This window comes from Pseudomonas sp. S3_A09 (assembly GCF_054668065.1).
The window spans coordinates 4,958,524-5,016,194 of the sequence record NZ_CP162752.1 but is presented as its reverse complement, the minus strand read 5'-3'; the positions used below and the strand labels follow the sequence as shown (position 1 = coordinate 5,016,194).

Here is a 57,671-nt window from a genome sequence, read left to right as displayed (position 1 = left end):
CCGGTGATCCGCTGCAACACCCAGGACGTGTGCCTGTTGGTCACCGGCATGGGCCAGACCAACGCTGCCGCGTCCACGCTGGCCTTGGCGTTGTCGCCCAAATTCGACTTGCGCAAGAGCTACTTCCTGATCGCGGGGATCGCCGGCATCAGCCCCAAACACGGCACCATCGGCACCGCCGCCTGGGCCCACTACCTGGTGGAGTTCGGCACCCAGTGGGAGCTGGATTCGCGGGACGCGCCCAAGGATTGGCCGACGGGCTACATCGGCATCAACACCAAAGGCCCCAACGAGAAACCCCCGTTGGATTACAAGACCGAAGTGTTCGAGCTGAACCCCAAGTTGCAGGCCAAGGCATTCGCCTTGTCGCAGAACGTCGAACTCACTGAAAGCAAGGAATCCGCCGCCTGGCGCAAACACTATCCCGCCGCGCCGGCCAACCAGCCGCCGCAAGTCACCCGCTGCGACACCCTGGCGGGCAACACCTGGTTTTCCGGTACGCGCCTGAGCGAACGCGCCGAAGTCTGGACCAAGCTGCTGACCGACAACAAAGGCGAATACTGCACCACCCAGCAGGAAGACAATTCCACCTACGAAGCACTGCTGCGCGCCAGCCGCGAAGGTCTGGTGGATATCCAGCGCCTGGCGGTGGTACGTGCAGGCTCGGACTTCGACCGTCCGTACCCTGGCTACAGCGAAGTGGACAACCTGCTGAAGTACGCGGATCAGGGCGGTTTTGTGCCAGCGCTGGAGAACCTGTACCGCACGGGCAACCCGTTGGTACAGGCAATCCTCAAGAACTGGTCAGCCTGGGAAAAAGGCGTTCCGCAGGCATGACCGACAGGATCAAGGCAGGAGGATGATTTTGTCTGCGCTGCCTTGATTCACCGCCTCATAGCACTGCACCCCATCGGCCAGCGCCACTTCACGCAGGCCGGTGGGCAGCGGCAGCAAGCCGTCATCAAAGAAACGTCCGAACTGCTCCAGCATCACCGCGCATTGCTCGCAGGTGTAGAGCAACGAATTGATCCCCACTACCGAGCCACCTTTGCGATACAAGGCCAGGGCGGGTAACTGTACATAGCCATCCCCCGGCGCAGCGATGATGGCGATGCGTCCGAACGGCGCCAACGCGGAAACGGCCGCCGGTAGCCAGAAACCGGTGGTGTCGAAGATCACATCGGCACCGCCCTTGAACACCCCATTGACCTGCACAGCGAGGTCTTCGGGTTTACCCAAGGTCATCGCGTCGAAACCTTGCGCCTGCAATACCTCGACCTGCTCCGGCCGGCGCACAGCGGCCAGTACCTGTGCGCCACGGATTTTCGCCAGGGCCAGGGTTGCGCTGCCCACGGCGCCATTGGCCCCCATCACCAATAAGCGCGTGCCCTTGGTCACGCCACTGCGTTCCAGCGCATCCCAGGCGGTGGTGTACGGCACACCGAGGCTGGCGGCCTGGGCAAAACTCAGATGGCTGGGCTTAGGCGCCACGCCCTTGGCCGACACGGTGAGGTATTGGGCGTGGGAACCGTCGGCAAAAAAGCCCAGGTCGCGGCCGGTGCCCCAGACTTCCTGGCCTACCAGGTCCTGCGGCCCCTCCACCACCACCCCGGCAAAATCGCGGCCGGGAATGCGCGGCAATGTGGTGTAGGGAAAGCGGCCGAGCACGTTTTTGACGTCGCTGGGGTTAAGACCGGCGGCCTTGATCTGCACCAGCACTTCACCGGCAGCCGGCACCGGAGTGGCGACGTCAACGAAGTGGAGGGCGGCGAGGTCACCGGTGGCGGAAAATTGCAGTGCGTTCATGGCCAATATCCATCGAAGTGAAAAAAGAGATCAGGAGAACCAGGCGCCTATCAGCTGCCGGCCCATGGGCCAGAGCTTTTCGCCCAGCAACATGCCCATCAGGCCCACCAGGGCGATGGCCGGCGGTGCGGGTGAGCGAAAATCCAAGGCGCCGTAGATCACGCCGACAAACAAACCGATGGCGAGGGAAATCAGGTAGTTCATGAGGACCGTGCCTTAGAGGTGAATGCGCTCAGTGTAGAGAGCACCTTCCTGAAGCATCGGCCAAGTGTTTCAGGATTTCGGCCAAACCCTCAGTCGACGTAGTGCGAAGGCGCCACACCGAGTTCGCGGCGGAACATGTCGCTGAAACTGCTGGGGGAGTAACCGAGGGAGCGCGCGATGGCACTGACAGACTGGCCTTGGATCAACTCCGCCACTGCGGTGGCCAATTGCACCTGGCGGCGCCATTCGGCGAAGCCCATGCCCAAACTGTTCTGGAACAGTCGCGACAAGGTGCGCACGCTGGCACCGGCGGTTTCGGCATGATGTTCGAAAGCAACCTCCAGGGAGGGCGCAGCCATGATGGCCTGGCACGCAGTGATCAGCCGTCGGTCAGCGCCCACCGGCATGGCGATGCGGATCTGCGAACGCCGCGCCCGCTGCAACTCCAGCAAGGCCAGGCTGACCACGGCGTCGTAATACGCCGCCTCGCCGCTATCGCCCTCCTCCACCAGCGTGACGATCAACTCACGCAGCAACCCACCGACTTCGATCACCTGCACCTGGCTGTCCAACGTGGCCGCCAGTGCCGGGCGCAGGTAGATGTTGCGCATCTGCAAATCCGACACCACACGAATCCCATGCGCCACCCCGGGCGGCAGCCAAACGGCGCGTTGTGGCGGCACCACCAGGGCTTCGCGCGGTGTCTCGACCCACATCACGCCGCTCATGGCATAGAGCAATTGGCCCCAGTCATGGCTATGGGGTTCAACGTACAGCCCACGCGGATAAGTGCGCGCCAGGGGCTGCACGGGGACGGCGTGATCACTGAGGTCGGGCGGCGCAGCCAGGGCCATGGAGTGCACATCAAGCAAGGGTGAGCCGCCATGGTAATGACCACCGCCCGACAATCCGAGTGAATTTTTGCGACCCGCGGGGATCATTGGCTTATACCGGCGCAGCTCGGAAGCGCGCGCCACCCGCTTGATCAAGGAGAGAGACAATGGATTCAACACAATCGGTCAACGGCAAGGCACAGATCGACTACACCCAGGACACCCTGTTCGGGCCGATTACCCGGCATGTCGAATGCCAAGTGAGCGTGCAACATCAACCTGGCTGGACGGTACTCAACGTGTTCCAACCGTTGCCGGACGATCTACGTGATGCGCAAACGGTGGTGTTGGCGCTGGAGGGGCGTCGCACGAGCGGGGTTGTAAAGCATCGTCGAAACCTGGCGGACCATAGCTTGCGGCTCGAACTCGAGCGGCAATAGGAGCCGGCAGGCCGGCTCCCGCAAACATGTCAGCTTTTGGCGGACTTGGCGCACTCGCAGCCGGTTGCCGCCGCACACGGCTCACCATGGGCATGGTGCTCCGCACAGCCCTGACAGCAATAGCCCTTGCCGTCCTTCATTACCGCGTCAGCTCCCAGCACACACTTGCAGTGTGGGCAGGCACAGGTTTTATCTGGCATAGTCAGACTCCTTTTTCATGGTCGTCCCGGTGCGGCGGGCGCCGGCACCTTAATCAGTGACTGCGGCCCGCCGGCGATGGTTCAAACCGTCAGTCGGTGCGGGTATTGCTGCGGTACATGAACACCAGGGCCAGGGCGAGGCACACCATCGCCACGATCCGCGCCCCCGACAACTCAATCGCCGGGTTGCCCAGCCAGCCAAAGTTGTCGATCAGCATGCCCATGCCCAATTGCCCGACGATCACCGCCACCGTCGCAACCGCCGTGCCGACGACAGGCACTGCGCCGACCATGACCATCATGTACACCACGCCGAACAAGGCCCCCGTGAGTTGCCATTTCGGCACCTCCAGCAAGCTCACCGCCTGGGCAGGCTCAAAGAACAGAATCAACAACGCGGTGACAATCGCCCCGACCACAAAGGTCACCAGGCTGCCGCGCAACACACCCACCGTCTGGCCCAAGCGACCATTGATGGCGGCTTGCACACTCAACACCGCACCTGCGGCGACCACAACAACCAGTAACAGAATCAGATTCATCGCCTTAACCTCGTGCAATCAGAACAAGTGCCACCACAATCAAGGTCAAGGCGATCCAGCGTTCGCCATTGACCCGCTTGCGCGCCGTGCCGAACCAGCCGAAATGGTCGATCAGCACGCTCTTGCCAACTTGACCCGAGAGAATCGCGATCATGGTCATCGCGATGCCGATATGGGGCGTGGCCAGGGTCAGCACCACCACATAGATCGGCCCTAGGAAACCGCCGATCAACTGCCAACGTGGCAGCTCGGAGAGTGCCGGGCCTTTTTGCGGGCCGCTGAACAACAGCAGCAGAAACAGGATGGCCGAGCCCACGCCAAAGATGCTCAATGTCGCCCACAAATGCCCGACCTGCACACCCAATGGCCCGAGCAGGCCGGCTTCAATCGACAATCCCATGCCAGCCAGTATCACCAGCGGCAAAAGCAGTAGCCGCAGGACATTTTTTTCGGCTTGGCGTGCGCCACACCCTCAATGGAACTCGCTTGCATACATCACCTGCACATCAACAAAGGATTGGATGGCGCGCATTATCCGGTGGCAGTCCTATGCGATAAATGGGAGCATGCCTACAACACCTTTGCGCAAAACGCACAGCCTGGAGACACCATGCAAGGCTTGAATGAACTGAGCTTCAAGGCACTGCGCCTGTTCGTCGCCGTGCTGGACTTAGGCAGCTTTTCCGAAGTGGCGCGCCGTGAGGGCCTGGCGCCCTCCTCCATTTCCCGGCAGATCCAGCTGATGGAACAGGCCCTCGGCCAGCAGTTACTCTACCGTCACACCCGCGCAGTCAGCCCTACCGAAGCCGGACGCCTGCTCGGGCGACATGCCCGCTTGATGCTGGAACAACTGGAAGCCGCCGGCCAGGCGCTGCAGGAACAGGAAAGCGAGCCCAGCGGCCTGGTGCGCATCAATGCGCCGATGGTGTTCGGGCAGCGCCATCTCTCCCCTTGGCTGGGCGAGTTGTGCCGGCGTTATCCAAAACTGCAATTGGATATCCAGCAAACCGACACCTACGTCGACCCGCTGCAAGACGGCACCGACCTGCTCTTTCGCATCGGTGTGCTCAACGACTCCAGCATGCAGGCACGCATCTTCGCTCCCCAACGCTTTCGCATCGCCGCCAGCCCTGCCTACCTGATCCGACATGGCACCCCCAAACATCCTGACGAACTGATCAACCACCAGTGCCTGGCCTACAAAGGCATCACCGGCCAGCAACGCTGGTTCTTCCGCAAGGGCCAGGGCGACTGGGCACCTTATAGCGTCAAGGGCCCGATCACCGGCAACCATGCCGACACCCTCACCCACGCCGCCGAACAAGGGTTGGGACTGGTGGTGTTTCCTTCCTGGTTGATCGGCGACAGTTTGCGCGCGGGCACTTTGCAGGCGGTGCTGACGGAGTACGAAGTGGCGACAACATTGGAGCCACAGCAGATTGCAGCCCTGTGGCCGGGGAGCCGACGGTTGTCGCTGAAGGTGCGGACGGTGATTGATTACTTTGTAGAGTGCTTTGGCGGGGTGCCTTATTGGGATCGGTGAGCTTTGTTGCGTCTATCCAAACACCCATTGCCCAATCAGCCAGGCATTCGCCCCACTGATCAGCGCAAACAGAAACCACGCCAGCAAGCGTGTCGGCAGCCGATTCACGAACGGCCCCATCAGCTGTTTGTCGCCGGTCATGCGAATCAACGGATACAGCGCAAACGGCAACTGCAGGCTGAGCACCACCTGGCTGAGGATCAGCAATTTGCCAATGGCATCGTCGCCCATCAGCCATACCCCCAGGAACGCGGGGATCAACGCCAGCCCACGGGTGATCAAACGCCGTTGCCAGCAAGGAATACGCAGGTTGAGGTAGCCCTCCATGATCACCTGCCCGGCGATGGTGCCGGTAAAGGTGGAACTCTGCCCAGAGGCCAGCAAGGCAATGCCAAACAGGATGCTGGCGAAGGCACCGCCGACCAATGGATCAAGCAGGTGATAGGCATCCTGAATCTCGACCACGTCGGTGTGGCCGGTCTTGTGGAAGGCTGCGGCGGCGAGCACCAGAATCGCGGCGTTGACCAACAAGGCCAGGGCCAACGAGCCAATGGTGTCGATACGCGCCAACTTGACCGCGTCCTGTTTGCTGGCCAGATCCTTGCCAATCAGGCGAGTTTGCACAATGGAGCTGTGCAAGTAGAGGTTATGCGGCATCACCGTGGCACCGAGGATGCCGATGGCCAGGTACAGCGGTGCAGCATCGCTGATGGCCGACAGTGACGGAGTAAAACCGCTGAACACGTCAGGCCAGTACGGTTTGATCAATACCAGTTCGATGAAGAAACACACGCCGATCGTCGCTACCAGTGCCAGCATGATCGCTTCCAGACGACGGAAACCCCGGTTCTGCAGGGCCAGGATCAGCAGCGTGTCGAAGGCAGTAATGACAATGCCGGTGGTCAGCGACACCCCCAGCAGCAAGTGGAATGCCAGGGCACAGCCCAGCACTTCGGCAAGGTCGGTGGCGACGATGGAGATTTCCGCCAACACCCACTGGGTGCGTGCAGACCGCCTGCTGTAGCGCTCGCGGCATAGCTGCGCCAGGTCCTTGCCGGTGGCGATGCCCAGCCGCGAGCACAGGCACTGCACCGCCATCCCCGCCAGGCTGGCCAGCAGCACCACGAACAACAGGTTATAACCGTAGCGTGAGCCCGCCTCGATGGCCGTGGCCCAGTTGCCGGGGTCCATGTAGCCAATGGAGATCAGCAGGCCTGGGCCGGCGAACATCAGCGCGCGCTTGAAAAACGAAGCCTTGGGATCAACGGCAACGGAACCGGCCACTTCCGGCGGGCAAAATGGGGCAGTAGCGATTTTTGGCAGGCTGAATTTCACGCGGTATCCCAGGCAAACACTCTCGATAGAGGCGCAGCTTATCAGTCGGACGCGACGGTGCGCATCACCGTGTCCCGCGGCAGGTCGAACGCTTCGACCACTTGCACCACCAGGTCCATCTCCTGGTTCAGCGCTTCACGCTCCATGCGCTGGCGAATCACGCCGACCACCAGCACCGCCAGCGTGGTGATCGAATACGCCGGGCCGGAAAACGCGCGCACGCCGCTGACCAATAGCATCGCCGCCGCCACCGCCTGCCCCACCACCGGAATCGCCGTGGCCGCACCGCGACGCAGGATAAACCCGGTCAGCCCGGCCAGCGCCGTACCGCTCAACGCGGTGGTGGCCGACCGGCCTACGTCAAAACGACTGAACAGCCCCTGCTCCTTTTGCGCGGCGGCCTTGAGTTCGGCGTCGAATACCTGCCGATCCGCGCTGCTGAGCTTGTCTTTGTACTGTTCGATGAGTTTTTCGGCGACCTCGGTTTCAAGATCGGCCAGCGCGACACTATCAAGAGGCTCATCGAACTTGATCCCCAGCCGCTGCACCACATCTTCAGCGATCTGGCGGTAACTCACGCCATGGCCTCGGGCCAGGTTCATAAAGGTATCGCCGCCCATGCGCTGCAACTCAATGGCCAGCTTGAGCGGCTCGCGCGCAGTGGCGTCTATGGATGCACTGCGTTTTTGCGCCATCAGTTCGGCGAGGAATTTCAACTCTTCAGGTCGCGCCTGTACCAACGCCGGGAACAACTCCGCGTCCTCTTCGGCAAAACGCACTTCAGCGCTGCGCTGGTCGGAGCGGATCATGCCGCGTCGCTCGTGCAGCAGGTCGGTGTACTGCACCACCGTCTGCAACTGCGGCCAATAGGCGGCGTGATCGAAGGTCGCCAGGTGCACGTTGGTGACCTTGGCCTTGAGCGCCGGCGTCACCGGGATCGCATAGCGACCGATGCAACGCTCAGTATCCGGTTTCAGCGCCAGCGCCCAGTCTTTGCTGGAGTGGCAGTTGATCACACGCCCGTTGAGCGGCGCTGATACATCATCCCACGGGCTCGACGTACAGATTGCCCCGCCCATCAACAGCAGATTGTCCAATGGCAGTTCGCGGGCGGTGTCGGGGCTGGCGAGCAGGCTCTTGACCAGAATGCGTGCGCCAAGGGAATGGCCGATCAGGTTGATACGCCGGACTGCCAGGGACTCGCTGTGCAGGTAGTGAGCCAGTTCCGGCAGCAGGCTCCTGGCGACCTCGTCCACATGGGCCTCGACGCTTTTGTAGTGGTCGAGGAAATACGCAATCGCCTTGCCCAACCCGACAGTCGCCGCGCCCAGGCTGCCGCCGCCGAGCATCGCGCCGATCACATCCTTGAACGGTGCAAACAGGTTCTCCAGGAAATGCCCCGCCGGCCAGAACAACATCAGGTTGGTGGAGCCTTCGATACCCGCCAACTGTGCCTTGAAGCTGCCCAGTTGTTGCCGGTTGAAGAACGCCGAATAGCCGTGGACATAGAGATTAAGCACATCGCCCTGAGGCTCACCGCACATCAGGAACGTGGGCTTGCGGGTGCGGTGCATTTCATCCCACTGGTGTTGCATGGGCCGGTGACTCCGGGTGACAAGGGACGGCGATAGTAACAAAGGCCACGGCTCAACGTCGTACCGCTGGGGGAAAAGGCACCGCGTTGGCCCCCCCTTTCTTTCAGAAGATGGAAGCAGCCTTGGATTTGGCCAGGTAACGCGCCGGTGAGTCGCCCAGGTTACGGCGAAACACCGAGGTGAACGCGCTGGAGCTGCTGAACCCCAACTCGAACGCCACATCGGTAATGGACGAGCCATGACTGAGCCGCGCCGTCGCTTCCAACAGGCACACCTGCTGGCGCCATGACACAAAGGTCATGCCGGTGCATTCACGGAAGTTACGGGTAAAGGTGCGCCGGCTCATGCTCGACCAGTCGGCCATCTCGCAGATGGAAATTTTCTGCGTCGGTGCCTCAAGGAAACGCTGACAAGAACGGGCCAGCCGCGCTTCGGAGGGCAATGGCGCACTGAGGGGCAACTCGGGCATGGCGCCGATTTCATCGATCAGCAGGGTCAGCACACACCGATCGCGCACGCTCGGCGACGCCGATGGCCCAATCGCCAGCGCCGCCTCCAATAGATGGCGCAACAGCGGCGAGACACCAAATACCTGGCAATAGTCCTGCAACCCGGCGCGTTGGGCCGCGTCGTCATTCAGGTAGGTATTGAGCATCACCACGTCGCCGCGCATGTGCATCTCATGGGATATCCCGGCCGGCACCCAAATGGCGCGCTGCGGCGGCACGACCCAATTGCCGAGGTCAGTGAACATTTTCAACGCGCCGGTGGACGCATAGGCGAACTGCCCGCGCCGGTGGGTATGCCGTGGAAACACCGTACCGGACGGGTACTCGCGCAGCGTCACCACCGCTTCGGGGCTATCGGGTTCATAAGGAGAAAAACTGAAGGTCGGTGGCATGGCCCAATTTTGTCAAAGTATGACCTGACATAGCAAGCGGGCCATCACTCTGCCACCTAGAATCGTCGCTCCCCAAGTTGGGTTCATATCGAAGGGATATTCGGAAAATGAGTGGCAAAAACTACTTGGACGTAAGCGTAGACGGCGCCGTTTTGATGGTGGGTCTCAACCGCCCGCAGAAGCGAAACGCGATGTCTCTGGAAGTGATGCACGAACTGCGCGATACCTTCACCAACATACCCGACGGCATTGGTGCCGCCGTGCTCTACAGCACCAGCCAGCATTTCTGCACGGGGTTGGACCTGTCGGAAATCCGCGACCAATCGGTCATCGATAACGTCCAGGCCTTCCGCGAATGGCACAAGACCTTCGAACTGATCCAGTTTGGCAAGGTGCCCGTGGTAGCCGCCATTACCGGTGCCGCCATCGGTGGCGGCCTGGAAATCGCCACCGCCTGCAGCTTGCGCGTGGTGGATGACAGCGCCTTCTTCTCGCTGCCCGAAGCCATGCGTGGCCTGTATGTCGGCGTCGGCGCCTCGGTACGCTTCCCACGTATCGCCGGCATCGCCCTGATGACCGACATGATGCTCACTGGCCGCACGCTCTACGCCAAGGAAAGCTATGAACGCGGCGTGGCCCAGTACCTGGTGCCGGTCGGCCAGGCGTTACTCAAGGCCACCGAGTTGGCACACAAGATCGCCGGCAACCTGCCCATGACCAACTACGCGGTGACCCATGTGTTGCCACGCATTGTCGATCAGAGCCAGCAGGACGGCCTGATGACGGAAGCCTTGATCGCCGCCGTGGTGTCTTCCGACATCCGCACACAGGATCGCCTGGCCGACTTCCTGGATCGCAAGAAGGACAAGATCCAGACCGCGCCAGCGGTGTAACTCCCGGTCGTGAACGTTGCCGGGCACACCTCGGCAAACCATGGATGGCCGTCACAACTCACTATTAACCCGGTGAAACCATGTTTCAGCACAGCACTCAAGACGATCTTTATCGCAGCAATGACGCGACCGATGAACGATTGATCAAAATCGAACGCAGCTGGCATAAACGCGCACAGATCAAGCTCGATTCCCAACGCCCGGATATCCAGCTGGACCTGCAGGCGCCGGACTTTCTCGAGGCCCTGTTACCTTTCGCCCATGACCCGCATTACCAGGCTTACCCCCATGCCCTGAAGCTGCTGATCCTGTCGGCCGGCTGGGTGATCTACAACCAGAAAACCATCGCCATCGAAACCGAGATCATCTGCCCGTCCTGCATCGACCTGCTGCAGCTGGGCTCGCGCCTGAGCTCCGCCAGCGCCGCGACGATTTCTGAAACCCTGGCGGATGAGGCTTATCACACGCTGTTTTCGATCAACATGTGTGAGCTGGCGATCACCCAACGCGGCATGCGCATCAAATGGCCGGAGCTGGAACTGACCCGCCACCTGAGCCAGGCCCAGGCCACCTTGTCCGAGGCGGATTTCAAGATCTATCGCCTGGCCTTCTCGCTGGTCTCGGAGACATTCATCAGCGACTACCTGGCCGACCTCAGCAACGCGCCGGACATCCAGCCGGTGTTCCGCCATGTGGTAGCCCTGCACAAAAAAGACGAACTGGTGCACAAACACATCTTTCCGCTGTTCGTGCAGCAGGTCGTCGGTGGCTTCACCGCGCAGCAAACCGCCTTGTTCACCCGCGGCATCGCCAACTCCATCCGGATCTTCCCGATGCGCGAGATTTCAGCGTGGCGAATCATCCTGCCGCAACTGCTCGAAGTATTCGGCGATCCATCGCTGCTGCTACCGACTCAATTTACCGAGACCGGCGAAGCGGACTACTCGGCCATGCCCGAGATCCTCAGCTCCATCGGCATACACCCCGAAGTGGTGCTGCCCGAGTTGCAGGTGATGAACGAACCGGTCACCACCGTTTGAAACCAGCGTGCTGCTGATCACTACAAATTCAATAGAGTAATTGTCATGTGTGGATACATTGGCGTCTTTGCCAAACAACCTCGTGCGTTCAACCCGAACATGTTCGATGCCGCCCTGCGTGCCATCCATCATCGCGGCCCGGACAGCTCCAGCCAATGGTTCGACCCCAAGGGCCAAGCGGCCTTTGGTTACGTACGCCTGGGCCTGGTCGGCCTGGGTAACGGCACCCAGCCTATCGTTGCCGACGAAGGCGACCTGGTGATGATGGTCAACGGCGAGTTCTATGACTATCAACGCATCCGCACCGAGCTGGAAGGCTACGGTTGCCGCTTCAAGACCTCGTCCGACAGCGAGATCGCCATGCACTTGTACCGCCGCCATGGCGTGCGTGGCCTCAAACAACTGCGCGGCGAGTTCACCATCCTGATTTTCGATCGCTTGCGCAAAAAGCTGTTTGCCGTGCGCGACCGGGTGGGCGTCAAGCCGCTGTACTACACCGAACATGAAGGTGCCTGGTACTTCGCGTCCGAGATCAAAGCCTTGCTTGCAGCCGGCGTGCCGGCACAGTGGGACCACGAAGCCTACGCCAATCGCGGCTTTATCCTGCGCGACCGTACCGTGTTCAACAACATCCGCAGCGTGAAACCGGGTTGCTGGATTATCGCCGACGAAAGCGGCCTGCAGACCGAACAGTACTGGGACTGGGACTTCCCGGATGCCGAGGCGACCGAACAGCGCAGCGAAGCCGAGATGATCGAGTCCCTGCGTAACACCATCGAGGAGTCCGTACGCCTGCGCCTGCACGCCGATGTGCCGGTGGGCGTGTGCCTTAGCGGCGGCCTCGATTCGTCGGCCATGCTGGGCATCGCCACCGAGTTGACCGGCCAATCTTTGCAGGCGTTCCACTTGTCTTTCGAGGGCGAGCAAGCCTACGACGAACGCCAGTACGCCGAAGTGGCCGCCCGGCATAACCGTGCCCACCTCAACGTGCTGTCGGTGAACTCTTCCGACATGGCGGACAACTTCGAAAATGCCCTTTGGCACGCCGAAATACCCTTCGCCAACGCTCACAGCGTGGCCAAGTACCTGCTGTGCAAATACGTGCAGAACCAGGGCATGCGCGCCGTACTGACCGGTGAAGGCGCCGACGAAGTCTTCGGCGGCTACCCGCATTATCGTCGCGACATGGTGCTGTACAACCATGAAAACCAGGACCCGTCGGCGATTGCCGAACTCAGCCGACGCCTGCACGCCAGTGAAGACCGCTACCTGCCTGGCGGCAAGAATGACGTGAAATGGGTACAGGACGAACTGGGCCACGGCGTGTCCTGGCTGCAAACTCAATCGGCGTTGTTCGGCCCCCTGGCGCAGCTGTACAGCGACGATTTCCATGAGCGTTTCAGCCATACCGATGCCTATCGCGAGTTCTACGACCGTCTGAGCCCACGGGCACTCAACGGCTGGGAGCCGGTGAACCGCTCGTTGTACATGGTCGCCAAGTCCAGCCTGCCCAACGTGGTGCTCACCTCCCTGGGTGACCGCATGGAAATGGCCGGCAGCCTGGAAGGCCGCCCACCGCTGCTCGATCACCAAGTGATCGAGGCCGCGTGCCGCCTGCCGGTGAACATGAAAGTACGCGGCGCCACCGAAAAGTACGCCCTGCGCGAAGCCATGCGCCCTTACGTGCCCCAGGCTGTGCTGGATCGCAAGAAGCAGTACTTCCGCGCGCCACCGGCGTCCGAAAGCCCGCAATCGAAGCTGTATGAAATGATCAACGATGTGTTGAGCGGCCCGGCATTGAATAACGTGCCGTTCTTCGATCCGCGTAAAGTGCGCGCGTTGCTGGCAACCCTGCCAAGCTTGTCCACCGCCCAACGCGCCTCGGCAGACAACCTGCTGATGGAAATCGCCGGGCTGTGCCTGATGCAAAAACGCTTCGCCTTGAACTGACTGCCCGGCGGCACATCGCGATCGCGCTGTGCCGCCTGACCCAAGGAGGGTCCATGCTGAAAAAACATTTGTTTCTGGCCGTGCTCGTTACCCTGGTGTGGGGGGTCAACTTCCCGATCACCAAACTGGGCCTGCGCGCCATCGATCCGTTTGTACTCACGGGCATCCGCTTTGCCCTCGCCGCCCTGCCCCTGGTGTTCTTTATCAAACGCCCCGCCGTCAAGTTCAGCTACGTGGCCGCCTACGGCTTTATCTTCGGGCTGGGCATGTGGGGCGTGATCAACTACGGCATCCAGGTGGGCGTGAGTCCCGGTATTGCGTCGTTGATCATTCAGCTCAGCGTGTTCTTCACCATGGGCTGGGGCTTTGTGCTGTTCAAGGAGAAAATCCGTGGTGCGCAGATGATCGGCGCCGTGCTGGCCTTGATTGGCCTGGCCGGGATCATCTCCACTCAGGAAGGCAACCATGCGGTGCTGGGCGTCCTGCTGATCGTACTCAGTGCGGTGGCCTGGAGCGTAGGCAACGTGATCATCAAGAAATCCGGGGTCAAGGAGATCTTCTCGTTCATGGTGTGGGCCAGCCTGATCCCGCCGATCCCGCTGTTCCTCACCGCCTGGCTGATGCACGGCAGCGCGGCATTCGAAGGTTTGCAAAGCAGCCTCGACCTGACGGCGATCCTCTCGATCCTGTTCCAGGTCTACTTGGCCACGCACTTTGCCTACTGGGGCTGGAACTCGCTGCTCAAGCTGTACCCGGTGTCCACCGTGGCGCCGCTGTCGTTGCTGATTCCGGTGTTTGGTATCACCAGTTCGATGCTGATCCTCGACGAGCGCATTTCCACACCGAACCTGATCTCGATCGGGATCATCATTGTTGGCCTGGCGGTGGGCCTGTACCGCAGGCCAGTCAATCTCGCGCCCGTGGAACCGCAGCCGATTGCCCACATGGATAGATAGTCATGGCATGAATTCGGGATTTTGTTCGCGTATGGGCTGCGCGAGCACCTGCATGATTCGCCGGCGATAAAAGTCGCTCATCGCGTGCAAACCTCAGGCCACGGGGGCTGGGACGATGAGTTCCAGATCCCCTACGCCCTGGCCGGCGAGCAGCATTGCCTTGAGGCCAGGCGTTCGCGACCGCGCTCAGCAGGCAAAATTGTCGATCTTGACCTGACCATCGGGAAACGTCGCAATGATTTCCAGCTCGCCGCCCATCGCACGGATATAGTCGCGCAACGTGCTGATGTACATGTCGGTGCGCCGCTCCATCTTGGAGACGGCGGCCTGGTTGATATTCAATGCCTTGGCCAGGCTTTGCTGGCTCAACTGCTGAGCTTTGCGCAGTTCATGCAGAGGCATTTCCTGCAGATGTTGCTGGACCAGCTGCTGCGCTTCAGCACGCGCCTGCGGCGTCATGCGAGCTTGAAGTTCAGCGAATTGCTTCGCCATGGGTACGGCCCTCTTTACGCAATGTTTCCAAATGCACGTCATACAGCTTTTCAGCCACAGGGCGTGCCCCTCATACCACCGGTGCCGAATTCATCCGGGTACTCAATGTTCCAACTCATGAAAATATTCCACCCAGGGAATACAAACTCAAGAGCCTAAAACTAGAAGATGAAGTGGCCTGGCTTCCACTCGCAGGGGTCGAAAAATTGTTTGTACATCCTTCAGCAACGACCCCAGTGCGCTCAGTCCCTTGTAAAAACGTTGCTCCATCACACGCATACGCGGCAAAAACACAATTATCGAAATGTAAAAGGCGCTCTAATACCCGTCTGTTGATTGGCTTTGAAGATCCTGGAGTTCCTAATGCCCCATGAAGGCAACCTGTTACAAGCAGCCGTGGTGTTCCTGCTCGCCGCCGTGTTGACCGTGCCCCTGGCCAAACGCCTGCAATTGGGCGCGGTGCTGGGCTATCTGTTCGCCGGCGTGATCATCGGCCCGTCGGTGCTGGGCCTGATCGGCAACCCGCAAAGCGTCGCGCAGTTCTCCGAGCTGGGCGTGGTCTTGCTGCTGTTCATCATCGGCCTGGAATTGTCGCCCAAGCGTTTATGGGTGATGCGCAAGGCCGTGTTCGGCGTAGGTCTGGCGCAGGTGCTGCTCACGGGCCTGGTGATGGGCGCGGTGGCGTTGTGGCTGTTCGGCCAGTCGTGGAACAGTGCGATCGTGCTCGGTCTGGGCCTGGCCTTGTCATCTACCGCGTTTGGCCTGCAAAGCCTGGCCGAGCGCAAGGAGCTGAACCAGCCACATGGCCGCCTGGCCTTTGCGATTCTGCTGTTCCAGGACATCGCCGCGATCCCGCTGATCGCCATGGTGCCGTTGCTGGCCGGCAGCGATCACCCGACCACCGAAGCCCAGGGCCTGCAGCATGTGTTGCAGATTCTCGGCAGTATTGCGGTGGTGATCATCGGCGGACGCTACCTGTTGCGGCCAGTGTTTCGCGTCGTCGCCAAGACCGGCCTGCGCGAAGTGTCCACCGCCACCGCACTGTTGGTGGTAATCGGCACCGCCTGGTTGATGGAACTGGTGGGCGTGTCCATGGCCCTCGGCGCATTCCTCGCCGGCCTGCTGCTGGCGGACTCGGAATACCGCCACGAACTGGAATCCCAGATCGAACCGTTCAAGGGCCTGCTGCTGGGTCTGTTCTTCATCAGCGTGGGCATGGGCGCCAACCTCAGCCTGCTGCTCAGCTCACCGCTGGTGGTGATCGGCCTGACGCTGCTGCTGATCGGTTTGAAACTGCCGCTGCTGTATGCCGTGGGCCGCATGGTGGGTGATCTCAATCGCGAGAGCGCCCTGCGCCTGGGCGTGGTGCTCGCAGCGGGCGGTGAGTTCGCCTTCGTGGTGTTCAAGATAGGCCGCGACCAGGGCCTGTTCGAACCGCACCTTTACGACATCCTGGTGCTGACCATCACCCTGTCCATGGCGGTGACGCCGTTGCTGCTGTTGGTGTGCCCGAAGCTGTTCAAGCCCAAGGTCAAACCAGTGGAAATCCCCGAGGCGTACCGCACCATCGAAAGCGACGCGCCCCGTGTGGTCATCGCCGGCATGGGCCGTATGGGCCAGATCGTGGCGCGGATCCTGCGAGCTCAGAACATCTCGTTCATTGCCCTGGACACGTCGGTGGAAACCATCGAACTGACCCGCAGTTTCGGCGGCATGCCGGTATTTTATGGCGACCCGCAGCGCCCAGAGATCCTGCACGCCGCCAAGGTCGACCAGGCGGAATTCTTCGTGATCGCCATGGACGACCCGGAGATCAACATCAAGACCGCCGAGCTGGTGCGCAATCTCTACCCGCACATGAAAATCATCGCCCGCGCGCGTAACCGCCAGCACGTGCACCGCCTGGTGGACCTGGACGCATCGCCGATTCGCGAGACCTTCTACTCCAGCCTGGAAATGAGCCGTCGCACCCTGGTCGGCCTCGGATTGAGCCAGGCCCAGGCCGATGCGCGCATCACCCGCTTCAAGAACCACGACCTGCAAGTGCTGGCCGCGCAACACGCGGTGTACGACGACGCCGCCAAAGTCATGCAAACCGCCCAGGAAGCCCGGACAGAACTGGCGCGATTGTTTGAGATGGACCGACTTGAGGAAGAGTCCGACAAGGTGTGAGGCTATGGATGAACGATTTTGCGAAATTTCTGACAGAATACGGCGCAATTTCGTTCATCCCCGGAGCGCTTCATGGCCACTTTCACCAAGACCGCCGTCCTGCTGGCCCTCGCGCTGACCGCCGGCAGCGTATTCGCCGCTTCCAAGCCGACCCCGCAAACCATTTCCACCTTGGGTGGCAAGTTCACCTTCAAACTGCCCAAGGCCTACGTCGCCGACACCCTGCCGGCCGGCAAGGCCGAGGATGGCACCGCCGACACCCAGGGCACGATGTATGCGAACCAGACCACGAAAAGTGTGGTGATCGTCGCCGAAACCGTGCGTAACGATGGGGTAACCATCGGCGACAACGACGCGCCATTCCTGGATGGCGCTGTGGCCGGGTTCGTCAAGGACCAGAGCGCTGCGCTGCCTGACTTCAAGAAACAGAGCGAGAAGAAACTGACGTTCAAAGGCCTGGGCCTGCGCCAGGTAGACAGCACCGCCACCCAGGGCGGCGGCAAGACGCTGAACTCCACGTTCCTGGGTGGTTCGGGCAACCACCTGCTGGTGATCCAGGCTATTTCACGGGCGGATGACGCCAAGGGGCATGCGGCGTTGGTCAAACAGATTACCGGCGGCAAATAACCTTTCGACGGTCAGTGCAGGCTTTTTTCCAACCAGGCTTTCAGGTCCTGCACTTCCGCCTCGCTGATGGTATGCGGCATGCCGGGGTACCCATGGAACTCCGGCTTCAATCCCAACCCGGTCAGCACCTCATTCGCCCGTGTCGCTGACACATACGGCAAAGCCTGGTCCAACGTGCCATGGCCGATAAAGATCGCCAGTTTGCCCAGTGACGCGTTCGGCTGCAGCTCAGCCTTGAGTACCGGCAACACGCTGCCACTCAACGCCGCAATGCCGCGCAGCAGTTCCGGCCGGCGCAGGCCCACCTCGTAGGACATGATCGCACCCTGGCTGAAGCCCACCAGGAACACCCGATCCGGTTGCGTGTGGTACTTGGCGGTGGCTTTGCCGACAAAGTCTTCGATCAGCTTGGCGCTGCGCTGCAGGTCAGCGGTTTCGCCATCGTAATCACCGTCTCCGGGTGTCTTGGTAAACCAGCGGTAGCCGTGCGGGTCCACTGGCATCGGCGCACGGGCCGACAAGTAGGTCCAGGTGGACGGCAGCGCGCCCTTGATGCCGAACAGGTCCTCCTCGTTACTGCCAAATCCATGCAGGAAAATCACCAGAGGCTGGTTACGCGCATCGCCCTGGGCCTGTTCCAGGTACGACAAAGGCAAGTCGGTGTGCAATACATCGTCGGCATGGGCGGTGCCGACTACCAGCGTCAGCGCCAGGACGAAGCGTTTGAGCATGGGACGTTACCTCAGGGTTTGCGTAACAGATAGGTGTCCATGATCCAGCCATTTTGCAGGCGCGCCGCCTTGCGCACCCGTTCGATTTCTTGCGCTACCTCACTGACTTTGCCGCTGATCAGGATCTCATCCGGCGTGCCCAGGTAGGCCCCCCAGTAGATATCCAGGTCCTGATCCGCCAGGGTGCGGTAGGAGTCTTCGGCGTCGAGCATCACGACCAGCGTGTCGGCATCACTCGCCTGCCCCGCCGCCAAACGGCGTCCGGTGGTGATCTCAACGGACTTGCCAATTCGGTTCAACGGCACTTTGTGCTGGGCTGCCAGGGCTTGCACGCTGGTGATGCCAGGGATCACTTCGAACTCGAACTCACTGCGGCCGCTGGCGAGAATCGCCTGCAGAATGCGGATGGTGCTGTCATACAACGCAGGGTCGCCCCACGCGAGGAAAGCGCCCACTTCACCGTCAGCCATTTCTTCGTTGATCATGCGTTCGAACGTCTGCTGCTTGTCGCGGTTGAGGTCCTGCACGGCGGTGGTGTAGTCGATATCGCCGCGCACACGCTCGGGGCAGTCGGCCTCGACGAAACGGTAGCCAGGCTCGGTGATGTAGGTCTCGCAGATTTCGCGACGCAGGTCGATCAACTTGTCTTTGCTCTGGCCCTTGTCCATCAGGAAAAACACGTCGGTGCGATTGAGCGCCTTCACGGCCTGCATCGTGATGTAGTCAGGGTTGCCGGCGCCAATGCCGATGATCAGGATGCGTTTCATGGGTTGCTCTCATTGCGGGGCGTGGATTTTGCCATGTTCAGGCGGCTAGGCGTGAGTTTTCAGGCGCAGGCGCCACACGTCGTTGAAGCGCAGTTCAGTGGCAGACAGCGGTTCGACATCGATCAGGTAGAACATCGAAATGGGAAACCCCAGGGCGTAGAACATTGCGGCACGGATCACAAAGGGGTGGGTGACAGCGACGATATGGCCGGGTTGGGTTTCCAGGGACTTCATCCATTGCCCTACCCGTGTGCACACCTGGTCCACCGATTCGCCACCATGGGATGTGCTGGCGCTGTTGCCCTGCCAATCCATCAGCTCCTCACGGTCGATATCATCGATGTCCTTACCTTTCCAACGACCCAAGTCGCCATCACGCAAGGCGTTATCCACCTGGGGATTGCGACCGAACAAGCCTGCTGTCTGGCGGGTACGCGCCTCTGGGCCGCAGACCAGGCGCAGGCTTTTCTTATAGCGGCCGGCAAGGGACAGGCCCGCATGTTGCCAGTCCATCGCAACGGACTCGTTATCGGGGAAGCTGCCCTTTTTTTGCTGTGGCGTCACGGCATGACAAATAAGTGTCAAACGAGTGGCCTGCATCACAGGTTTCCTGAAGGATAGGGATGAGGCCAGCAAGATTGGAGCAGTTAGCGCAGGGACGCAACGCCCTGTGCCAGATAGAGCACCTGGTAACCCCTACCTGGGTGCTCCGTATCCAGTGCCTTGGCCGACAACGTAATACGCACCAAACGCCACGCTTGCACATCCAGCGCCAGGAACACCGCAAAGGTGTCGCTGTTGTCAGCCAGCTGCCGATTGCGCTGCTTCTCCTCGGCCAGCACCGCCGCCCTGTCCGCTCCCGGCGCCAGCGGCCACTCCTCGCGATACAAGCTCAACGCACCCTGCGCCGGGCCACGTTGCACATCCAGCGGTAACCAACTCTCAATGTGCGGCCGACCAAAGCTATCGAGCACCTTCTGAAAACGCTCGCCGAGTAAAAAGTCAGCGGCCTGCAACGGGTCTGCCCACAGGTACACCGACGAATACACATTGCCGCCGTGCTCCTGGGCGATAAATGCCTTGAACAGCAACCCCTCGGCGTGATCCCACAACGGCCCCAGTTGCGCGGCGCGGCGGCGAATCACGCCCATGTCGTAGTCAGCAGGCAAGCGGTGTGAATATTGTTTGGCAAACATGCGAAAACTCCTGTGCAAGATGAGGGATCAGCTTGCGCAGCGACGATCATTTCAACAAGATATCAGCCAATATAGGTGCGATAAGGAGTCAATATGACTGACGCGCTAAAACCGCTGGATATCGACACCGTCCAGGCCTTTGTGCTGGTAGCCGATTTCGCCAGTTTCACTCGCGCTGCCGAAGCCCTCGACACCTCCCAGGCGGCGATCAGCCTCAAGCTCAAACGCCTGGAAGAACGCCTCGGCTATCGCCTGCTCGAACGCACGCCTCGGCATGTGCGGCTGTCGCCCCGCGGCGAACAGTTCATCGTCGCCGCCCGCGCCCTGCTCAATGCCCATGAACGCGCCTTGGCCGATATGGGCAACCCCTTGCTACGGCGCCTGGTGATCGGCATCAGCGACCACGTGGCCGGCCCCGACCTGCCGACTTGGCTCAGCCGCCTGGCCGCCTATGACCCCTTGGTGATCCTCGAAGTGCGCATCGCCTCCTCCCGCGATCTGGTCGCCGCCTTTGATCGCAATGAGCTGGACGCGGTCATCGTGCGCAACGAGGGCGACCGCCAAGACGGCGAAGTGTTGGCGGTGGAACGCTTTGGCTGGTTCGCCGCCCCGACCTGGCAACACAGTCCCGGCACGCCCCTGCGCATGGCCACCATGGCCGCGCCCTGCGGCGTTCGCCACCTGGCGACACGCGCACTGGATGAGGCACGCATCGACTGGACCGAAGTGTTCGTTGGCGGTGGCGTCATGGCCGTGGGCGCCGCCGTCAGCGCCGGGCTCGGCGTGGCGGCCCTCGCCCATCGCGTGGCGCCGACGGGTGCGGTGGAGGTGAGCGAGCAATACGGCTTGCCGCCCTTGCCAGTCAGTGAAGTGGTGCTTTACAGCCGTATCAGTGACGTGCGCTCCAGGGAAACCTTGCGAGCCCTGAGCACGACCTTTCGCGGCGTCCTACAGCGCTGAATTCAGGCCTGCCAGTAGGCTTTTCCGTGGGAGCTGGCAAGCCAGCTCCACCTTTTCAACCGGGTTTGACATGCAATCTAAACCGTCAGTCAAACCACTCCCGCCGCCCCTCAAACGTCCCCACAATCAACGCCACAATCATCCGCACTGCCTCCCTATCCGCCACCTGCGCATTCACCGCCAGCCACACCTGCCGCTGCATGCTCTCGGTCAACAACCCCGGCAACGCCACCAAGCCCCGGTCAAAACTGCTCATGTAATGCGGCAGCAACCCAATGCACGCGCCACAGCGGATCATCTCCAGCATCAGCGAATACGCATGCACCTGCACCACCGCCGCCAGGCGCTGTTCCACCACATGGTTCCAAGCCCGCAAGGCGCCCACCTGCGCATCGGGCTGCCATTGCACCAGCATGTAGTCGTCGAGGTCTTCCAGGCTGTCTGGCCGCGTCGTCAACCGTGAATATCGCTTGGCGATATGCGGCACGTAGTGCAAGCGCGCCAGGGCCTGTGGCGGCTCGGTGGCAAAGCTCGGGCCAGGCACGGGGCCATCGGCGTCCGACAGCCACAGCACCACGTCAACATCCACCGCTTGCAGCGACAACTGGCTGTCGATGGAGATGATCTCCAGGCGCACGCTGGCATTGCGACGCAGCAAGGCGATCAGGTCGCGCCCAAGGATGTCGTGCAAGATCGGTTCGGCCACCGCCAGCCGAATCAGCGGCTGCTCCGTGACCGGCAAACGCCGTTCATGGGCCAGGGCAATCAATTGGGCGTGCAATTGCTGGCCGTCGCGACTGAGTACCAAGCCATTGCCCTGGTAGCTGAACAGCGAATGGCGCACGTGCTCTTCAAGCTGCGCCAGGCGCTTGCGCAACAGCGTCGCCTTGATATTCAGACTGCGCGCCGCCTGCATGAAACAGCCGCAGCGCGCGCTCACCAGAAAGTAGCGCGCCACCTCCGGGTCGATCTCATGGGCCAGGGCCAGCCAGCGACTGCGCCCCTCCGCCGGGGCGCGATAAGAGGACGGCACCTGCGGGGCGGACGGTTCTAGAAATGCCATGGGAGACTCCCTGTCTTGTCGGTCTGTGCATCCAATGCGGGTTGACGCGGGTTACTCCAGCACCTTGTTCAGTTCGGCGCCGTCGATACTCAGGGTTGCGGTGTTGAGCATGCCTTCGAGGTAGGCCTTGGCGATCTGTTCCTGACGCTGGGCGCGCAGAGCCTGCGTAAGACGTTCGCGCAGTTCGTCGAGGGTCGCAGTACGCGCCGGTTGCTGGCCGGTGAGCTTGAGCACATGAAACCCCGCCGCGCTCTGCACCACGTCCGACACCGCGCCGACCTTGAGGCGCGACACCGCACTGCGGACTTCCGGCACCAGCTGTTGCAAGGGCTGCATGCCCGAGTCGCCACCGCGCGCGGCAGAGTCGGTGTCCTGGGAAAACTGCGTGGCCAGGGCGGCGAAATCAGCCGGCGCAGCCTGGGCACGACGGCTCAGTTCCTGCGCTTGGCGACGCACGCTGTCGACGGTTTGCGGGTCATGGGTCGCCAGGAAAATCTGGCTCACCTGGTACAACGGCGGCGTCACCCATTGCGCCTTGCCACTGTCGTAGGCCAACTGCAACTCCGCGGCGCTGGGGTAATCGGCCGGCACCTGGCTGACCGACAGCATGTAGTCGCGAAACACGATTTGCTCGGCGGCGGCGCGGGTCTGCTGTTCCACGTCCGGGCGCTGACGCCAGCCCTGGGCGTCCGCCTGTTCGAGCACGGCCTTTTGCGCCAGGCGTGAACGGATCCAGGTCTCCAACGCGCTGCGGTTGCCGCGCAATTGCTCGCGGGACTCGGCAGGCAGGCTGGCCAGCACGGTTTTCAGTTCCGTCAGGTCGATCTGCTGATTGCCCAGGCGGGCCACCGCCGGTCCGGCCGATACAGGGTTGAGCACCGGTGCCGGTTGCTGCGCCGCCACCGGGTCGCTGCCCGGCCGCAGGCTCAAGCCCACCGCCACCACCAGCAAGGCCAACGCACCCGCGCCGACCATCAGGGTTGGCTTCTTCACAATACCGGTGCCTCGGCTTCAGCCTGCAACTGCGCCGCCTGCTGGCTGTATTCACGCAGGTAGACGATGAACTCCTGCAACAGGCGGTCCCACAATTCCAAATGGCTGCGCAGGTGCGTGGCGCCGACGCCCGCCACCACCACGTCCATTTCCATCAACAAAAACTCGCCTTGCACCGACAACCGCGCAAAGCGTCGCGATGCGTTCCACACTTGGGCCAAACCTTCGGGCAATTCGCCCTGGATCCGCAGCGCGCAGCTGTAGGTGAAATCCACATACGCACCCTGCTCTGCCGCCGGGTTACCGAAGCGCACGGCAAAGCCGATGCCCTGGCTGGCGCTGAGCAATTGCACGATGCCGTTTTGTTCGGTCTGGTTGACCCGGTAGCCGGCCTCCTGCAGCAACTCGGTGAGGCTCTGGGGGGTGACGCTGGTGATCAATTCGCTCATGGTGATCTCTTCCCTGTCTATCAATGATTGGCGGTTGCCTGGGGCGCATCGAAACGGCTCTTGTACAAATCGTCGCCAAAGCCCTGGGCGAGTTCCTCGAACTTGACCCGCGCGCTGCTGGCGAAGGGCTGGCGAATACTCATCACCTCGGCCACATCGATTTTTTCGTAGGCCGCGAGCAACTGCTGAGCCACGCCGTACATCTGTTGATTCTTGACTGAACATTGCTGCACTTGTGTGTCACGCTCGCTCAGTTGTGCCTGCAAGCGCGCTCGCTCGGCCTCTTTGCCCTTGGCCAGCACCAGCAGTTCGTCATAGGCCTTCTTGAACTTGCCGATCTGCTCATGACTGGCCGCCACCTGCGCCTGTGCCTGGCTGTGCAGGCTCTGTTGCTGACCGGCCATTTGCTCGGCCACGCCACGGGCCTTGTCCAACTCAGCCGTCAACTGCTTGATGTGTGCCTGGGCCTGCTTGGCCTGGTTTTCAGCCGCAATCCGCGCGGCGCTGGCCTGGGCCTGTTCGCTTTGCAGGGCCTGCAATTGCTGGGTGGTGCTGCGCAGTTGCGTACGCAGGCGCTCCTCCATGCCTTCAGCCGACGCGCCAGTGGTGACCAGCAGCAGCAACAGCCCGCAGATTCGCGTGTTCATGTGGCATCTCCCTGCGCATCAAAAGCGCGTGTTGAGTTCCAGTTGCATCACATCGACTTCGAACGGCGCGCCATACACTTGCGAGGCGCTCAACCAACGCGCACTGGCGTAGATGTTCTTTTCGATGCCGTAGTTGGCGCCAATGAAGTACCCCTTGGCGTTGGTGCCGCCCAGGTGGAACGACGAATCGTTGAAGCCGTCAGGCAGGGCGTCAGGCTGAATGTACTTGTAGCCGGCCAACACGTTCCAATCACCGCGCTTGCGCATTTCCAGCGCACTGCCGAGGGTGAAGGAGACCATCAGCGCATTGCCGCCACTTTCAAACTGGCCCTTGCTGTTGATGTTGTTGACGATCTCGCCTTCGCTGCGCTTGAGCATTTCGCCCTTGTCGTAGGCCAGGTTGTGAATGAAGTTGCCTTGGGTGCGTAGCTTGAAATCGCTGGGCAGTTCGGCATCCCAGGCCAGGTTCAGGTCGAGCACGTCGAACTTGGACGCCAGGCCCACGAACTGCGGTTGCGGGGTCAGGCCAGGGGTGGCCGGGTTGGGGGCGATGTCGCGCAGCAGGAACACGCTGTTGCCCTTCTGCATGAAGGCCAGGCGCGAGCCGTCGCTGTCACAGGCCGGCTGGCCGGACCAGGGGCGGCAAGCGCCGGAGCGTTCACCTTCGATATCATCAAAGTGGTAGTAGGCCACCGCGCCCTTGAGGCTGTTTTCGCGGTTGATCTTCCAGTTGGCGCCGATCTGACCACCAAACAGCCACTTGGTCTCGCTGTCTTCCTTGTCGAACCCGTTACTGCTGGCCGAGTCGGAGGTGTACTCCACCGGGAACGCACCCAAGGTGCCGAACAGGCCCCACTGGCTGTTCAGGGCATGGTTGAAGTTGGCAGCGATACCGTCGAAGTTCAAGTCACCCGAATACATCATGTCGGTGGAATAGAACGGGTTGGCGAAACGCCCGGCGGTGAGGGTCACGTCCGGGGTGGCCTTCCAGCTCAGGTAACCCTGATCAAGCCAGATGTCTTTCTTGCCAAAGCCGCCGCCCAGGGTCTGGGTGGTGGACACTGGGTTGTTGTCGGAGCCGGTGCCGACACGGATGCCGGCGGTCCAGTCCGGCGACAGCACCGCTTTCATGCCCAGGCGCGCACGCAGGCGGAACAGGTTCTCGCGATCCTTGGTGGTGTTGAGCAGCGGTGGCAGCTTGATGTTGGTGTCCTTGTTGGTGTCGTACGGGCCGCTCTCATTGAGTTTGGCGTAGTCGACAATCTCGTTGCTGTTATTGCCCGAGAAGTAACGCGACTCGTCCCGCAGGCGGATATCACCGTCAAAGCTGATGCGCGAGACCCAGTCCGGGAAGGTATTGGGCTGTGCCCAGTTTTCCTGCTTGGCGGTGGCCATGACCTCGGCCTTGACCTGGTCACGAATCTGATCCTTCACCGCCTGCGGCACGTACTGCACACGCACATCGCCGGGTGCGGCAGTCGGGCCTGCAGCAACCACCGGTGCGGCATTGGCCTGGCGTGCCTGCTGTGCCTCTTTTTCGGCCTGGGCGATCAGCCCATTGGCCGTGTCCTGGGTCAGCACGCCTTGCTGCACCAACAGGCGGATCAGGTTGATGGTGACGTTTTCCGAGGGCGCGACCGGGGCGGCAGCCGCCTGGCCGACCAGGGTCGCGATGACCATGCCGACCGCCAGGGTCAGTCGATTCACGGGGGAAATCATGTGTACGCAACTCCTGTAAAAAACCGTTGTAAAAGGGTTTGTTCAATCCGGACGCCGGCCCTTGAGGGACAGGCGCATGGGCAGCGTCAGCGACGCCGGCGGCTTCTGGGTGGCACGCGGTGCCTGGATCAAGGCGAGCATCTGCGCGTCGGTCTCGGCATCCCCGCTGGACTTGGCCACCAGTGCCTTGGTGACTTGGCCGTCGGCGCCCAACCACAGGTCTATCTGTATCGAGAAGGCCTTCTTGCGCAGCTCAGGGTCTTCGCGCATCAGCCGTTGATACGTGCCGGCCAGGTACTGCTTATAGGTGCCCGTCCCCAAACCGCCGCCGCCACTGCCGGCCAGGCCACCGCCCTTGCCGGCGCCGATGTTGAAACCGTCATTGCCCGACTGGGCGTCGCCGTCGATCTGCATCGGGTTGGCCAGATCCTCGTTAGGCGAAGGCGGCGCTTCCTCGGCTGGCTTGACCTCCTCGGGCTCTGGGCTTGGCACCGGCTCCGGGATTTTTTCTTCGACCTGGGGCTCAGGCTCCTTGGGTTTCTCCGGCGGCGGTGGCGGTGGTGGCGGCAACGGGATGATCGTCGGCACCTTCGGCGCTTCGCGGCGCACGCCACTCATGTCATTGGCCCACTGCCACAAGCACCAGGCCGCCACGGCGCCCAGCAATAGGCCGGCACCCCACTTCAACGGGCGCAACGGCGGCTTCTCTTTTACGGACAAGGGCGCGATCGGGATCTGTGCAGTCATGGTTCAGCCCTGGCTCGGCTTGCCGGTGACCAACCCGACCTGAGACAGCTCAAGTCGGCGCAGCAGGTCGAGCACTTCGATCACCTTCTGGTACTGCACCATCGCATCGCCACGTACGATGACCGGAAAATCCGGGTTCAGCGCTTTCTCGATGCGCAGGCGTTCTTCCAGCTCGCCGAGCGTCACCGGGTAAGCGTCGAGAAACACCTGGCCACCGTCATTCACGGAGATGGCCTTGGTCTTGGCCTCCGACAACGACACCGAGGCGCTGGCCTTGGGCAGGTGAATCTGGATGCCCGACACCTGGGCGGTGGCGGTGAGGATAAACATCACCAGCACCACCATCAGCACGTCCACCAGGGGCGTGATGTTGATGCTGTCGACGGCGGCGTCATCGTCATCGTCGTGGGAGGCATTTACGGAAGCCATGGCGATTCTCCTCAGGCCAGAACCGGCGCATGGTGGTCACGACGGTGCGCCGCTTCGCTGTACTGGCTCTCGCCGTGCATCTCCGCCAGGCGGGTGATGAACTCATCGACAAACACGCGCATGTCCGCGCTGACTTCCTTGTTGCGCGTGATCAGGCGGTTGTAGCCAAACAACGCCGGGATCGCGACGAACAGGCCCATGGCCGTGGCCAGCAGCGCCGCCGCCATACCGGGGGCGATGGCGTTGATGTTCACGTCACCGGCCATGGCCGTGCCGAGGAACACCACCATGATCCCCAGCACGGTACCCAGCAGGCCGATGTACGGGCCGCCGGCAATGGCGTTGGACAAGGTCGAGAGCTTGGAACTGAGCGCCTGGTTTTCGCGGGTGCGCACGCCGTCCATGGAGCAGCGGATGGCTTCGATGGTGGCGGCGGAGACCGACGAGGTGTCGGCGCCCTGAGCGCGGCGGGTGCGGATCTCCTTCACCGCCACCAGGTACAGGCGCCACAGCGAAGAATGAGCCAGGCGTTCGCCCAGCGGGGCATCGTCGGCGTACATCTCCAGGCGCGTGCCGATCTGCGCGAAGTGCTCGCGGAAGACCTCGTTGGCGCTGCTCACACGGCTGACTTGGCGGTTCTTGCGCAACATGATGACCCATGACTGGAACATCATCGCCACCAGCACCAGGATGATCACCCAGGCATCCACCGGAACGGCGTTGAGCAGGAAGCCCAGGCTGCCGAAACCGAAGCCGGACTGTTCTTCATCCACACCGTAGGCCACCAGTTTTGACTCGGCGCCCTGGGCGCTGGCATCGGCCAGCAACAGTGCCGCCGGACGCGCCACTTTGGACAGGCGCAGCTCATCGATGGCCCCGGCGAATGGCGGCCGCGTGCTGCCGGCTTCGGGCAGATCGGCACCGATGGCCAGTGGGGTGTTGAACGCCGGCAAAGCGACGGCCAGGGTGGTGGTTTCGCGGCCATTCACATACAGCGAGACCTTGTCACCCTCGGCAGTGAACGCCAGGTGCTGCCATTGGCCGGGGTTCAGCGGTTGAGTCGACACGGCGCGCTGGCCGTCGATGTCCACGAACGGCATGCCCTGGTTCAGCCCCAGCAACAGGCTGTGAGGGCCATCACGTCGAGCCAGAACGACTTGCTCGCCGCTGGCCTGGTCCAGGCGCAACCAGGCGCTGAAGGTGAACGCGCCACCTGCGGCGTGTTGCAGCGAAGGGCTGGCCGGCAACATCAACGCTTGGCCGTTGAACTGCAAGGCGCGGCCGATCACTCCGTCGATGCTCACACCGGTGGCGTTCAACGCGGTGTTGGCGTAGGCCGTGGTGTCCCGGGCCGGTGTACCGTTGGCCCCGTCGAAATGGTAGAGCGCGGTGTAGTTCGGGTCGAAGGTCAGTTGGCCGTTGGCGGTGGCCGGTGCCTTCTGGTTGCCGTAGTACATCCACAAGTCCTGGCGCTGGCCGCCTTCGACCTTGGGCACATCGACCCAGATCAGCGCCATGCCCATCAACGGATCGAAGCTATCAATCTGATGATTGAACACCGTCTTGTCATCGGCACTCACGAAACGCAGGTCGGCGCCGTCATCCTTGACCCCATCAAAGGTAAAGTTGCCAGTGTGCAGGCGCACCAACAGCGCGGTGCGGCCCAGGGCCTGGTTGATCGCGGCGCCTTGGGCGGTGGTGTCTACCGAAATCTGCTTGCGGTAGTGCCAGTCGTCCTGCCACCAGGCGTGGGCGGTGGCCGGGAGCGTGAAGCCCAGGCAGATCAACAGGCTCAGGAATAGGCGTTGCATGGGTGAAGTCTCCGGAAGAAAAAGTCAGAAAGTCGCCTGCACACTGAAGTGCAGTCGCGAGTCCTGTTTCTGGGTGTTCGGTCCATCGAGCAGCGGGTAGCCCCAATCCAGGCTGCCGGACAACCATCTGCTCAAACTGGCGCGGGTGCCCAGGCCGACACTGGCCAGGCTGTATTCGTCTTCTTGCTCGGGCAGCGGGTCGTGCAGGCGCATGCGCGCACCTTCAGCGAACGCGTAGAAGCGCCACTCCTGCACATAGCTGCCGAGGAACTTGGCCAGGGACGGCGTGCGTAACTCCTGGGAGAGCAAATACCCTTCGTCCCCGGTGCGTTCGGCCGCCAGGTAACCGCGCACGGAGGTGGCGCCACCGGCGGAGTACTGCTCGTTGGAGACCAAGGGGCCGGAGGCGAGTTGGAAGCCGCCCTTGGTCGCCGACTGCCAATCGTTGGCGAAGGTGTAGGTGTAATTCAGGTCACCTTTGAGCACGGCAAAACTGGCACTGGCCTTGTAGCGCTTGTACTCGAACGCTTCGGCATCGCTGCCATAGCCAAAGAACGCGCGGGTGCCCACCACCAGGTTCAGGCCCAAGCCCAATTGCGATTGCTCGGTGTAGCGAAAGCCGTTGTAACCCAAGGTGAACGGCGCGTATTTGAGCGGCACCTGGTCGCTGCTGGCGCCGAATTTCATCTGTTCGTCGAAGTCTTTGAAGTCCACGCCTAACGAGAATGAGTTGGCCCAGTTACCCGCCGCAGGCAGGTTGTAGATGGCTGACACACCGTATGAATGCCCTTTGCCCAGCACGTTGCTGCCACCGATGGTGGCAATGTTGCTATCGGACTGGTAACCGGAGAACTGCAAGGTCCAGCGCTCGTTGAGCGGTGCACTGTAGGAGCCCGACCACACCTTGGCATTTTCGGTGTCCTGGGGCGCGGTGAAGTAGGTCAAGGCAATGCTGTGGCCCAATTGCCAGAGGTTGTCATACCCAAGGGTCGCTACCGAGCGCAGCTTCTCGGTGTCGGCGCTGTAGTCGTTGTTCAGGCCGAGGCTGGCGTGCCAGGGGTTCTGGTCTTCCACCTGCAAATCCACGTCCATGGTGCCGGGGCGTTGCCCCTCGCGTACCAGCGGCGTGACCTGGCGCCCAGCGCCACGATTGAGGCCCGCCAACTGTGTCTGTACCGTGGCGAAGTCCGGCACCGCGCCCTCCTCCAGAGCCGGCACCTGCTCGCGGATTTCCACCGGCGAATAATGCTTGGCACCCACCACGCGCACCCGGCCGACTTTGGTCTCGCTCACCTGCAGGTAGACAATACCGTCATCGACCTTCTGCTCCGGCAACTCGACAAACACCGACTGGTAGCCACGCGACTGGTAGATCTTCTGCAACGCATCGCGGGCGCCTTCGATATCGCCCAAGGTCTTCTGCGGCCCCAGGAACGGATACACCGCTTCCTCGATCGTCGCCGCATCCAGGACCGTATTGCCACGCACGAAGTACTCGTTGACGTCGACCTTGCGCGCGCCCTCGTCTTCCTCGGCCGACACCGATTGCGCCAGGCTCCCCAGCGTCACGCAACACAGCGCCAACGTTAATTTGAACAGATGCTCCACACCGCCCCCTGACTGTCTGATTTTTTGCGCCATCGCCGGATGTCCGGCGTGCGGCCTGCTCAATTGCTGGTGATCGAGGTGCTGCCGTGGCGTGCCAGCCAGGTGTGCAACAAGGCGAAGTTCAACGAGAACTCCGGCATGTGCAGCAAGGCGCCACAAAACACGTCACCGATGATTTTCTGGATAAGTTGCACCGCACGCGGGTTGTTCAGCAGCGTGGCGATGTCGCGGGTCAGGGCATGAATGCTCCAGACCTTCTGGTTGAGGTCCAGGCCGACGAACCAGCGGAACAGCAGGTTGTAGTTCAGCTGTTCATGCAATTGCTGCTCGCTGGGCACCGAGTACAACAGTTGCAGCAGGAGGATCTGCAGGATGGTCTGTGGGGCGATCGACATCGCGGGTTCGGCGTTGAGCCAGTCACGGTGCTGGTCGAGCACTTCATCGATCTGTGGGCGCAGCAACACCAGGGAATGGCTGGCCGGGATGTAGCTGGAGACTTCCTTGCGGGTGCCCTGCCAATCGTCCTGAGAGACGATCCAGACCCAGGGGGCGCCATAGCGATAGACCGACACCGGCTTCTTGCGCGCGGCTTCGACGATCTTTGACAGGCGCTGATCGAGCTCCTGCATGCCGACTTTCGAGTAACGTTCCATAGTTCCCATTGCCCCACTCCTGGCATCCTGCTTGCGGCTGAAAAGCCCACCTTTCTGGTGGGCTCAAGCGCGTTACACAGAGGAGACGGGAGTGGCCATGGGCTACCGAACTTTTGTCATGAAAGCTTCATTTTGGATTGGGTGGGGGGCAATTCTTGGTGGTTGGATCAAAGGCAGTTACGTGTAGGCGCTGGCTTGCCGGCGATGCAGGCGAATCGGTACATCGGGCACACCCAGGTGATGCCATCGCAGGCAAGCCAGCGCCCACATTTTTACGAGTACGCCAGACCTGAACCGAGGCACTAAAGCCGCCGCGCTTTTGCTTTTGATCTGGGGCGCCCCGGCAGGACGCCGGGTGAGCCGCCGTAAGGGCGGACCCCATACCCGCCGTTACCTAAACAACGGATATGTACTCACCCCCCAGAACAAAACCCAACCCCCTGCAACGGCAATTCATAAGACTTCTTAACCGTCCGCACCACCAACGTCGAGGAATAAGTCCGAATCGGAATATCCCGATAAGTCTCCAAAAACCGATAGATATACTCGGTGTACTCCGCAGCATCCCGAAACTTCGCCACCATCACAAAATCAAACTCCCCCGTCATCAAATAACAATCCTGAATCTCCGGATGACTCAAGAGTATGTGCTGCATCCTGCGATCAATATCATTGCTGTCCCGATCCAGCTTGATCAGAAAAAAAGCGGTCACCTGGATCCCCAGCTTGCGCTCATCCAGTACCGCCACTTTCGCCTTGATAATCCCCACGCTTTCCATGCGGCGGATCCGCCGGTAACAACTGGTGGATGACAGCCCCACACTGTCGCTCAACAATTCCAGGCTCTGGTCGCAATCCTTTTGCAACTTGCCCAGAATCTTCAAATCCATGGCGTCTGTCATCGGTTCCAAATCGTCCTTGAAAATTGCAATGAATCCGTCGCAATGACGGGCCAATTTGCACAAATCCTGCGCAGTGGCTAGTTAACATCGATTCAGCTTAGCAGCCCGGCCAACACCTGGCCTCATGGCGGCATGAGAGGGATCTTATGATAGTCGCGAAACCGACATGGACCGCTGATATCCAAGGACTTTTCAGCGCGCCCTACTGGATACCCGCCAGCCAGCGCGCCGCCGTCGCGGCCACTTGGATAGGCTGCATGAATGCCTACGATGTGTTCCTGGAAGACCCGGCGTCGGTCAAGACCTGGTCGGAAACCATCTACCAGCACCTCGCTTCGCGCAATATGCCGCTGACCACCGACCCGCAACAATTCTGGCCGATCGACGCGCTGGAAACCTTCCGCCTGTGGGTCAACCAGGGTTGGCGGCTGGACAGCATCTCGCCATTCGACCTGGCCGAGCGCATCCCGCCACCGGCGCTGCCGTACCCGGTCAAACGCGTGCGCCAGGACATCCGTTCGCTGAGCGCCGAGGCGCTGAACCTTTACCGTGCCAAACTGGATGACGTGATGCACATCGGCGACCCTGACAGCGGCTCGCCCTGGCAGCGTTACGCCTATATCCATACCAACTGGTGCCTGCATTACCAGGAAGCCTTCGCCCTGTGGCATCGCGCCTATCTGCTGTACCTGGAAGCGTTGATCGACTGCGCGATTCCTTACTGGGACTGGATGGCCGTAGATGCCAGCGTTGACGGCAGCCCTCAGGCCGGCCTGCCCCAGGCGTTTCTCGATGAAACCTATGTGCACCCGCAGACCGGCGAAGTACGACGCAACCCGTTGCGTTATGCGGCGGCCAAGGACGGCTGCTCCAAGGTCTGCGCCAGCACGCCGGTCGAGGGCGTCGACTGCCGGTATGTGCAGCGCAACCCGCTGTTCTATACCCAAGGCGAGGCCTTTCGTTTCGAGCGGACCCAGTTGTATGGCATGAGCCGGATCTTCCAGCAGCAGGTGGTCGATGCGCTCGCGTTCACCACGTTCAGCCAGCCCCAGGGAGTGCCGGGTTATCCCTGGGCCAACATCACCTTTTTCGACCCGCCGCAACCGAACAACCTGTACCCCAACCGCACACTGAATTTCGACGGGCTCTACGAGCAGCCCCACGATAACTATCACGGCTGGATCGGCGGTGACATGGCCGACAACGCCTACACCGCGTTCGACCCGGTGTTCTGCTCCTATCACGCCAATATCGACCGCATGTTGGAAGTCTGGATCCGCGCCAATCCGGCGGCGCAGTACACCACCCAATGCCTGCTGCAACCCTTCGCCGGGCACCAGGCCGATGAGGTGACCTTCACCAGCGCCGATGCCTGGCGCTACACCAGCCTCGGCGACATGGCCCAGGACAGCCGGCACATCGGCTACGACTACGGCATCCCAGTGGCTCCACAGTTCGGCGCGGCCAAGGCTGCGTGCTGCCATCAGAAACAGTCCGTAGCCACCGGCCCCTGGGTGGTGTTCGACCACGTGCGCTGCACCCACGACACCTATCTGGTCGACGTCTTCCTCAATCAGCCCGGTGCCACGGCGCAACACGCGAATGCCAACAACCCGCATTACGTCGGACGCTTCAGCCGCATCGGCATGGGCCTGGTGGATGACAAGGGCCGCTGCATCACCCAAGGCGTCTCCCGCGCACTGAATGCCGCGCGCAACGCCCAGGCGCTGAACCTCAAACCGACCGATGCGGCGCAGTTATCGCTGATCGTGACCCATCCCGATACTGGCCAGGTGTTGACGCCCGATGCATACGCGCCCCTGCCTGGCTTTATCGCCCAACTGGTGTGGGACGACCCACGCCAAACCTCCGCCGGCCCCGCTCCGGACGCCGGTTGCTGCTCCACCAACACCAATGCTGGAGAACCAACATGAGCACGCCCTTCACCCAATTCACCTCGCCTGCCGAGCAAGCCCCCAAGGACTACAACAAGCTGGGCCTGGAAAACCAGCTGCCGACCTTCGAAACCGACTGGAACAACAACGTCACCGGCTGGACCCAGATGTCGGTGATCGGCAACCCCTGGTCCAACCTCAATGACGCACCGCGTTCGGGCTATTACAACCCGCTGGACAGCGGCTACGGCACGCAGACGCCAGTGACCATCACCTGGCAGCCCTTCCCCAACCGGCTGTGGACGTTTTTCTACAACGACGGCGCCGCCGTGGTCCCACAATTGGGCGGCAAGGCCATGACCCTTGACCAGGTGATGCAGTTGACCGACCACGGTCAGATCACGCTCAACAACACCCTGTATTCGCTGTACCCGGACCCGAAAGCGACCCAGCTGCAGATCCCCAGCGTGCTGTGCAAGTCCATCAACTGGAACGGCCCCTACGCTGACTTTTCACCCTCGGGCCCACGGGGCTGGCTGGATGAATATTGCGAGTGGTCGATCACCCGCGACCCCGACGGCAACATGCGCAGCATCATGTTCACCAGCGAGAACCCGGCCTATTTCCTGACCATGTGGAACATCGACCCGCAGGCCGTGCTCGGGCTGTACAAAGCGTACGTCGACCCGCAAGTGAAGATCGAAGACCTGTACCTGCGCTACACCGCCAACGGCCCGACCGGCAAGGCCGGCGAGCCGGTGCTTGACCCGACCACCGGCCAGCCCGCCTACGACACCGTGAACAAATGGAACAGCGGCACTGTGCGTATACCGGGCGTGTCGGGCGGCGCGATGCACCTGACCTCCGGCCCCAATACCTTGAGTGCCGAGATCTACCTCGCGGCCGCGGCCACCATCCTGCGGCCGATCAAGAGCAGCGCCAACCAACAGAGCCTGATCTGCTGCGCCCAATACGGGCAGAACTACCGCAACTCCGATCCGCATATCGGTTTCTCCGCTAACCAGGAAGCCGTCAAAGCCCTGATTTCACTGACCAACCCCATCGGCCTGTACCTGCAACAACCGAAATCCTTCAGCACCTGGAAAGGCCCTCAAGGCCAGGATGTCAGCAGCTACTGGCATGTCACCCGAGGCACTGCCGGCACCGGGCCGAACAAGTCCGACCAGATCCTGCAAGCCGTCTTCGAGGTGCCCCAAAGCGCGGGGTTCTCGATCAACGAAATCACCATCAACGGCACGCCGATTGATTACGTGTGGGTGATCGCCAACGAGCTGAGTGTGGCCCTCAGCGTCACCCCGGCACCGCTCACCGCCACGCCCGAGGAATGCGATTGCGTAGCGGCGAACACCACCGATGCGCAACCCTGGCCGGTGCAGTTGCTGCCGATTGACCTGTTCTACGGACAGTCCCCCAGCGACTTGCCGGCCAGCTTTGCCCCCGGCAGCTCAGGCCAGTTCGTGCTGGTGGTGCAAGGGGCCGATCCGAATACCACTGCGGCGGATGCGCGGGTGCAGTTTTCCAATCCAGGGATCACTGCCCAGGTCACGGAATTCCTGCCGGATGCCTCGGCGATTCCAGGGCAGACCGACAGCGGCGGCACCCAGGGCTACATCATGACCGTCACCGTCAGCAGCAACGCGGTGCCGGGGCTGATCAGCGTGCGCGCGCTTAACCCCAGCGAAGCCGCCAACCCCAGCGCCACCCAGCACCCGTGGGAAAGCGGCCTGGCGCTGGTGCCTGGCGTCTGAGTGCCTGCCGGCCGCCCCTGCCTGGCATGGGCGGCCGTTTCTTGAGTCTTGAGCAAGGAATGCGACCATGAACAAATGGCTTCGCCCGCTGCGTCGGGCACGCTTGAGTGTGTTGTGCTGGATACCCTGCGCCCTTCTCCCCCTCGCCCCCGCACCGGCCATTGCGGCCTCGGACGCCCAGAGCTGCGTCAGTCAACTGGTGTTCGATCCCACCAGCGGCGGCTTCCTGCCGGTGAACAACTTTGGCACCGAGCAGGACTTTCTCAATTGTTTCGGCTGGCAGTTGTTCATCGCCATGAACTGGCCGGTCAATCCCGGCTGGCCAGCCGACCCGAGCCTGGCCGGTGAGCCGGACACGCAAAGCACCGCGGCCCAGTTCGGCGTACCGCCAACGTCCGGCCAGCCCATGGGCAATGCCCCGGTGTGGGCCAGCTACAAGGATGCTAGCGAGATCTTCCTGCCCGGCGCCCCCAAACCCTCGGGTTGGGGCGTGGAAACCCTGGTGCCGTCCAATTGCACCGCCACCGGCAACCTCAAGGCGTTTGCCACGGGCGCGCGTAAATTCATGGCGGCCACGTCTGAAAGCGCGATCAACCGCAAGCACCGTTTCCATTTGTCCAGCGGCACCCAGGTGACCTTGCCGGACTCAATCATGGAGGCTTCCGGTGGCTGGCTTACGGACCAGTCGGGCAACCTGGTGTTTTTCGAGCGCAAGGTCGGCAAGGCCGAGTTCGATTACATCGTCGATAACGGGCTGTACGACGCCGCCAACCAACTGATCGTGGCGCAGAACAGCGACAACCGGCACCCCGCCGGCCTGTCATTGCCCGCCGGCAAACTGGTGCGCGAGCTGCCGGCCAAAGCACTGCCCCAGGAAGAACTCGGCGCCCTGGAACTCAAGGCGGCCTGGCGCGTACTCACCAACAAACCCCAGCTGTACGGGCGTTACCTGACCACCGTCGCCTGGCTGCAGCGCCCCGACACGCTGCAGTGCACCCAGGAAGTGGTGGGGCTGGTGGGCTTGCACATCATCAACAAGACCCAGACTCAGCCGAACTTCATCTGGACCACCTTCGAGCAGGTCGACAACGTGCCGGACAACGGCACGGCTGCGCCCGAGGGCTACAGTTTCAACAACCCGACCTGCACCGGTGATGCCTGCACGCCCAACGTCGCACGGGTGCAATGCGATGCCACCCACACGCCGCCCGACTGCACGCCCCTTGATCAGCCGGTGCAGGCCACGCGGGTCAATGCCACGCCCCAGGACCTGCAGATGCTGAACACCGCTGTGCAGCAGACCTTCGCCCAGAAGACCCAGGGCCAATCGGTGTTCCAGTACTACAAACTGGTGAATGTGCTGTGGTCCAAAACGCCTAACGCGCCCAACGATCCGGGCCCTGGGCCCAACGTGAAGGTGCCGCTGTCCTATGGACCGTTTGTCAGCGACCAGAGTGTCGTCGTCGCCAACACCACCCTCGAAACCTACGTGCAAAACAAGAACTGCAACGACTGCCACCAGTACGCGGCGATTGCCGGCACCTCCCAACTGACGTCGGACTTCTCCTTCCTGTTTGGTAATGCCGATTCGGCGAAGAACGCGCGCCTGATCAAACGCATCGAGGCGTTCAAGACCCTCAAGGACAGCCCGTAATCGCAAGCCCAACACAGGGCGAAAATGTGGGAGCGGCGGCGCGACTGGCTCGCTCCCACACGGCCTTCAAACGCCTTACAAACTGATCTGCTTGCGCTCCTCCTCCGTCAGCCGTGCCCGCGCCTGTTCACTCAGCGGCCCCGCGCCCAGTACCTGCACCGGGCTGTCAGGGTTGTAGCCGGAGGTTTTCTGCGCCGGTGCAGACTCCTGCGGCAATGGTTCGTTGCCCAGGCTCAACACCTCAACCGTCATGATCGACGGCCGGCCCTGCTTGGCCGCCGCCTGCTGGCTGCGCGCCACGTCTTCCGCCGCCTGGGACGCCGCCGCCCCCGCCGCGCTGGCCGACGTCATGGCGTTGGTGTTGACCGCAGCAGACACCGGCACCCCGGACGACTTGCCCTGGCTCTGGATATTCGCCGCGTTCACGACACGCAAGGCGGCGATGTTGACGTTACCCGACACACGAATGCCCGCTTCGCCCGCGTCGATGGTGCCCAACGGCGCGATCAGGTCGATGTCCCCCGCCGGCACTTCCGGAATCGGGTTGAGCGTGGCGATCCCCGCACCGGTGCTCGGCACGGACGGCGACAGGGCCACATTGCCCCAGTTGTCATAGACACGCTTGGGCGGTGTGTACACCACGGTGGTCTTGGAGCCTCGACCGGCGTTGATGTCGCCCTCGCTGGTCCAACCCATGATCGAACCCCCGAAGGTGGTCATGATGCGGCTCTGGCCGAGCAGGATGCTCCCCATGGAATAGAGCTGGATATCGCCGGCGCCTTGGGTAATCACCCCCGCCGTCGACGGCGGCGCTTCGCCCTCGATGCCGAAGGTCTGGCTGCCGCCTGGGGTGAGCATCTGGATCGAACCCCCGAAGTTGGTGTGCACACCCGAGCCGCCGAACAGTGTGATGTCGCCTGTGTAGGCAATCGGGTTGCCGGCCACGTCCTTGTCCGGGAACAGCGCTGCAATGGCGGCACGACCACGCAGGTAACTGCCCTGGCGCACGCTGCCGTCAGTGTTGTACTCACGCCCCGCGGCCTTGAGTTCGGCGAAGTACAGGTCGCGGGCAAACACCCGTTGCTGCTCGGCGGGCAGTGCCGCGTAGTAGGCGCGTGCCTGTGCGGTATCGCCGACAAAACCGAAGCGCTCGGCGAGCCAGGTGACCAGTTCGTTTTCGTACGTCTTGGCGACCTTATTGCCTTGAATCGACTCGCCAGGTTGCGCCAGGTTGACGGGGTTCAGATACGCCTCGACGAAGCGCAGGTAATCCGGTCCATGGGGGCCGACACCTGCTTGCATGACGATACTCGCCCCAGGACGGTTGTCCCCGGCCAATAGGGGCCCAAGGCTGGTCACGCTGGACTCACCCAACGCCCCGGAACCGCTCAGGAGGATATTGCGTCCCGCCGACAGCTCCAGCAGGCCGGGGCCAGCGACCTGGAAGTTGCTGTAGAGAATGTCGCGTCCGGCGGACACCACGGAGATGTCGTTAGGGTTGTCGTGAATGATCAGGTTGTCCTGGGTGCGCATGCCTGCAACAGCAAGCGAGTCCTGACCGAAGCGCCGACCGCTGCTGACAATATCCCGTCCAGCCATCATCCATACCGATCCATTGCCCTCATACCAGGTCTGGCCTTCGTGCAAGCTGCCCACCGTTGTACCGAACGCAATCACTCGGCCACTGCTGACCCCAACCAGATCGCCGTCAATCGCGTAGAAACGCGCAGGTTCAGCACTGCCACCGGGTGACAGCGCAGCCGTACCCGGCCCGAACACAAATAACGGCTGGCTACCCGAGTTGCCGTTGACCGACAGGTTGCTGGCCTTCACCGCGTTACCGATGCGGCCCTGATACGCCGGATGCCAAGGGGTCGCCGTGGTGCTCTGCGCCGTCCCGGATTGGCTGACGGTCATGCCGCCGGCGTAGATCGAGTCCTGGGCCATGAACTGCAGCTGGCCGTTCTCGCCGGGCGCCAATAGCAGTGGGTAGGTGTAGTTGTTGTCGCCGTTGGCCTGCGCCTGGGCCGCTTTACCGTAATACAGACTGCCGCTGGCGGCCGTAGCCCTGACGATCGACGGATAGACCACCGCCAAGTCGGCCGTCGCGTCGGATCGGCTGAAGGGCGTCAGGTTGCCGCCCAAGGAAAACAGGTCGATCGACGTGCCCTTGGTCCACAGTGTGAACCAACTGGTACCGGTGCCCTGTTCAGCCCCTTGAGCGAAGGGGGACAGATGGGAAAGCACGACTCGCCCCGGGTCTTCGACGTTCTGCACCACCAGGTCACCCAGGGTCTGCAGGTTGAATGTGGCGTCACCTGGCACCAGGGTCATCCCGCCGCGAGCCACCCCACGGGTCGCGACCAGTGGATCGTATGCACGGGTTTCGCCGGGGCTCTGGACGCCGGCGACACTGCCATACATCACGTCGACGCTGCCAACGGTGGCACTGCGCAACTGCACGTCACCCCGCAGGTTGACCAGTACACCATCGCGATGGTCACCGCTATCGGCGACGCTGGCCGGGTTCAGTGCCCCACCGATGCGCACACGCAGATCGCCGCCACCGGTCAACTGCAGGCTGCCATCGCTGGCGACACGGCCCGTACTGCCCACGGCCAGCACCAGGCCCTGGCTATGCGGGTTCGCCTCGACATGGTGGGTGCTGTAGCCCAGCGTGTTCAATACGCCGGCGTTGCCGCTGACATCGACATCCACGTTCCCGCCGCCGAGGGCACCGAAGCCGGTAAAGCCGAGCAGTTTGTCCGCCGCCGTCGTCGCGGTGTAACTGCCGAAATTGATCCACCACGCCGTCGGCTGGGCTTGCCCGCCTGTCGCCACGTCGCTGCTGCCCTGGCGCCACAACCAGTTGCCGACGGCCGCCGAGTCCACGCCGGCATCCCGTGGGTTGGGTCGCGCAGGGTTCAAACCGGTGACGCTGGTGATGTTGCCGGTCAGGTCGCCGCCGACAGTCAGCGTCAGGTTGCCCCCGGCCTCCGGGTACCAGGCACGGTAGATGCTGGTGGGCGAACCATTGACGAACTTTTCAAAGAAACTGCCGGTGTCATTCAGCACGGTTTTGGCCGCAGGGTCAGCGCCTGCCGGCTTCGCCTTGGGCAGGTTGTAAGGGTCGCCGGCAAAGGTGCCGGTCGACGAGGTGCCGGCCGTGTAGACGCCATACAACGAATCCATGCTCAGGCTGCCCGCACTCAACAACTCAAGGTCACCTATGCCGGTGCGGATGACGCTGAATCGCGTGCTTGAGGGTACGGCGGCGTATTCCTTGTCTGCCTTCAGCAGGCAATAGTCCGGAGCAGTGGCACACACCTCCTCAACCGAGGGGTAACCGATACTCTGGAAAAAAGCATCGGTCATTTCGGTGCCGACGACGACGTTGATCCCATTATTGGCCAAATCATCCGCGGCATATTGAGTAAACACATACGTCACCTTGGGCTTGCAGTACTCCGGCGTTGCGGCACAGAAGTCCTCGATTGAACCCAACCCGAAGCCGTCGAGTACCGCCTGGTCAATCGGGTCGCCCTCCTTAACGACCACCCCGGCAAATCCCATATCAATCACTGCCTGGGCGGTCCAGGTCTGCACACCTTTGGCCGGCATTTCCTTGGCGAACATGCCGTAGTGGTTATCCGCCAAGTGGATCTCACCACTGCGCGGATGGGCTTGCAGGATACGGCTGTCAGCCGCCTCGGTGTCGGCGCCTGCCACCAGACGCAACGACCACGATTGAGTACCTTCAGCCAGCATCGGCGAGATCGCCCATACCTGGCCGGCGGCGCCGGAAACGCCGACGCGCAATTGCACCGACGTCGCCCCGTTGGGCAACTTCACATCGGTGCCGGCGGGGATCAACCCGCCTTTTGGCAAGGCCTTGTTGCCGCTGAGCAATACGCTGTTATTGGCCAGCGTTGCACCGTGCACGGTGGGCAACGGCACCCCTTTAGGCCAGGTCATGGCTTGCAGGCGGGTGCCCTCGGTCAACAGCATGCCGGCGCCCAGTTGTGTGCCCGCCACCAGGGTTTGCGCCTGGCTGAGCAAGGTGCCGGCGGCGAACAGCAGGTTACCGCTGCCATCGCGCACATCGGCCGACAACACGCTGCCAGCGGGCAGCACCAGGTCCTGGGCCAATGTCGCGACGACCGGCAAGCGCGTGCCGGCAGCCACCGTCAAGCCTTTGATCGGCAAGTCGTAGTTAAGCGTGGCTCCGGCCGGGAAGGCGGTGCCGTCCGCCAGGGTCACACCGTTGCCCGGCACCACGATATTCCCACCACTGAAATCGACACCCGGCAACAGCACCCAGCCTTTGTCATCCTCGGACACCGGCGGCTTGGCGAAGCCGTCGTTGATGCTGCCGTAGATATTCAGGTCGCCGCCGGCGCGCAGGGTCAGGCTGCCGGACTCGCCGGAACCATAAATAGAGTTGTCCTTCTGACTATTGGGGTTGAGGCTGGCATAGCGGTAACCGGACAGGTCCAGATCACCCTGCACCACCAAATCGCCGTCCGGGGTCTTGCTGACGATTTCCACGCCAGGACGCAGATGGAAGGCATCGGCATAAGTGGCGTTGTTCAACCCGGCGAGCTTGTTGTTCAGCAAGTTCAGGTTGCTCTTCGCCGCATTGATAAACGCCTCGCTCAAGGCGTGCTTGCCATCCAGGTAACCCTGGGTGATCTCCTGATACGGTCTGCCGCTGGCGGTCGGGTCGGTTTTTTCCGGCGCATCGTCGTAGGTGGCTATGCCGTTGAGGGTTATCGAGCGTGCGCCCTGGACAGTCAGGCGCCCGCTGGCATCGATATTGATGTCATTGCTGCTGCCGTCCGGGTTGAACAACCGAGGCGCGTTCAGCGCCAGGGTGCCGCGATTGCGCCCATCGTTGCCCGCCGCGCCGTCGGTGCCATGGCGCAGGTCGATGCGCACGCCATCGGCCAGGGTCAGTTGGCCGGTGCCCGACCCCAATACCACACTGGCGCGGTTCGGCGCGTCGATGATCTTGCCGTAGCTGTCCACCCGCAGCTTGCTGCCATGGGCGTCGAGTACCGCCGTGCTGTCCAGGGTCAGGCCATTTTTGCCCGCCAGGTTGATGCTGCCGACCCGCTCGCCGCTGGCGTCCACCAGACCTTTGACGCGCAGGCTGCCATTGTCCACCGACACACTGATGGTGCCGGCCTTGAGCCCGTTACCGATGGTCAGGTCACCCTGCTTGAGCTGGAAACTGCGCGCACCGAAGACTTCGCCGTTGTTGAGGCGCTGGTTGAGGTCGGCGAACTGTTGGTCGAGTGCGCCGCTGCTGCCCAGGCGTTGCGCCTGGATTTCCACGGTGCCGGCCAGGTACGGTATTGAGGTGCCGCCGGCCAGGTAGTGGCCGCTGCTGCTGCCGAGGATCTTGCCTTGCAGGTCGACGATGCCCCCGGCCGCGTCCGTTGCCACAGCGCGCAGCTTACCGGCCTGGTTGTGCTTGGCGGACAGGTCGATGGTCGATCCCGCCGCCTGCAGAATATTGCCGCTGCGGCTGTCCAGCAGCACGTCGCCGCCCCAGCCGTATTGGGTCACGTCGTTGAAGGGGATGGCGCGACCGGCCACGTCGATCAAGGCGTCGTCGGTCAACACCACATCGCCACGGGCGCTGAGGCTGACTTTGCCGCTGGGCAGCACCACCGCACTGGCCACCCGAATGCTCTCGCCTTGCAGCGACAGCTCGGCACCCTGGCCGCTGGCCGTGCCACGCGGGCCGGCGGACGCGCCGATATCAATCGCACCGCCCGCCTTGATCACGTTCACCGAGCCGGCTTCACCGGTCATCAACGGCGTACGAATGGTCAGGTTGCCGCCGCTGTACTGAAAGCCGCTGACCGGGTCATACGCGCCCTGGCGCTGATACACCGACAGGCTGCCCTTATGGTTGGCCGTGATGCGCTCGCTGGCGTTGAGAGTGACATTGGCAAAGCCCAGGGCCAGACGGTCGAAGCTTTTCACGTTGCTCGGCTGGCCAAAGGCGCCATAACCGAACTCGATCCGTTCGGCGTTGACGTCCAGGCGCCCGCTGCCGGTGCCCGCGCCACCCGCTACCACCGCGCCCGGCGCCGTGATCGCGCCCAGCCAGATCAGGTTGGCGGTGTGGATCGACGCCACGTCGTTGGCACCCCCGGCGCCGTACAGGGCCGGGGTGGATAGCATCAGGTTGCTCAGCAGCGATTTGCCGGTGAGCGGGTCATAGGTGTCGAGTACCGCATTGCCGTAGAAGTTGAATCCGTCGCGGGCCGAGAGCTGCAGGGTTTCCAGCGCCGGGGCGCCGAACTGCGTATCGCCGCGCAGCAATCGATCCAGCAGTGCCTGGCTGAGCGTCAGCCCGGCCGGCAAGCGATTCGCCGCCGCCGCTGCGGCCAGGGCTTCGGCGCTGCCCAGATTGAGGGTGCTCACGCCCAGGTTCAGGTGACGGGTGCCGTAACGCACCTGTTCGCCGAGCTGGAAGGTGCTGTCGGTCAGGGCCACGATGCTGCCGTTGGAGTACAGCCCGGTCTGGCCACCGCACACCCCACTGCTGCAGGCACCGATATTGATCCCCTGGCTGATCACACTGCCCACCTTGGGCGCACTGATCACGTTGAGCAGGCCATTGGACACCGCCAGCGTGTTGGCCACCTGGTAGATATAGCCGTCACGGGCATCGTAGCTGGCATTACCGCGCCCCAGGGTGTTGATCGAGGCCCCCTGCTCCACGATGATCGAGCCGGTGTTACTCACCAGGAACACTTCCGGCGCCGCAAGGGTTGCGCCATTTCGCAAGATCACGTTGCTATCGGCGCGATTGACCCCGTTCGCCAGGTAAATGAAGTTCCCGGACTGGCCGTACTCCACAACCGTCATCCCCCCACCACCAACCGCGAAGCCCCCAGTGCATTCAGGCTGTCGGCGTTGAAGGTGATGCCGGCGAACCCGGCTGTCGCCGACTGCCCCGCGCCGACCACTTCGATTCCTTGGGTACTGCGGTCGATCACTGCCACCGTGCCGCCATACCCTCCCGATGCGGCCCCGAAGCGCCCGATGCCCTGGAACGAGAAGGCCTCGGCGCCGTCTCCCGGACGCAGGGCCAGTTTCAAGGTCTTCGCATCGGCCTCCAGCATCGGCCGTGGCACACCCAACCTGGCCGCATCGGCCCTGGCGAACTGGGCGTAACGGGTTTCGTTGTAGTCGGAATAGCGGCGCAGGGTGTCGGCCGAGGTCAGGGTCAATTGGCTGGCCACGCTGTTGCTGATCCCGGTATGGGCGATCGACAGGTGCCCGGAAGTGGCCCACGAACCGTTGCGCATCAAGGTGGTCGCGGTCCCGCTGCCCTGCCCGGCCAGGCCATTGATCTCGACGCGGAAGGCGCCTGGCATCAACGCGTAGGTCGACGGCATCAGCGTGTAAGTGCCCGCCGGTAAACCGGGCACACCGGCGCCGATGGTGATCTGCTGGCCGACCAACGGCGTCACGGCCCCGCCCTCCGCCGCGACCGGCGCGGCGCCTGGCTGGATCCCCGGTACAATCGCATAGATCGGGTTGGTGGACAGCCCCGGCAGCACGAACCCGCCACTGGCACCAAACTGCACCAACGGGTTGTAGCGCGCATCCGTGGAACCACCGCGCCCTGAAACAAAGCCGGCACCCAGCAAATCGCCTCCGCCGGACAAGTCTAACGTGGCGTCAGGCAACACACTGATCGTCTTGCCACCGAGGATGACCCCGACATTCAGGTCACCTTCGCGAGTGACCACGCCCCCCTGACCGATAAATTTCACCGTCTTGCCGTTGTATTTGTAGACCTGGCCGTCCAGCGTTCCGCCATAGGGCAGCACCAGGCCTTTGTCACTCACCGACGTCAGGCTGCCTGGCAACAGTTGCACAACGCTGCTGCCCATGCTGCCGATATCGATCAACCCCAGGGGCGCGCGCACCACGCCACCTTGGCGCACCGTGGCCGCGCCCAGTTGCAGGCGGCCGAACGCCGAATAAGGGATAGGCGCGTCGGCACTGCCCACGCGACCGATGGTCAGCGTACGCAAGGGATCAAAATCCAGATCAAGGGAGGTGGTGGTCGACTGGCCCCGGTAGCCGGCGATGACGCGGGCACTGACTTCAGTGGCCGGGTACAGTTGCGCGGCGCGCAAGGTCATATCGCCCTGGGTCAGCAACTGCGTGCTGACACCGGTAATGATGTCATTCTCGGCCGCACCGGCGAGAAAGCGCAGGTCGCCCTGGCTGGTCAGGTTGACCTGGTCGAAGCCCCGACGCTCAAGGCTGGCCTGGCTGTTGTCCGCCCGAAACACGTGGCTGCGGTTACCGAAGATGACATTGCCGCGCACGTCGATCAGGCTGCCGGTGGCCGTCAATTGCGCCTCGGTTGCCCGCTGGGACGGGGCCGGCAGCACCGGCACCGGTCGCACATAGAGGTCTTTGCCCGTCTCTTCAGGTGCGAGGAAACCCGCCAACAGCAGGTGCGGCGCGGACAGGTTGATGCGCGAGTTGCCTGCTGCATTGTCGCTGAGGCCGTATCCACGGCTGTACAGGCGCAGGCTCTGGCCCATGTTCAAGGTAACGTCACCGTCAAAGCTAAACAGGCCGTTGCTCAACAGCGCCAGGTTATCGAAACCGCCCGCGCTGACTTGATCCACACCCAACCGCCCCTGCCCATACGCCAGGCTCGCGGCAGCGTCTTCAGCAGTGCCAGCCAGCGCCGTCGGTTGATGCGCCTGACCCAACACCAGTTCACGCACCTTGAGGACGCGATCGGTGACAGATGCCTTCTGGTAATACGGGGTGTCCAACGCCACGTTGAGACTACCGCCCGCCGCACCGGCGCCCCCGGCCCTGGCGACAAAACTGCCCTCCAGGTACAAGCCGTTATTGGACGCCAGCGTGATGCTGCCGCCATTGCTGGCCGCTTGCACAGCGCCTTGCCCCGGCACGTTTATCAGGGCTTGGGTGCCGGAGGCCTCCAGGCGCGCGCCGTTACGCACCACCACGAACAAATCACTGGCCTTGGCCAGGCCGGTGTTCAGGTCGAACGTGCCGCCAATGTTGAGGCTGCCGCCGTCGCGCACCAGGCCATAAGTGCGCCCACGGTTGTCCACCGCCGTCGCAGCCCGTGCCGAGACGTCGATCACCGCCTGCTCGCCGACCCAGATCGAGCGGCCATGGCCGATGGCATTCACCGCTTCCGAGGCGCCCGTCGTCAAGCCGCCCAGGCTCACGTTGCCGCCCCAGGCATTGAGCGTGCCGTCCATCGTCAATTGGCCGACGCTGCGCAGGTTGATCGCCTGGCCGGGGTCCACATGGATCACCGCGCCCTGGCCGACGGTGAGCGCCGTGGTCGCCAATTGCGCGGCGGTGGAATTGACATGGCCGGCGGTGAGGCTCACACCGGCGCCCCGGCGTTGGGTCAGCACGCCTTTGGCAGCGTCTTCCTGATACAGCGGCGGCGTCCAGCGTTCCAGTGCGGTGGCAGGATCGCTACCGGTTGGCATACCCGAGGCCTGTGCGCCTAATCGAAAGACCGGCAGGCTGACGTCGACCTGAGTACCGTCGGTGACGATCAGCCCTTCATTGCCGGTAATGTCGTAGGCCGAGAAGCCCTTGTTGAAGAAATCACCGGCCAGTTTCAGGGTGTCGCTGCCCACCGCATTGGTGCTTTCGCCGATCTGTACTTTATGCGCCTGCAACGCCAGGGTGCCGCCGCCGTTGACGCCATAGCCGCGCACGTCACCCTCCAAGGCCAGGGCACCCAGGGCGCCTAGGGTCACATTGCCGCCCTTGCCGCCCGTGAGTTTGCCATCCACGCCGAGGGTGCCCCCGGAAGACGCATCCACGACACTGCCGGCGGCCAGGTTCACATTGCTGGCACTGCGCAGGGATACCTTGCCGCCGTTCACATAGGCCACACCTGCGCTGGCGGCCGGGTCCAGGGCCAGGTTATTCCAGCGACCGCTGGTGTCCAGTTTGACGCCGGCGGCGACGTTCACATTCGAACCACCGGCCAGGATCGTGTCCGTCACCTCGCCGGCCTTGAGCGGGTCGACCTGGCTGAGGATGTTGCCGGCGTTGACACTGCCGCCGTGGGCGGTGAGGTTGGCATTGATCTGCACACCCGGCCCGAACAAGGTGATATCGCCACCGTCCGCCACGCTGAGCGCCCCATTGACGTTCACCTGTTGCTTGGCAGCGACTTTGACCGCGCCCAACCGGGCGCCATTGAGCTGATCGCTGTCGAGCAGGATCTTGCCCTGGCGATCGGACGGCAGCACAGTGCCCAGGTCCAGGCCGTCGGCGATTTTCTGCGTGTTGCTGTCGATCAGCACCTGGTCGGACGTACCGCTCAGGGCATAGCGCAGCGTGCCGGTGGTTTTGTTGTAGACCGGAATGTATTGGCCAATGATCAGTTGCGCACGCTGGGCCCTGGCTTTCTGGGATTGCTGGTAGCCGTCGAGGTTGATCGTCGGTGCCTGGGTCTGGCGATCACCCTGGAACACATCACTGATCACCTGGCCTTCCAGTACTGCGCTGGAGGTACCGATGACCAGCTTGCCGGCATCGCGGCCCACGGTGTAACCGGCTTCATAGCGGCGTTGGGGAGCGATCAGCGGGTTGTAGTAAGACTCGGTCTGGCCCCAGCGGACGCTGGTGTCTTCATAGCCCTTGTAGAAACCGGAGTAGAGAATGTCGCCCGGCGCTTTCGACACCTCATACAAGCGGCCATCCGGGCCCTTGAGCCAGGTCTGCTGAATGTAACCAGCCTGCACATCCACGGTGCCGCCCGACAGGTTGATCTGCGCGCCCTTTTGGGTCACCGCCTCCTTGCCGGTAAAGGTCACGGTGCCGCCCTGGGCCATCCATTCGCCCACCGAGTGGCCCTGGGTGCCGAGGTAGCCGCCCACTTCCAGCAAGCCGCCGGCCGTGTACCAACGGTCGGTGGCGTAGCCGTTGGTGCCGGCCGGCACGAACACCAGCTCGCGCAGATCGACCCACACATCATTGTTGATCAGTTGCCCACCGTCGCGGTTGACCGGCGCATCGCGCTGCTCATTGCCCTGCACGTTGATCTTGATGGCGTTGGACTCCATCGCCACCTTGACGCCGATGGCACCCGACACGTCGATCATCGCGCCATCGCGCACCAGGCTGCGCTGGCCGGCGCTGACCGCTACCTGGCCGCCGGTGGCCAACGTGATCGAGCCCTTTTGGAAGTCCACGGTGCCGCCGCTGACAATCTCGATGCGCGACTGATCGGTACGGTCAACCACAGCACTGAGGTTATTGAACTGCCCGGTGATCAGGTTGGCGGGCGTGCCGTCGAGCTTGATCAGACCGTTGTCTTTCTGGCTGTTGAGGGCCGTGCTGCCGCTGGCGTCGAGCAGGACCGCGGTGGTGCTGCCTTCGCCCAGGGTCACGCTGCCGCGGGTGTCGCTGGCGGCGTTGAGCAAGTGAATCGTGCCGCGTGTATCCACCGAGGTGCTGGCCAGGGCCACGCCGTTTTGTTGCACCTGGTGGCCGGTCAGGGTGATGTCGCCGGTGGAGGCCATGATCAGGCCGCTGTTGGTGACGTTCCCCGCGGTGCTGCCGGCCTTGAGGCTGGTCGCCACTTCGTTGCCACGGGTGGTGGAGCGGTCGTTGCCCGCCGTACCGACGCCCTTGCGAATGTAAAAGCTGTCGCCGGCCGCCAGGGTGGCCTGGCCCTTGGCAGTGATGATAGTCCCGGCGTTTTCCACTTCGCTGCCCAGCAACAAGGCATAGCCGCCTGAGTCCGTGGAGGTAGCGGCAGTGTGCGTCTGGATCAGCGCGCCGCGCTGTACTTCAACCTTGCCCGCCGCGTCGGTGAACGTGGGCTGAGTACCATTGGTGTCGACGTACAGCCCGCGCTGGGTGAACTGGTCGTCAGTCATGGTCGCGGCCGCCGCCACCAGGTTACGCACGTTGACCTGGCTGGTGCCGCTGAAGACCACACCGTTACGGTTCATGATCATCACCGTGCCGGCGCCGTTGATCTGGCCTTGAATTTCGCTGGGCCGCGCATTCGGGTCATTGACGCGGTTGAGCACTGCCCAAGTGGACTGCTGCTGGAAATCGACGGTGGTATTGCGCCCGACGTTGAAGGTTTCCCAGTTGAGGATCGCCTTGTCGGCCGTCTGCTCGATGGTCACCGTGGTCTTGCCGCCGGATTGGCTCTGGATCGGGCCCTTGGCGTTGGTCCAGCCCTGGGTCAGGCTGTTATCGACCTGCAGGCCGCCCTTGCCCAAACCGTCTGGGATGTTCGAGACCTGACCGAACGCTGCCTGACGCCCCGCCGCTTGCGCCGCCTGCTGAGCCGCAATCGCCGCGACGCTGGTGTTCAACGTGCTGATGGAACGCGCCAACTGCTGCTTGGCCTGTGCCTGCTGGTTCAGCGAAGGAATTCCGGGCACCTGGCCGGCACCGGTCCGCGCGGCCGTGCTCGCCTGGGAAGCGCCCTTGTCGGCAAACCAGCCGGAACTGAACGCCGTAGCCGCCTGGGCATTACCGGCCACCATCAACAAGGCGATGGCCTGCGCCAAAGGCTTGAGGCGCAGGACGGTCACTGGGGCTTTGAGGTTAACCGGTGTTTTGCAGCGGACCATCGGGACTCTTCCTTCTTTGTTATCGCCTGGGAGCAAGACAGCCTCACGTATGAGGGTTAGGCGGTTGGCAAGGCGCGGGACTGAACTTCTGTCATGGAAAGTTCATGCAGGGCTGTTAACGCAAAAAAATCAGCAACGGCACAGGCCGTTGCTGATCGGTAGTGCGGGTCGTGGAAGCTTGGGTTACAGCGGACGACCGATGGCGTTGCAGACGCTGGTGTTGCCGATGCCTTGAGCGTTGGAAGCTGTGGCGAAGGTGTCACGCACGGCTTTTTTCCAGTTGGCTGGCAGCGGTACGAAGCGGTTGTTGCTGATGGCGGTGTCGTTGTTACCGAAAGCACCGTAGTGACGAGCGAAGAAGCTGCGCACTTGGGTGGTCTGGGTAGCGTCGGCGTAGCACTGGCTGAAGATCAGGTTAGTGAAGCCCAGGATCGGGTAGCCGCTGGAGGGGTAAGCGAAGGTGGCTGGGCCGCTTGCAGTGGCAGCAAACACCGGCACCCAGTTGTCCGGGTTGGTAGCGTCGATGAACGAGCCATCAGCGCGGGCTTCGGTTGGCGCTGGAACCAGGCCGATTGCAGCCGAGACGTTGGCAGGTGCAGGGGAAACACCGCCAACCTTGGCGACTTTGGTGGCGTCATCCAGACCGGCCAGGGTGGTCGCCGCGTAATCCGGGCTCATGTAGGTGATACGGCCTTCAACGGCGTTCAATGCATCCATCACGCCCTGGCTGCCAGTGGCGGCCACCGCCGTCGATGGCAGACCACCGCCGTAGCTTGAAGAGAAGGTGGTGGTCACAGCGAAAGGTTGGGCTTCGGTGCATTTGGCATTCAGGAAGCGTGTGAACAGTTCAGTGGTGCCGCTGGACTCGCTGCGATACACCAGGGCAATCGGGCCAGTGCGGCCGGAGTTGGTGATCTGGTTCCAAGTGGTCAAACGACCGGAGAACACACCACACAGTTGGTCAACGCTCAGGTCAACCGCGTTGGTGCCTGCCTTGTTGAACGGAATGGCAACCGAAGTGGCTACCGAAGGCACCTGGATCAGCTTGCCCCAGGCAGGTTGCTTGGTGGACGCATAGGTCGACAGCTCAGTGGCGCTCAGCTTCGAGTCGCTGCCAGCCCAGTGCACGTTCTTGTTGGTCACGCCAGCCACGAACTTGGTGTAGTCATTGTTCAGGAACGCCGATTTGCCGTTGCCGCTGCCCACACCGATGTACGGAGCGAAGCCAGTGGTGAGTACGCCAGCGGTTTGATACAGCGGCTGTGGCAGAGTCGCGCCGCCGCCGTTGATGTCTGCCATTGCAGCCTGGGCCGAGCACAGTGCGGCGAGGGTCACGGATACCGCGAGAACGTTGCGCTTAAACATGAAGAATCTCCTTTCGTCGTGTTTGTACGTTTGGGGTAGAGGGCTCTTGCATGACGCCATGGCTTCGGTCCCGAGCCTGAACTACCTGGGGTAGCTACGGGGGTGGCCAGGGGTAAAACCATGGGAGAGAAAGTCGCAGTTTCCGATGACGGTTATGGGAAAAAACCTCGGGAGGAACGCCTTGATTTTTAAAAAGATTCTCGGGTGTTTTGGTCACGGTTTCGAGCGGTTTGGGCGCAGGTGACAGCGAGGTTTCAGCAGGCGTGGCTGGAGCCCGCGCAGGGTGTGAAAATGTGACGCTACAAGGCACCCGAGGTCGGTCGGGTGAGCTAGGTGACCAGCTGGTTTATTTCAATGATCGGCAACAGCACCGCCATGACGATCACCAACACCACGGCGCCCATTACCACAATCATTAACGGCTCCAGCAACGCGGTCATGCCCATGGCCCGGCGCTCGATATCCCGCGACAGGGTCTGCGCCGCACGCTCCAGCATCGGCGGCAACGCGCCGGTCTTTTCACCGCTGGCGATCAGGTGGATCAACACCGGCGGGAACACCTTTTCCACCGCCAGCGCTGGGGCCAGGTTGACGCCTTCGCGCACCTTGGCGGTGGCGTCGTTGACACATTGGCTCAGGCGATCATTGGACAGGGTCTGCCGCGCCGCTTCCAGGGCGCGCAACAGCGGCACCCCGGCACCGCCGAGAATCGCCAGGGTCGAGGCGAACCGCGCAGTGTTCAGGCCCAGCACGAAACGCCCGATCAGCGGCAAGCGCAACACCCGGCTATGCCAACTCAAACGTGCCACCGGGTTGCGCAAATACAGGCGCCAGCTCCAGAAACCACCGACCATCCCGGCAAAACACAACCCACCCCAGGCGCGGACGAAATCGCTGGCATTGAGCATCGCCAGGGTCAACCCGGGCAAATCCTGGCGCGCCTGGGAGAACGCACTGACCACCTGCGGCACCACATAGCTCAACAGGAAAATCACAATGCCAATGGACACCAACCCCACCACGCCAGGATAGATAAACGCGGTGAGGATCTTGCCGCGCAGGTTGTTGCGTTCTTCGATGTAGTCGGCCAGGCGTTCCATCACCTGGGCCAGGTCGCCGGACTCCTCCCCCGCCGCAATCAGCGCGCGATAAATCGACGGAAAATCCCGTGGCCGCGCCGCCAACGCATCCGCCAGGCGCATGCCGCCGCGCACATCGGCGCGCACCGCGCTCAAGGTCTGGGCGATATGTTTTTTCTCGGCCTGCTCCACCGTGGCACTCAACGCGGCTTCCAACGGCAGGCTCGCGCCCAACAGGCTTGCCAGTTGCCGCGTGGCCCAGGCCAGGTCGTTGTCCGACAGCTTGGCAGTGAACAGGCTGCTGCCGGCCGCGGCTTGCTGATTACCCTCGATCTGCACCAGCAACGCCGTCAAGCCTCGGCTACGCAAGTTGGCAAACGCCGCGCTCTGGCTGTCGGCCTCCACATGCCCGGCCTCGACGTTGCCGTTGGCATCGGCGGCCTCATAGCGATAGCGATTCATCAGGCGTCCCGTGTTACACGCAGGATTTCTTCCGGCGCGGTGGCGCCGCTGTGCACCCAGCGCTCGCCGTCTTCACGCATGCTGAACATCCCGGCGCGACGGGCGGCCAGGCGCAGGTCCTGCTCGTTGGCGCCCTGGTGGATCAGGCTGCGTACATCGTCGTCGACGCAGAACAACTCATGGATCCCGGTACGGCCGCTATAGCCGATCTGGTTGCACTGTGCGCAGCCCACAGGGCGCCAAGTACCGGGAGCGGACGGGTCTTCCTGCTTGCAGTGCGGGCACAGGCGCCGCACCAGGCGCTGGGCCAACACGCCGAGCAACGATGACGCCAACAGGAACGGTTCGACGCCCATATCAATCAGCCGGTTGACCGCCGACACCGCATCGTTGGTGTGCAAGGTCGCCAGCACCAAGTGACCCGTGAGTGATGCCTGCACAGCGATTTGTGCGGTCTCCAGGTCACGGATTTCGCCGATCATGATGATGTCCGGGTCCTGGCGCAGGATCGCCCGCAGGGCCAGGCCGAAGGTCATGTCGATCTTGGCGTTGACCTGGATCTGGCTGATGCCCGGCAGGTCGTACTCCACCGGGTCTTCCACGGTAAGGATATTGCTGGTGCTCGCGTCCAGCCGCGCCAGGGCGGCATACAGGCTGGTGGTCTTGCCGCTGCCGGTGGGGCCGGTGACCAGCACGATGCCGTGGGGTTGGCGGATCAGCGTATCCAGGCGTGCCAGCAATTGCGGCGCCATGCCCAGGGTCTCCAATTGCAGGCGCCCAGCTTGTTTGTCCAGCAGGCGCATGACGACTCTTTCGCCATGGCCGGTGGGCACCGTGGACACCCGAATGTCGATGGGCCGCCCGGCCACGCGCAGGGCAATACGACCGTCTTGGGGCAGGCGTTTTTCGGCAATATCGAGCTGGGCCATGATCTTGATCCGTGACACGAGCGCGCCATGCAACGCCTTGCGTGGCGACACCACGTCACGCAGGGTGCCGTCGACGCGGTAGCGCACTACGGAGTGGGTTTCGTAGGGTTCGATGTGGATGTCGCTGGCCTCGTCGCGGGCGGCCTGGGTGAGCAAGGCGTTGATCATGCGGATGACTGGCGCGCCGTCCTGGGTGTCGAGCAGGTCGGTGATCTCGGGTATATCTTGCATCAGGCGGTCGAGGTCTACCTCGTTTTCAGCCGCGCCGACGACGGCGGCGGCGCTACCAGTGTCGGCGTAGGCACTGGTGAGCAGGCCGTCGAGTTCGTCATCGCGTACTTGTTCGAGGTGGGTTTGGCCGAATTGGCGGTGGACTTCGCTGATCGACCAGCCGGGGGTTGAGGGGCAAACCGTCAGTAGCATGCCTTGGTCGCCGGGGCGCAGGAGGATGCGTTGGGATTTGGCCCAGGCGTACGGCAATAGGCTCATTGGGTTTGCCCTTTGGAGGGGTGTACATATCCGTTGCTGCGGTAACGGCGGCTTAGGGTTCCGCCCTCACGGCGGGTCACTGTGGAAAAGCCCCACAGTAAGCAAACGGCTCCTGCCCCAACACTCGGCACCTCGCCTAGACTCGATGTGCCCGTAACCCCTGCCGAATTCCGGCCAGCGTGTTTGACGGTGCGCCTAAAATCAAAAGCAGTTTTTTGTGTACCGCAGATTGCTTTTCTGTGGGAGCTGGCTTGCCTGCGATGCAGGCACCTCGGTCCATCAGAAACACCGCGTTGATGCCATCGCAGGCAAGCCAGCGCCCACCTCGCAGCAACGGATATGTACCCGGCGCTCACTGCGGCACCGCCCTTATCACCGCCCGAGGCCCCTGCTGCCCAGGAATCGCCTTCTCCACCGAAGGCAACTGCGGCGCCTGCACATCCGGCATCGCCCAACTATGCTCCGGCTGCAACGCACCCTGCGCCCGGCGCATAAACTCATACCGGTTCAACGTAATACTGCGCCCCGCCCCACTGTCCCGAATAATGTAAGGCCGCAAAAACACCATCAGGTTGGTCTTGCTCACACTGCGCTTCTCATTACGAAACAACGCTCCCAACCCCGGAATATCCGATAACCACGGCACCGCGTCGTTACTCTGGCTATACCCATCCTGCAGCAACCCGCCAAGCACCATGATCTGCCCGTCATCCAACAAAATACTGGTATCGATAGCGCGCTTATTGGTCACCGTCCCCGCCGTTACCGAAGCCCGCTCATCCACGGTGCTGACCTCCTGGTAAATATCCAGCTTCACCGTACCGCCCTCGGAAATCTGCGGCCGCACATTCAACTTGAGCCCCACCTCTTCACGTTGCACGGTCTGGAACGGGTTGTTGCTCGTGCCCCCGCCGCCGGTCACATAACTGCCGGTGACGAACGGAATCGTCTGCCCTACAAAAATGCTTGCGGCCTCGTTATCCAGGGTCAGCAGGTTGGGCGTGGACAGCACGTTGGTACCGCCCTTGCTCTTCAACGCGCGGGCCAACACCTTGAGGTCGAGCACCTTGCCGATGCCGGGAATATCCACGGTGCCATCGACCAGGCCCACGTTCAGGCCCTTGGGCAGTACGTCGATGCTGGTCTTGCTGGTAGGTGTGCTGTTCACACCGCTGCCCCCCAGGTTGACGCCGCCAAACCCTCCCTTGCCACCGAGGTTGCCGGCCTGCCATTGCACGCCGAACTCGGTGGCATCGTCTTCGCCGACTTCCACGATCAAGCTTTCGATCACCACCTGGGCGCGGCGCTGATCGAGCATGTCGATCACTTCACGCAGGTTGCGGTACAACGGGTCCGGCGCGGAGATCAGCAGGGTGTTGGTGGTGGCGTCGGCCTGGATCGTCACGCCACCGGCGCTGAACGAAGTGTCCTGATCCTGGGGGGTACCACTGGTGCCCGTCGTCGAACCGGTGGACTGGCCATAACCCGACTGCACGCCACTGCCGGTGGGCGTGCCGCTGCTGTTTTGCGCATTGCTCGTACCTTCGGTGTTTTTGCCATTGCCGCCCATGGCACTGAGCTTGCCACGGGCATCGTCGCTGACGCCGGAATCGCTTTCACCGGTCAGCAACCCACGCAGCGACTGGGCCAACTTGCCCGCCTGGGCGTTGCGCAGGTACACCACGTGCATGTTGCTCGGATTGCTCTGGGCGTTGTCGAGTTTGTAGATCAGGTTGCGCGCGAGCTCGGTGCGCTCCGGGCTGCCGGAGCGGATGATGATCGAATTGGAACGTGGGTCGCCGATCACGTTGATCTTCTGGGTCTGGTCGGCGCCCTGGGTCTCCAACAGCTCGGAGACCATGGCGGCGATGTCCACGGCGATGCCGTTCTGCACCCTCACCACATCGGTGTCGATGGCGCTGGGGGTGTCGATGCCGTTGATGATCTGCGCGACACGTGCGAGGTTTTCCGCGTAATCGGTGATGACAATACTGTTATTGCCGGGGTAGGCATTGATCGGGTTGTTCGGCGACACGATGGGGCGCAGCACCGGGATCAGGTTGACTGCGTTTTCATATTGCAGGCGGAAGGTACGCGTCTGCATGCCGCTGCTGCCGGCCGTGTAGATCGGCCCGCCGAGCAGCTTGGCATCGGCCTCAGGCACCACCTGGGCGACGCCCCCCACATCGACCACGCTGAAGCCCTGCATGCGCAGCGCCGCCAGCAGCATGTCATAGGCCTGATGCGCCGGTACCTGGCCTTCGCTGACCAGGGTGAGATTACCCTTCACGCGAGGGTCCACCAAAAATTGCTGGCCGGTGGCACGGGACAGTGCGCGCACCACCGCCTGGATATCCGCGTCGACAAAGTTGAGCTGTACGGGCTGGTCACCCAGCGGGTTGCGTGCCTTGACCACCGCTGGGGCGTGGCCACGTGCGCTGTTGGTGACTCGGTGTTGTACGGGAGGTTTAGGTGCAGGTTCACTCTGGCGATCCAGCACGGTCTCGCCACTACGACGCGTGTCGGCCAGGGGTTGGCCGAGTTCACTGTCCACCAGCAAGGGTGCAGTTGACGGATTGCTGCACGCACTCAACGCCAGTACCAGCAGGGGTGCAACCATACGGAAAGGCGGGACTGACCACTTCATGAAGCTTCCTTAGCGCCAAGCGCCTGATCCATGCGAACGGTCCCGGACACAGTGCCGGCCGAGTTATCGACGGTATCGACGGCACGCTGCAAACGCGCCTCGGACACCTCCAGGGAAAACGAACGGGCATTGCCCAGCAGCCAACCCAGCACCGCCTCGGCCGGGGCGTTGTCGAAGGTCAGGCGCCAACCGCCGGGTTCCAGCGCCTGCAACTGGTAATGGCCGTGCAAGCCGGCGTTGTCCAGGGCTTGACGCAGCGCGGTTTCGTCGCCCTGCCTCGGCGCGGCGACGTCCTGCAACAACACCTGCAAGGCTTCGGCTTGAGCACGTAATTTGGGGATTTCGGCCTGCCAGTAATCGATCTTCTTCAACGCCGGCTGCACCAGCACCAGCCAGGTCAGCAGGCTCGCCAGGACCAGGCCGGCGCCGCCGAGCAGGCGTTTTTCGCGCAGGGCCAGGCCGCTCCAGAACACTTGGGCCTGGCCGCGCAGTCGCTTCACGTTACTCATCGCCGGCACCTACGGGTTGCTC

The 57,671-nt window shown here is 62.5% G+C and carries 45 protein-coding genes and 1 pseudogene (2 of these 46 only partly in view); 13 read left to right on the top strand and 33 right to left on the bottom strand.

All coding sequences use genetic code 11. From position 1 onward, the window contains the following. A protein-coding gene (locus tag AB4N92_RS23565; protein ID WP_045792269.1) for a purine-nucleoside phosphorylase crosses the window boundary here: on the top strand, nt 1-837 show its 3' portion. It extends 192 nt beyond the left edge of the window; the window shows 837 of its 1,029 coding nt (coding positions 193-1,029); its start codon lies off the left edge, out of view; it ends in the stop codon at nt 835-837. Between the two features lie 9 nt (nt 838-846). On the opposite strand, the gene AB4N92_RS23560 is transcribed toward AB4N92_RS23565, so the two are convergent. The 3 genes from AB4N92_RS23560 to AB4N92_RS23550 all read right to left on the bottom strand — a co-directional run bounded on the left by AB4N92_RS23560 (nt 847) and on the right by AB4N92_RS23550 (nt 2,864). Then, nucleotides 847-1,806 carry a quinone oxidoreductase family protein gene (locus AB4N92_RS23560; RefSeq protein WP_044287004.1) on the bottom strand — a complete coding sequence of 320 codons (960 nt, stop codon included), beginning with the start codon at nt 1,804-1,806 and terminating at the stop codon, nt 847-849. Nucleotides 1,807-1,836: 30 nt separating this feature from the next. Then, complete coding sequence (locus tag AB4N92_RS23555) at nt 1,837-2,010, bottom strand: DUF1427 family protein (protein ID WP_010211105.1); 174 nt, start codon at nt 2,008-2,010, stop codon at nt 1,837-1,839. Between the two features lie 89 nt (nt 2,011-2,099). Next, nucleotides 2,100-2,864, bottom strand: coding sequence for an AraC family transcriptional regulator (locus tag AB4N92_RS23550; protein ID WP_154846892.1), 765 nt, complete (start codon nt 2,862-2,864; stop codon nt 2,100-2,102). Nucleotides 2,865-3,010: 146 nt separating this feature from the next. Between AB4N92_RS23550 and AB4N92_RS23545 the strand changes: the two genes are divergently transcribed. After that, nucleotides 3,011-3,283 (top strand): hypothetical protein, encoded by a 273-nt coding sequence (locus tag AB4N92_RS23545; protein ID WP_010211107.1) that lies wholly within the window; start codon nt 3,011-3,013, stop codon nt 3,281-3,283. Nucleotides 3,284-3,312: 29 nt separating this feature from the next. Here the strand turns inward: AB4N92_RS23545 and AB4N92_RS23540 are convergent, their stop codons facing one another. The 3 genes and pseudogenes from AB4N92_RS23540 to AB4N92_RS23530 all read right to left on the bottom strand — a co-directional run bounded on the left by AB4N92_RS23540 (nt 3,313) and on the right by AB4N92_RS23530 (nt 4,517). After that, entirely contained in the window at nt 3,313-3,483 is a 171-nt protein-coding gene (locus AB4N92_RS23540) for a metallothionein (RefSeq protein ID WP_010211108.1), read from the bottom strand. An 89-nt stretch (nt 3,484-3,572) separates the two neighbouring features. Continuing rightward, entirely contained in the window at nt 3,573-4,025 is a 453-nt protein-coding gene (locus tag AB4N92_RS23535) for a DMT family transporter (RefSeq protein ID WP_010211110.1), read from the bottom strand. 4 nt (nt 4,026-4,029) lie between these two features. Next, nucleotides 4,030-4,517, bottom strand: a pseudogene (locus tag AB4N92_RS23530) (DMT family transporter). 118 nt (nt 4,518-4,635) lie between these two features. Here AB4N92_RS23530 and AB4N92_RS23525 point away from each other — a divergent pair. Then, complete coding sequence (locus AB4N92_RS23525; RefSeq protein WP_021493295.1) at nt 4,636-5,568, top strand: LysR family transcriptional regulator; 933 nt, start codon at nt 4,636-4,638, stop codon at nt 5,566-5,568. Nucleotides 5,569-5,580: 12 nt separating this feature from the next. On the opposite strand, the gene AB4N92_RS23520 is transcribed toward AB4N92_RS23525, so the two are convergent. From AB4N92_RS23520 to AB4N92_RS23510, 3 genes are all read right to left on the bottom strand, one after another. Then, complete coding sequence (locus AB4N92_RS23520) at nt 5,581-6,903, bottom strand: Nramp family divalent metal transporter (protein WP_010211114.1); 1,323 nt, start codon at nt 6,901-6,903, stop codon at nt 5,581-5,583. 41 nt (nt 6,904-6,944) lie between these two features. Continuing rightward, entirely contained in the window at nt 6,945-8,498 is a 1,554-nt protein-coding gene (locus AB4N92_RS23515; protein WP_236266772.1) for a DUF726 domain-containing protein, read from the bottom strand. Between the two features lie 103 nt (nt 8,499-8,601). Beyond that, nucleotides 8,602-9,399, bottom strand: a complete 798-nt coding sequence (locus tag AB4N92_RS23510) for an AraC family transcriptional regulator (protein ID WP_198831590.1) — start codon at nt 9,397-9,399, stop codon at nt 8,602-8,604. A 107-nt stretch (nt 9,400-9,506) separates the two neighbouring features. Between AB4N92_RS23510 and AB4N92_RS23505 the strand changes: the two genes are divergently transcribed. The 4 genes from AB4N92_RS23505 to AB4N92_RS23490 all read left to right on the top strand — a co-directional run bounded on the left by AB4N92_RS23505 (nt 9,507) and on the right by AB4N92_RS23490 (nt 14,238). Next, nucleotides 9,507-10,292, top strand: coding sequence for a crotonase/enoyl-CoA hydratase family protein (locus tag AB4N92_RS23505; protein WP_010211117.1), 786 nt, complete (start codon nt 9,507-9,509; stop codon nt 10,290-10,292). Nucleotides 10,293-10,372: 80 nt separating this feature from the next. After that, nucleotides 10,373-11,332, top strand: coding sequence for a diiron oxygenase (locus tag AB4N92_RS23500; protein ID WP_010211118.1), 960 nt, complete (start codon nt 10,373-10,375; stop codon nt 11,330-11,332). A gap of 45 nt (nt 11,333-11,377) precedes the next feature. Next, nucleotides 11,378-13,282, top strand: coding sequence for an asparagine synthase (glutamine-hydrolyzing) (gene asnB / locus AB4N92_RS23495; RefSeq protein ID WP_021493297.1), 1,905 nt, complete (start codon nt 11,378-11,380; stop codon nt 13,280-13,282). Between the two features lie 53 nt (nt 13,283-13,335). Beyond that, nucleotides 13,336-14,238 carry an amino acid metabolite efflux pump gene (locus AB4N92_RS23490; RefSeq protein WP_010211120.1) on the top strand — a complete coding sequence of 301 codons (903 nt, stop codon included), beginning with the start codon at nt 13,336-13,338 and terminating at the stop codon, nt 14,236-14,238. A gap of 186 nt (nt 14,239-14,424) precedes the next feature. Here AB4N92_RS23490 and AB4N92_RS23485 read toward each other — a convergent pair whose 3' ends face one another. Continuing rightward, on the bottom strand, nt 14,425-14,730 hold the full coding sequence (locus tag AB4N92_RS23485) for an XRE family transcriptional regulator (RefSeq protein WP_010211121.1): 306 nt from the start codon (nt 14,728-14,730) through the stop codon (nt 14,425-14,427). A 363-nt stretch (nt 14,731-15,093) separates the two neighbouring features. Here AB4N92_RS23485 and AB4N92_RS23480 point away from each other — a divergent pair, with 363 nt between their 5' ends. Both AB4N92_RS23480 and AB4N92_RS23475 read left to right on the top strand, forming a co-directional pair. After that, on the top strand, nt 15,094-16,902 hold the full coding sequence (locus tag AB4N92_RS23480; protein WP_010211122.1) for a monovalent cation:proton antiporter-2 (CPA2) family protein: 1,809 nt from the start codon (nt 15,094-15,096) through the stop codon (nt 16,900-16,902). Between the two features lie 72 nt (nt 16,903-16,974). Next, nucleotides 16,975-17,529 carry a DcrB/PsbP domain-containing protein gene (locus AB4N92_RS23475; RefSeq protein ID WP_106119664.1) on the top strand — a complete coding sequence of 185 codons (555 nt, stop codon included), beginning with the start codon at nt 16,975-16,977 and terminating at the stop codon, nt 17,527-17,529. Between the two features lie 11 nt (nt 17,530-17,540). Here the strand turns inward: AB4N92_RS23475 and AB4N92_RS23470 are convergent, their stop codons facing one another. From AB4N92_RS23470 to AB4N92_RS23455, 4 genes are read right to left on the bottom strand one after another with little or no spacing between them, the layout of a single operon-like run. Next, nucleotides 17,541-18,260 (bottom strand): alpha/beta hydrolase, encoded by a 720-nt coding sequence (locus AB4N92_RS23470; RefSeq protein WP_236266773.1) that lies wholly within the window; start codon nt 18,258-18,260, stop codon nt 17,541-17,543. Nucleotides 18,261-18,271: 11 nt separating this feature from the next. After that, the gene (gene cobF / locus AB4N92_RS23465; protein WP_010211126.1) at nt 18,272-19,027 is read right to left on the bottom strand and encodes a precorrin-6A synthase (deacetylating); all 756 of its coding nucleotides are present in this window, start codon (nt 19,025-19,027) and stop codon (nt 18,272-18,274) included. Nucleotides 19,028-19,072: 45 nt separating this feature from the next. Further along, complete coding sequence (locus AB4N92_RS23460; protein ID WP_198831593.1) at nt 19,073-19,627, bottom strand: histidine phosphatase family protein; 555 nt, start codon at nt 19,625-19,627, stop codon at nt 19,073-19,075. A gap of 47 nt (nt 19,628-19,674) precedes the next feature. After that, complete coding sequence (locus AB4N92_RS23455; RefSeq protein ID WP_021493299.1) at nt 19,675-20,223, bottom strand: DUF4865 family protein; 549 nt, start codon at nt 20,221-20,223, stop codon at nt 19,675-19,677. A gap of 93 nt (nt 20,224-20,316) precedes the next feature. Between AB4N92_RS23455 and AB4N92_RS23450 the strand changes: the two genes are divergently transcribed. Continuing rightward, on the top strand, nt 20,317-21,183 hold the full coding sequence (locus AB4N92_RS23450) for a LysR family transcriptional regulator (RefSeq protein WP_021493300.1): 867 nt from the start codon (nt 20,317-20,319) through the stop codon (nt 21,181-21,183). A gap of 85 nt (nt 21,184-21,268) precedes the next feature. Here AB4N92_RS23450 and AB4N92_RS23445 read toward each other — a convergent pair whose 3' ends face one another. From AB4N92_RS23445 to AB4N92_RS23395, 11 genes are all read right to left on the bottom strand, one after another. Then, nucleotides 21,269-22,246, bottom strand: coding sequence for a LysR family transcriptional regulator (locus AB4N92_RS23445; RefSeq protein ID WP_010211130.1), 978 nt, complete (start codon nt 22,244-22,246; stop codon nt 21,269-21,271). A gap of 51 nt (nt 22,247-22,297) precedes the next feature. Then, nucleotides 22,298-23,239: a peptidylprolyl isomerase gene (locus tag AB4N92_RS23440; RefSeq protein ID WP_021493301.1), complete on the bottom strand. Its 942-nt coding sequence runs from the start codon at nt 23,237-23,239 to the stop codon at nt 22,298-22,300. Further along, nucleotides 23,236-23,688, bottom strand: a complete 453-nt coding sequence (locus tag AB4N92_RS23435; protein ID WP_010211132.1) for a YbjN domain-containing protein — start codon at nt 23,686-23,688, stop codon at nt 23,236-23,238. The genes AB4N92_RS23440 and AB4N92_RS23435 overlap by 4 nt, the downstream gene beginning before the upstream one ends. A gap of 20 nt (nt 23,689-23,708) precedes the next feature. Beyond that, nucleotides 23,709-24,335: a hypothetical protein gene (locus AB4N92_RS23430; RefSeq protein WP_010211133.1), complete on the bottom strand. Its 627-nt coding sequence runs from the start codon at nt 24,333-24,335 to the stop codon at nt 23,709-23,711. Between the two features lie 18 nt (nt 24,336-24,353). After that, nucleotides 24,354-26,054, bottom strand: coding sequence for a putative porin (locus AB4N92_RS23425; RefSeq protein WP_236266774.1), 1,701 nt, complete (start codon nt 26,052-26,054; stop codon nt 24,354-24,356). Between the two features lie 42 nt (nt 26,055-26,096). Further along, nucleotides 26,097-26,801 carry an energy transducer TonB family protein gene (locus AB4N92_RS23420; RefSeq protein ID WP_460128368.1) on the bottom strand — a complete coding sequence of 235 codons (705 nt, stop codon included), beginning with the start codon at nt 26,799-26,801 and terminating at the stop codon, nt 26,097-26,099. A 3-nt stretch (nt 26,802-26,804) separates the two neighbouring features. Further along, nucleotides 26,805-27,230 (bottom strand): ExbD/TolR family protein, encoded by a 426-nt coding sequence (locus AB4N92_RS23415; RefSeq protein ID WP_010211136.1) that lies wholly within the window; start codon nt 27,228-27,230, stop codon nt 26,805-26,807. A gap of 11 nt (nt 27,231-27,241) precedes the next feature. After that, on the bottom strand, nt 27,242-29,041 hold the full coding sequence (locus AB4N92_RS23410) for a DUF2341 domain-containing protein (RefSeq protein ID WP_236266775.1): 1,800 nt from the start codon (nt 29,039-29,041) through the stop codon (nt 27,242-27,244). 24 nt (nt 29,042-29,065) lie between these two features. Beyond that, nucleotides 29,066-30,649: a ShlB/FhaC/HecB family hemolysin secretion/activation protein gene (locus AB4N92_RS23405; RefSeq protein ID WP_236266776.1), complete on the bottom strand. Its 1,584-nt coding sequence runs from the start codon at nt 30,647-30,649 to the stop codon at nt 29,066-29,068. A gap of 59 nt (nt 30,650-30,708) precedes the next feature. Then, entirely contained in the window at nt 30,709-31,302 is a 594-nt protein-coding gene (locus AB4N92_RS23400) for a transposase (RefSeq protein WP_021493306.1), read from the bottom strand. Between the two features lie 413 nt (nt 31,303-31,715). Further along, nucleotides 31,716-32,192: an Lrp/AsnC family transcriptional regulator gene (locus AB4N92_RS23395; protein ID WP_029529171.1), complete on the bottom strand. Its 477-nt coding sequence runs from the start codon at nt 32,190-32,192 to the stop codon at nt 31,716-31,718. A gap of 158 nt (nt 32,193-32,350) precedes the next feature. Between AB4N92_RS23395 and AB4N92_RS23390 the strand changes: the two genes are divergently transcribed. The 3 genes from AB4N92_RS23390 to AB4N92_RS23380 all read left to right on the top strand — a co-directional run bounded on the left by AB4N92_RS23390 (nt 32,351) and on the right by AB4N92_RS23380 (nt 37,522). After that, nucleotides 32,351-34,138, top strand: a complete 1,788-nt coding sequence (locus AB4N92_RS23390) for a tyrosinase family protein (RefSeq protein WP_236266777.1) — start codon at nt 32,351-32,353, stop codon at nt 34,136-34,138. After that, nucleotides 34,135-35,868: a hypothetical protein gene (locus AB4N92_RS23385; protein ID WP_047542675.1), complete on the top strand. Its 1,734-nt coding sequence runs from the start codon at nt 34,135-34,137 to the stop codon at nt 35,866-35,868. The genes AB4N92_RS23390 and AB4N92_RS23385 overlap by 4 nt, the downstream gene beginning before the upstream one ends. Before the next feature lie 67 nt (nt 35,869-35,935). Continuing rightward, nucleotides 35,936-37,522 carry a hypothetical protein gene (locus tag AB4N92_RS23380; RefSeq protein WP_010211144.1) on the top strand — a complete coding sequence of 529 codons (1,587 nt, stop codon included), beginning with the start codon at nt 35,936-35,938 and terminating at the stop codon, nt 37,520-37,522. 75 nt (nt 37,523-37,597) lie between these two features. Here AB4N92_RS23380 and AB4N92_RS23375 read toward each other — a convergent pair whose 3' ends face one another. The 8 genes from AB4N92_RS23375 to gspL all read right to left on the bottom strand — a co-directional run. Next, a complete protein-coding gene (locus AB4N92_RS23375) occupies nt 37,598-44,407 on the bottom strand; it encodes a filamentous haemagglutinin family protein (RefSeq protein ID WP_460128362.1) in 6,810 nt (2,269 codons plus the stop codon). Further along, a complete protein-coding gene (locus tag AB4N92_RS23370; RefSeq protein WP_460128360.1) occupies nt 44,404-50,169 on the bottom strand; it encodes a two-partner secretion domain-containing protein in 5,766 nt (1,921 codons plus the stop codon). The genes AB4N92_RS23375 and AB4N92_RS23370 overlap by 4 nt, the downstream gene beginning before the upstream one ends. Nucleotides 50,170-50,352: 183 nt before the next feature. Further along, a complete protein-coding gene (locus tag AB4N92_RS23365; protein ID WP_010211146.1) occupies nt 50,353-51,534 on the bottom strand; it encodes a substrate-binding domain-containing protein in 1,182 nt (393 codons plus the stop codon). Nucleotides 51,535-51,863: 329 nt separating this feature from the next. Then, on the bottom strand, nt 51,864-53,075 hold the full coding sequence (gene gspF / locus AB4N92_RS23360; protein WP_010211147.1) for a type II secretion system inner membrane protein GspF: 1,212 nt from the start codon (nt 53,073-53,075) through the stop codon (nt 51,864-51,866). Then, a complete protein-coding gene (gene gspE, locus AB4N92_RS23355) occupies nt 53,075-54,493 on the bottom strand; it encodes a type II secretion system ATPase GspE (RefSeq protein WP_187517129.1) in 1,419 nt (472 codons plus the stop codon). Before gspE ends, gspF begins: the two co-directional genes overlap by 1 nt. Nucleotides 54,494-54,845: 352 nt before the next feature. Beyond that, nucleotides 54,846-57,140 carry a type II secretion system secretin GspD gene (gene gspD, locus AB4N92_RS23350; protein ID WP_236266779.1) on the bottom strand — a complete coding sequence of 765 codons (2,295 nt, stop codon included), beginning with the start codon at nt 57,138-57,140 and terminating at the stop codon, nt 54,846-54,848. Further along, the gene (gspM, locus tag AB4N92_RS23345) at nt 57,137-57,649 is read right to left on the bottom strand and encodes a type II secretion system protein GspM (protein WP_010211150.1); all 513 of its coding nucleotides are present in this window, start codon (nt 57,647-57,649) and stop codon (nt 57,137-57,139) included. The genes gspD and gspM overlap by 4 nt, the downstream gene beginning before the upstream one ends. Next, nucleotides 57,642-57,671 carry the final stretch of a type II secretion system protein GspL gene (gene gspL, locus AB4N92_RS23340; RefSeq protein ID WP_042571537.1) on the bottom strand. It continues 1,032 nt past the right edge of the window, so 30 of the gene's 1,062 nt are visible here — the last part of the coding sequence; its start codon lies beyond the right edge, outside the window; the stop codon is at nt 57,642-57,644. The genes gspM and gspL overlap by 8 nt, the downstream gene beginning before the upstream one ends.

Excerpts from the sequence above, each read along its gene's own strand:
- AB4N92_RS23560 (WP_044287004.1), bottom strand. The coding sequence starts at position 1,806 with ATGAACGCACTGCAATTTTCCGCCACCGGTGACCTCGCCGCCCTCCAC.
- AB4N92_RS23555 (WP_010211105.1), bottom strand. The coding sequence starts at position 2,010 with ATGAACTACCTGATTTCCCTCGCCATCGGTTTGTTTGTCGGCGTGATC.
- AB4N92_RS23550 (WP_154846892.1), bottom strand. The coding sequence starts at position 2,864 with ATGGCCCTGGCTGCGCCGCCCGACCTCAGTGATCACGCCGTCCCCGTG.
- AB4N92_RS23545 (WP_010211107.1), top strand. The coding sequence starts at position 3,011 with ATGGATTCAACACAATCGGTCAACGGCAAGGCACAGATCGACTACACC.
- AB4N92_RS23540 (WP_010211108.1), bottom strand. The coding sequence starts at position 3,483 with ATGCCAGATAAAACCTGTGCCTGCCCACACTGCAAGTGTGTGCTGGGA.
- AB4N92_RS23535 (WP_010211110.1), bottom strand. The coding sequence starts at position 4,025 with ATGAATCTGATTCTGTTACTGGTTGTTGTGGTCGCCGCAGGTGCGGTG.
- AB4N92_RS23525 (WP_021493295.1), top strand. The coding sequence starts at position 4,636 with ATGCAAGGCTTGAATGAACTGAGCTTCAAGGCACTGCGCCTGTTCGTC.
- AB4N92_RS23515 (WP_236266772.1), bottom strand. The coding sequence starts at position 8,498 with ATGCAACACCAGTGGGATGAAATGCACCGCACCCGCAAGCCCACGTTC.
- AB4N92_RS23510 (WP_198831590.1), bottom strand. The coding sequence starts at position 9,399 with ATGCCACCGACCTTCAGTTTTTCTCCTTATGAACCCGATAGCCCCGAA.
- AB4N92_RS23505 (WP_010211117.1), top strand. The coding sequence starts at position 9,507 with ATGAGTGGCAAAAACTACTTGGACGTAAGCGTAGACGGCGCCGTTTTG.
- AB4N92_RS23500 (WP_010211118.1), top strand. The coding sequence starts at position 10,373 with ATGTTTCAGCACAGCACTCAAGACGATCTTTATCGCAGCAATGACGCG.
- asnB (WP_021493297.1), top strand. The coding sequence starts at position 11,378 with ATGTGTGGATACATTGGCGTCTTTGCCAAACAACCTCGTGCGTTCAAC.
- AB4N92_RS23490 (WP_010211120.1), top strand. The coding sequence starts at position 13,336 with ATGCTGAAAAAACATTTGTTTCTGGCCGTGCTCGTTACCCTGGTGTGG.
- AB4N92_RS23485 (WP_010211121.1), bottom strand. The coding sequence starts at position 14,730 with ATGGCGAAGCAATTCGCTGAACTTCAAGCTCGCATGACGCCGCAGGCG.
- AB4N92_RS23480 (WP_010211122.1), top strand. The coding sequence starts at position 15,094 with ATGCCCCATGAAGGCAACCTGTTACAAGCAGCCGTGGTGTTCCTGCTC.
- AB4N92_RS23475 (WP_106119664.1), top strand. The coding sequence starts at position 16,975 with ATGGCCACTTTCACCAAGACCGCCGTCCTGCTGGCCCTCGCGCTGACC.
- AB4N92_RS23470 (WP_236266773.1), bottom strand. The coding sequence starts at position 18,260 with ATGCTCAAACGCTTCGTCCTGGCGCTGACGCTGGTAGTCGGCACCGCC.
- cobF (WP_010211126.1), bottom strand. The coding sequence starts at position 19,027 with ATGAAACGCATCCTGATCATCGGCATTGGCGCCGGCAACCCTGACTAC.
- AB4N92_RS23460 (WP_198831593.1), bottom strand. The coding sequence starts at position 19,627 with ATGCAGGCCACTCGTTTGACACTTATTTGTCATGCCGTGACGCCACAG.
- AB4N92_RS23455 (WP_021493299.1), bottom strand. The coding sequence starts at position 20,223 with ATGTTTGCCAAACAATATTCACACCGCTTGCCTGCTGACTACGACATG.
- AB4N92_RS23450 (WP_021493300.1), top strand. The coding sequence starts at position 20,317 with ATGACTGACGCGCTAAAACCGCTGGATATCGACACCGTCCAGGCCTTT.
- AB4N92_RS23445 (WP_010211130.1), bottom strand. The coding sequence starts at position 22,246 with ATGGCATTTCTAGAACCGTCCGCCCCGCAGGTGCCGTCCTCTTATCGC.
- AB4N92_RS23435 (WP_010211132.1), bottom strand. The coding sequence starts at position 23,688 with ATGAGCGAATTGATCACCAGCGTCACCCCCCAGAGCCTCACCGAGTTG.
- AB4N92_RS23430 (WP_010211133.1), bottom strand. The coding sequence starts at position 24,335 with ATGAACACGCGAATCTGCGGGCTGTTGCTGCTGCTGGTCACCACTGGC.
- AB4N92_RS23425 (WP_236266774.1), bottom strand. The coding sequence starts at position 26,054 with ATGATTTCCCCCGTGAATCGACTGACCCTGGCGGTCGGCATGGTCATC.
- AB4N92_RS23420 (WP_460128368.1), bottom strand. The coding sequence starts at position 26,801 with ATGACTGCACAGATCCCGATCGCGCCCTTGTCCGTAAAAGAGAAGCCG.
- AB4N92_RS23415 (WP_010211136.1), bottom strand. The coding sequence starts at position 27,230 with ATGGCTTCCGTAAATGCCTCCCACGACGATGACGATGACGCCGCCGTC.
- AB4N92_RS23410 (WP_236266775.1), bottom strand. The coding sequence starts at position 29,041 with ATGCAACGCCTATTCCTGAGCCTGTTGATCTGCCTGGGCTTCACGCTC.
- AB4N92_RS23400 (WP_021493306.1), bottom strand. The coding sequence starts at position 31,302 with ATGGAACGTTACTCGAAAGTCGGCATGCAGGAGCTCGATCAGCGCCTG.
- AB4N92_RS23395 (WP_029529171.1), bottom strand. The coding sequence starts at position 32,192 with ATGGATTTGAAGATTCTGGGCAAGTTGCAAAAGGATTGCGACCAGAGC.
- AB4N92_RS23390 (WP_236266777.1), top strand. The coding sequence starts at position 32,351 with ATGATAGTCGCGAAACCGACATGGACCGCTGATATCCAAGGACTTTTC.
- AB4N92_RS23385 (WP_047542675.1), top strand. The coding sequence starts at position 34,135 with ATGAGCACGCCCTTCACCCAATTCACCTCGCCTGCCGAGCAAGCCCCC.
- AB4N92_RS23380 (WP_010211144.1), top strand. The coding sequence starts at position 35,936 with ATGAACAAATGGCTTCGCCCGCTGCGTCGGGCACGCTTGAGTGTGTTG.
- AB4N92_RS23375 (WP_460128362.1), bottom strand. The coding sequence starts at position 44,407 with ATGACGGTTGTGGAGTACGGCCAGTCCGGGAACTTCATTTACCTGGCG.
- AB4N92_RS23370 (WP_460128360.1), bottom strand. The coding sequence starts at position 50,169 with ATGGTCCGCTGCAAAACACCGGTTAACCTCAAAGCCCCAGTGACCGTC.
- AB4N92_RS23365 (WP_010211146.1), bottom strand. The coding sequence starts at position 51,534 with ATGTTTAAGCGCAACGTTCTCGCGGTATCCGTGACCCTCGCCGCACTG.
- gspF (WP_010211147.1), bottom strand. The coding sequence starts at position 53,075 with ATGAATCGCTATCGCTATGAGGCCGCCGATGCCAACGGCAACGTCGAG.
- gspE (WP_187517129.1), bottom strand. The coding sequence starts at position 54,493 with ATGAGCCTATTGCCGTACGCCTGGGCCAAATCCCAACGCATCCTCCTG.
- gspD (WP_236266779.1), bottom strand. The coding sequence starts at position 57,140 with ATGAAGTGGTCAGTCCCGCCTTTCCGTATGGTTGCACCCCTGCTGGTA.
- gspM (WP_010211150.1), bottom strand. The coding sequence starts at position 57,649 with ATGAGTAACGTGAAGCGACTGCGCGGCCAGGCCCAAGTGTTCTGGAGC.